The sequence below is a fragment of the Pantoea sp. Fr+CA_20 genome, from assembly GCF_024520835.1.
In the GTDB taxonomy this organism is placed as follows: Bacteria; Pseudomonadota; Gammaproteobacteria; order Enterobacterales; family Enterobacteriaceae; genus Pantoea; species Pantoea allii.
Genome location: NZ_JALNPN010000002.1, coordinates 381,363 through 438,626 on the forward strand (window position 1 = coordinate 381,363; position 57,264 = coordinate 438,626).

Annotated in this window: 56 protein-coding genes, 2 tRNA genes, 1 pseudogene and 1 other annotated feature (2 of these 60 running past the window's edge); of the genes and pseudogenes, 34 read left to right on the forward strand and 25 right to left on the reverse strand. The window is 52.4% G+C overall.

Annotation, left to right across the window (positions count from 1 at the left end):
• Window positions 1-1,214, forward strand: partial view of a methyl-accepting chemotaxis protein gene (locus NR177_RS04195; protein WP_256852346.1) — the 3' portion only. It extends 331 nt beyond the left edge of the window; 1,214 of the gene's 1,545 nt are visible here — the last part of the coding sequence; the start codon falls outside the window, past its left edge; the stop codon is at window positions 1,212-1,214.
• Window positions 1,215-1,707: 493 nt separating this feature from the next.
• Here the strand turns inward: NR177_RS04195 and NR177_RS04200 are convergent, their stop codons facing one another.
• A complete protein-coding gene (locus tag NR177_RS04200; protein WP_256852347.1) occupies window positions 1,708-3,507 on the reverse strand; it encodes a DNA/RNA non-specific endonuclease in 1,800 nt (599 codons plus the stop codon).
• A gap of 287 nt (window positions 3,508-3,794) precedes the next feature.
• Here NR177_RS04200 and NR177_RS04205 point away from each other — a divergent pair.
• A tRNA-Asn gene (locus tag NR177_RS04205) sits at window positions 3,795-3,870 on the forward strand.
• 167 nt (window positions 3,871-4,037) lie between these two features.
• Window positions 4,038-4,403 (forward strand): annotated as a pseudogene (locus tag NR177_RS04210) (Arm DNA-binding domain-containing protein); the annotation flags it as partial.
• Here NR177_RS04210 and NR177_RS04215 read toward each other — a convergent pair.
• Window positions 4,350-4,547, reverse strand: a complete 198-nt coding sequence (locus NR177_RS04215; protein WP_256852348.1) for an alanine acetyltransferase — start codon at window positions 4,545-4,547, stop codon at window positions 4,350-4,352. The pseudogene NR177_RS04210 and the gene NR177_RS04215 sit on opposite strands and share 54 nt — an antisense overlap.
• Before the next feature lie 453 nt (window positions 4,548-5,000).
• Between NR177_RS04215 and NR177_RS04220 the strand changes: the two genes are divergently transcribed.
• The 6 genes from NR177_RS04220 to NR177_RS04245 all read left to right on the forward strand — a co-directional run bounded on the left by NR177_RS04220 (window position 5,001) and on the right by NR177_RS04245 (window position 9,760).
• The gene (locus NR177_RS04220; RefSeq protein ID WP_256852349.1) at window positions 5,001-5,987 is read left to right on the forward strand and encodes a siderophore ABC transporter substrate-binding protein; all 987 of its coding nucleotides are present in this window, start codon (window positions 5,001-5,003) and stop codon (window positions 5,985-5,987) included.
• A 29-nt stretch (window positions 5,988-6,016) separates the two neighbouring features.
• On the forward strand, window positions 6,017-6,976 hold the full coding sequence (locus NR177_RS04225; protein ID WP_063881205.1) for an ABC transporter permease: 960 nt from the start codon (window positions 6,017-6,019) through the stop codon (window positions 6,974-6,976).
• On the forward strand, window positions 6,969-7,931 hold the full coding sequence (locus NR177_RS04230) for an iron chelate uptake ABC transporter family permease subunit (RefSeq protein WP_216639867.1): 963 nt from the start codon (window positions 6,969-6,971) through the stop codon (window positions 7,929-7,931). The genes NR177_RS04225 and NR177_RS04230 overlap by 8 nt, the downstream gene beginning before the upstream one ends.
• Window positions 7,928-8,686: an ABC transporter ATP-binding protein gene (locus tag NR177_RS04235; RefSeq protein ID WP_172897219.1), complete on the forward strand. Its 759-nt coding sequence runs from the start codon at window positions 7,928-7,930 to the stop codon at window positions 8,684-8,686. The genes NR177_RS04230 and NR177_RS04235 overlap by 4 nt, the downstream gene beginning before the upstream one ends.
• Window positions 8,687-8,874: 188 nt before the next feature.
• Entirely contained in the window at window positions 8,875-9,096 is a 222-nt protein-coding gene (locus NR177_RS04240; protein ID WP_145394109.1) for a hypothetical protein, read from the forward strand.
• A gap of 262 nt (window positions 9,097-9,358) precedes the next feature.
• Window positions 9,359-9,760, forward strand: coding sequence for a hypothetical protein (locus NR177_RS04245; RefSeq protein ID WP_145394110.1), 402 nt, complete (start codon window positions 9,359-9,361; stop codon window positions 9,758-9,760).
• A gap of 127 nt (window positions 9,761-9,887) precedes the next feature.
• On the opposite strand, the gene NR177_RS04250 is transcribed toward NR177_RS04245, so the two are convergent.
• Window positions 9,888-10,355 (reverse strand): Lrp/AsnC family transcriptional regulator, encoded by a 468-nt coding sequence (locus NR177_RS04250; protein WP_063881208.1) that lies wholly within the window; start codon window positions 10,353-10,355, stop codon window positions 9,888-9,890.
• 280 nt (window positions 10,356-10,635) lie between these two features.
• Between NR177_RS04250 and NR177_RS04255 the strand changes: the two genes are divergently transcribed.
• From NR177_RS04255 to NR177_RS04270, 4 genes are all read left to right on the forward strand, one after another.
• On the forward strand, window positions 10,636-11,262 hold the full coding sequence (locus NR177_RS04255; RefSeq protein WP_109717323.1) for a LysE family translocator: 627 nt from the start codon (window positions 10,636-10,638) through the stop codon (window positions 11,260-11,262).
• 176 nt (window positions 11,263-11,438) lie between these two features.
• Window positions 11,439-12,071, forward strand: coding sequence for a TetR family transcriptional regulator (locus tag NR177_RS04260; RefSeq protein ID WP_063880118.1), 633 nt, complete (start codon window positions 11,439-11,441; stop codon window positions 12,069-12,071).
• A 79-nt stretch (window positions 12,072-12,150) separates the two neighbouring features.
• Window positions 12,151-13,548 carry a D-arabinono-1,4-lactone oxidase gene (locus NR177_RS04265; protein WP_256852350.1) on the forward strand — a complete coding sequence of 466 codons (1,398 nt, stop codon included), beginning with the start codon at window positions 12,151-12,153 and terminating at the stop codon, window positions 13,546-13,548.
• A gap of 1 nt (window position 13,549) precedes the next feature.
• Window positions 13,550-14,377, forward strand: coding sequence for a glycosyltransferase family 8 protein (locus NR177_RS04270; protein ID WP_063880120.1), 828 nt, complete (start codon window positions 13,550-13,552; stop codon window positions 14,375-14,377).
• A 77-nt stretch (window positions 14,378-14,454) separates the two neighbouring features.
• Here NR177_RS04270 and NR177_RS04275 read toward each other — a convergent pair whose 3' ends face one another.
• Window positions 14,455-15,576 carry a Gfo/Idh/MocA family protein gene (locus tag NR177_RS04275; protein ID WP_256852351.1) on the reverse strand — a complete coding sequence of 374 codons (1,122 nt, stop codon included), beginning with the start codon at window positions 15,574-15,576 and terminating at the stop codon, window positions 14,455-14,457.
• 319 nt (window positions 15,577-15,895) lie between these two features.
• Here NR177_RS04275 and NR177_RS04280 point away from each other — a divergent pair.
• Window positions 15,896-15,971, forward strand: a tRNA-Asn gene (locus NR177_RS04280).
• Between the two features lie 217 nt (window positions 15,972-16,188).
• Here NR177_RS04280 and NR177_RS04285 read toward each other — a convergent pair.
• Entirely contained in the window at window positions 16,189-16,410 is a 222-nt protein-coding gene (locus tag NR177_RS04285; RefSeq protein WP_063880122.1) for a SymE family type I addiction module toxin, read from the reverse strand.
• A 517-nt stretch (window positions 16,411-16,927) separates the two neighbouring features.
• Here NR177_RS04285 and NR177_RS04290 point away from each other — a divergent pair.
• Window positions 16,928-17,077 carry a hypothetical protein gene (locus NR177_RS04290; protein ID WP_156506680.1) on the forward strand — a complete coding sequence of 50 codons (150 nt, stop codon included), beginning with the start codon at window positions 16,928-16,930 and terminating at the stop codon, window positions 17,075-17,077.
• 150 nt (window positions 17,078-17,227) lie between these two features.
• On the opposite strand, the gene NR177_RS04295 is transcribed toward NR177_RS04290, so the two are convergent.
• From NR177_RS04295 to NR177_RS04310, 4 genes are all read right to left on the reverse strand, one after another.
• On the reverse strand, window positions 17,228-18,064 hold the full coding sequence (locus NR177_RS04295) for a hypothetical protein (RefSeq protein WP_063880123.1): 837 nt from the start codon (window positions 18,062-18,064) through the stop codon (window positions 17,228-17,230).
• A gap of 36 nt (window positions 18,065-18,100) precedes the next feature.
• Entirely contained in the window at window positions 18,101-18,583 is a 483-nt protein-coding gene (locus NR177_RS04300; protein ID WP_145394114.1) for a type VI secretion system tube protein Hcp, read from the reverse strand.
• 31 nt (window positions 18,584-18,614) lie between these two features.
• Window positions 18,615-19,097 carry a type VI secretion system tube protein Hcp gene (locus NR177_RS04305; RefSeq protein WP_063880125.1) on the reverse strand — a complete coding sequence of 161 codons (483 nt, stop codon included), beginning with the start codon at window positions 19,095-19,097 and terminating at the stop codon, window positions 18,615-18,617.
• Between the two features lie 488 nt (window positions 19,098-19,585).
• Window positions 19,586-20,608: an LLM class flavin-dependent oxidoreductase gene (locus tag NR177_RS04310; protein ID WP_063881209.1), complete on the reverse strand. Its 1,023-nt coding sequence runs from the start codon at window positions 20,606-20,608 to the stop codon at window positions 19,586-19,588.
• A gap of 257 nt (window positions 20,609-20,865) precedes the next feature.
• On the opposite strand from NR177_RS04310, the gene NR177_RS04315 reads away from it, so the two are divergent.
• Window positions 20,866-21,780 (forward strand): ketopantoate reductase family protein, encoded by a 915-nt coding sequence (locus tag NR177_RS04315; protein WP_256852352.1) that lies wholly within the window; start codon window positions 20,866-20,868, stop codon window positions 21,778-21,780.
• Window positions 21,781-21,872: 92 nt separating this feature from the next.
• Window positions 21,873-22,931 carry a LacI family DNA-binding transcriptional regulator gene (locus tag NR177_RS04320; protein ID WP_256852353.1) on the forward strand — a complete coding sequence of 353 codons (1,059 nt, stop codon included), beginning with the start codon at window positions 21,873-21,875 and terminating at the stop codon, window positions 22,929-22,931.
• Between the two features lie 102 nt (window positions 22,932-23,033).
• Here NR177_RS04320 and tmaR read toward each other — a convergent pair whose 3' ends face one another.
• The 3 genes from tmaR to dacD form a co-directional block, all read right to left on the reverse strand.
• On the reverse strand, window positions 23,034-23,360 hold the full coding sequence (tmaR, locus tag NR177_RS04325; protein WP_063880128.1) for a PTS system regulator TmaR: 327 nt from the start codon (window positions 23,358-23,360) through the stop codon (window positions 23,034-23,036).
• Between the two features lie 160 nt (window positions 23,361-23,520).
• On the reverse strand, window positions 23,521-24,576 hold the full coding sequence (locus NR177_RS04330; RefSeq protein WP_109717329.1) for an FUSC family protein: 1,056 nt from the start codon (window positions 24,574-24,576) through the stop codon (window positions 23,521-23,523).
• Window positions 24,577-24,789: 213 nt separating this feature from the next.
• On the reverse strand, window positions 24,790-25,947 hold the full coding sequence (dacD, locus tag NR177_RS04335; protein WP_172823904.1) for a serine-type D-Ala-D-Ala carboxypeptidase DacD: 1,158 nt from the start codon (window positions 25,945-25,947) through the stop codon (window positions 24,790-24,792).
• Between the two features lie 197 nt (window positions 25,948-26,144).
• Here dacD and sbcB point away from each other — a divergent pair, with 197 nt between their 5' ends.
• Entirely contained in the window at window positions 26,145-27,566 is a 1,422-nt protein-coding gene (sbcB, locus tag NR177_RS04340) for an exodeoxyribonuclease I (RefSeq protein WP_096010779.1), read from the forward strand.
• A 47-nt stretch (window positions 27,567-27,613) separates the two neighbouring features.
• Here sbcB and NR177_RS04345 read toward each other — a convergent pair whose 3' ends face one another.
• The 5 genes from NR177_RS04345 to ltnD form a co-directional block, all read right to left on the reverse strand.
• Window positions 27,614-28,969, reverse strand: a complete 1,356-nt coding sequence (locus NR177_RS04345) for a GntP family transporter (RefSeq protein ID WP_256852354.1) — start codon at window positions 28,967-28,969, stop codon at window positions 27,614-27,616.
• Window positions 28,970-29,095: 126 nt separating this feature from the next.
• Window positions 29,096-29,881 carry an HPr family phosphocarrier protein gene (locus tag NR177_RS04350; protein ID WP_241567642.1) on the reverse strand — a complete coding sequence of 262 codons (786 nt, stop codon included), beginning with the start codon at window positions 29,879-29,881 and terminating at the stop codon, window positions 29,096-29,098.
• A complete protein-coding gene (locus NR177_RS04355; protein WP_256852355.1) occupies window positions 29,881-30,507 on the reverse strand; it encodes an aldolase in 627 nt (208 codons plus the stop codon). Before NR177_RS04355 ends, NR177_RS04350 begins: the two co-directional genes overlap by 1 nt.
• The gene (gene otnK / locus NR177_RS04360) at window positions 30,500-31,762 is read right to left on the reverse strand and encodes a 3-oxo-tetronate kinase (RefSeq protein ID WP_306277982.1); all 1,263 of its coding nucleotides are present in this window, start codon (window positions 31,760-31,762) and stop codon (window positions 30,500-30,502) included. Before otnK ends, NR177_RS04355 begins: the two co-directional genes overlap by 8 nt.
• Window positions 31,762-32,667: an L-threonate dehydrogenase gene (gene ltnD, locus NR177_RS04365; RefSeq protein ID WP_109717334.1), complete on the reverse strand. Its 906-nt coding sequence runs from the start codon at window positions 32,665-32,667 to the stop codon at window positions 31,762-31,764. The genes otnK and ltnD overlap by 1 nt, the downstream gene beginning before the upstream one ends.
• A gap of 264 nt (window positions 32,668-32,931) precedes the next feature.
• Here ltnD and ygbI point away from each other — a divergent pair, with 264 nt between their 5' ends.
• Window positions 32,932-33,699: a DNA-binding transcriptional repressor YgbI gene (gene ygbI / locus NR177_RS04370; protein WP_256852357.1), complete on the forward strand. Its 768-nt coding sequence runs from the start codon at window positions 32,932-32,934 to the stop codon at window positions 33,697-33,699.
• Between the two features lie 54 nt (window positions 33,700-33,753).
• Here the strand turns inward: ygbI and NR177_RS04375 are convergent, their stop codons facing one another.
• Window positions 33,754-35,112 carry an APC family permease gene (locus tag NR177_RS04375; protein WP_063880136.1) on the reverse strand — a complete coding sequence of 453 codons (1,359 nt, stop codon included), beginning with the start codon at window positions 35,110-35,112 and terminating at the stop codon, window positions 33,754-33,756.
• A gap of 375 nt (window positions 35,113-35,487) precedes the next feature.
• Window positions 35,488-36,903: a glutamine synthetase family protein gene (locus NR177_RS04380; protein ID WP_096010784.1), complete on the reverse strand. Its 1,416-nt coding sequence runs from the start codon at window positions 36,901-36,903 to the stop codon at window positions 35,488-35,490.
• A 212-nt stretch (window positions 36,904-37,115) separates the two neighbouring features.
• Here NR177_RS04380 and puuD point away from each other — a divergent pair, with 212 nt between their 5' ends.
• The 3 genes from puuD to NR177_RS04395 are packed head-to-tail and all read left to right on the forward strand — an operon-like array spanning window position 37,116 to window position 39,736.
• Window positions 37,116-37,877: a gamma-glutamyl-gamma-aminobutyrate hydrolase gene (gene puuD / locus NR177_RS04385; protein ID WP_256852358.1), complete on the forward strand. Its 762-nt coding sequence runs from the start codon at window positions 37,116-37,118 to the stop codon at window positions 37,875-37,877.
• Window positions 37,874-38,431, forward strand: coding sequence for an HTH-type transcriptional regulator PuuR (gene puuR, locus NR177_RS04390; protein ID WP_096010786.1), 558 nt, complete (start codon window positions 37,874-37,876; stop codon window positions 38,429-38,431). Before puuD ends, puuR begins: the two co-directional genes overlap by 4 nt.
• Window positions 38,432-38,458: 27 nt before the next feature.
• Window positions 38,459-39,736 (forward strand): FAD-binding oxidoreductase, encoded by a 1,278-nt coding sequence (locus tag NR177_RS04395; RefSeq protein WP_256852359.1) that lies wholly within the window; start codon window positions 38,459-38,461, stop codon window positions 39,734-39,736.
• A gap of 44 nt (window positions 39,737-39,780) precedes the next feature.
• On the opposite strand, the gene NR177_RS04400 is transcribed toward NR177_RS04395, so the two are convergent.
• Window positions 39,781-40,608: an SDR family oxidoreductase gene (locus NR177_RS04400; protein ID WP_256852360.1), complete on the reverse strand. Its 828-nt coding sequence runs from the start codon at window positions 40,606-40,608 to the stop codon at window positions 39,781-39,783.
• Between the two features lie 178 nt (window positions 40,609-40,786).
• On the opposite strand from NR177_RS04400, the gene hisL reads away from it, so the two are divergent.
• The 12 genes from hisL (at window position 40,787) to NR177_RS04460 (ending at window position 50,855) form a co-directional block, all read left to right on the forward strand.
• The gene (gene hisL, locus NR177_RS04405) at window positions 40,787-40,834 is read left to right on the forward strand and encodes a his operon leader peptide (RefSeq protein ID WP_100396937.1); all 48 of its coding nucleotides are present in this window, start codon (window positions 40,787-40,789) and stop codon (window positions 40,832-40,834) included.
• Window positions 40,810-40,930, forward strand: a sequence feature (His leader region). It overlaps the preceding gene by 25 nt.
• A 52-nt stretch (window positions 40,931-40,982) precedes the next feature.
• A complete protein-coding gene (gene hisG / locus NR177_RS04410) occupies window positions 40,983-41,882 on the forward strand; it encodes an ATP phosphoribosyltransferase (RefSeq protein ID WP_063880142.1) in 900 nt (299 codons plus the stop codon).
• Between the two features lie 3 nt (window positions 41,883-41,885).
• The gene (gene hisD / locus NR177_RS04415; protein WP_256852361.1) at window positions 41,886-43,193 is read left to right on the forward strand and encodes a histidinol dehydrogenase; all 1,308 of its coding nucleotides are present in this window, start codon (window positions 41,886-41,888) and stop codon (window positions 43,191-43,193) included.
• On the forward strand, window positions 43,190-44,260 hold the full coding sequence (gene hisC, locus NR177_RS04420; protein ID WP_109717339.1) for a histidinol-phosphate transaminase: 1,071 nt from the start codon (window positions 43,190-43,192) through the stop codon (window positions 44,258-44,260). Before hisD ends, hisC begins: the two co-directional genes overlap by 4 nt.
• Before the next feature lie 2 nt (window positions 44,261-44,262).
• Window positions 44,263-45,330: a bifunctional histidinol-phosphatase/imidazoleglycerol-phosphate dehydratase HisB gene (gene hisB / locus NR177_RS04425; protein ID WP_256852362.1), complete on the forward strand. Its 1,068-nt coding sequence runs from the start codon at window positions 44,263-44,265 to the stop codon at window positions 45,328-45,330.
• Complete coding sequence (hisH, locus tag NR177_RS04430) at window positions 45,330-45,920, forward strand: imidazole glycerol phosphate synthase subunit HisH (protein ID WP_109717341.1); 591 nt, start codon at window positions 45,330-45,332, stop codon at window positions 45,918-45,920. The genes hisB and hisH overlap by 1 nt, the downstream gene beginning before the upstream one ends.
• A complete protein-coding gene (gene hisA, locus NR177_RS04435; protein WP_063880147.1) occupies window positions 45,920-46,657 on the forward strand; it encodes a 1-(5-phosphoribosyl)-5-[(5-phosphoribosylamino)methylideneamino]imidazole-4-carboxamide isomerase in 738 nt (245 codons plus the stop codon). Before hisH ends, hisA begins: the two co-directional genes overlap by 1 nt.
• The gene (gene hisF / locus NR177_RS04440; RefSeq protein ID WP_096010790.1) at window positions 46,639-47,415 is read left to right on the forward strand and encodes an imidazole glycerol phosphate synthase subunit HisF; all 777 of its coding nucleotides are present in this window, start codon (window positions 46,639-46,641) and stop codon (window positions 47,413-47,415) included. Before hisA ends, hisF begins: the two co-directional genes overlap by 19 nt.
• On the forward strand, window positions 47,409-48,020 hold the full coding sequence (hisIE, locus tag NR177_RS04445; protein WP_096010791.1) for a bifunctional phosphoribosyl-AMP cyclohydrolase/phosphoribosyl-ATP diphosphatase HisIE: 612 nt from the start codon (window positions 47,409-47,411) through the stop codon (window positions 48,018-48,020). Before hisF ends, hisIE begins: the two co-directional genes overlap by 7 nt.
• Window positions 48,021-48,108: 88 nt before the next feature.
• The gene (locus NR177_RS04450; RefSeq protein ID WP_109717343.1) at window positions 48,109-48,588 is read left to right on the forward strand and encodes a YbaK/prolyl-tRNA synthetase associated domain-containing protein; all 480 of its coding nucleotides are present in this window, start codon (window positions 48,109-48,111) and stop codon (window positions 48,586-48,588) included.
• A gap of 66 nt (window positions 48,589-48,654) precedes the next feature.
• A complete protein-coding gene (locus tag NR177_RS04455) occupies window positions 48,655-49,452 on the forward strand; it encodes an ABC transporter substrate-binding protein (protein ID WP_096010792.1) in 798 nt (265 codons plus the stop codon).
• A 104-nt stretch (window positions 49,453-49,556) separates the two neighbouring features.
• Window positions 49,557-50,855 carry a succinylglutamate desuccinylase/aspartoacylase family protein gene (locus NR177_RS04460; protein WP_256852363.1) on the forward strand — a complete coding sequence of 433 codons (1,299 nt, stop codon included), beginning with the start codon at window positions 49,557-49,559 and terminating at the stop codon, window positions 50,853-50,855.
• A 45-nt stretch (window positions 50,856-50,900) separates the two neighbouring features.
• Here the strand turns inward: NR177_RS04460 and gndA are convergent, their stop codons facing one another.
• From gndA to NR177_RS04485, 5 genes are all read right to left on the reverse strand, one after another.
• Window positions 50,901-52,310: an NADP-dependent phosphogluconate dehydrogenase gene (gene gndA / locus NR177_RS04465; RefSeq protein ID WP_256852364.1), complete on the reverse strand. Its 1,410-nt coding sequence runs from the start codon at window positions 52,308-52,310 to the stop codon at window positions 50,901-50,903.
• A gap of 136 nt (window positions 52,311-52,446) precedes the next feature.
• The gene (locus NR177_RS04470; protein WP_256852365.1) at window positions 52,447-53,247 is read right to left on the reverse strand and encodes a glycosyltransferase family 2 protein; all 801 of its coding nucleotides are present in this window, start codon (window positions 53,245-53,247) and stop codon (window positions 52,447-52,449) included.
• A gap of 48 nt (window positions 53,248-53,295) precedes the next feature.
• A complete protein-coding gene (locus NR177_RS04475; RefSeq protein WP_256852366.1) occupies window positions 53,296-54,411 on the reverse strand; it encodes a glycoside hydrolase family 99-like domain-containing protein in 1,116 nt (371 codons plus the stop codon).
• Window positions 54,412-54,419: 8 nt separating this feature from the next.
• Window positions 54,420-55,967, reverse strand: a complete 1,548-nt coding sequence (locus NR177_RS04480) for a rhamnan synthesis F family protein (protein ID WP_256852367.1) — start codon at window positions 55,965-55,967, stop codon at window positions 54,420-54,422.
• Window positions 55,964-57,264 carry the 3' portion of a glycoside hydrolase family 99-like domain-containing protein gene (locus tag NR177_RS04485; protein WP_256852368.1) on the reverse strand. The gene runs 19 nt beyond the window's last position, so 1,301 of the gene's 1,320 nt are visible here — the last part of the coding sequence; its start codon lies off the right edge, out of view — the gene reads right to left on this strand; the stop codon is at window positions 55,964-55,966. The genes NR177_RS04480 and NR177_RS04485 overlap by 4 nt, the downstream gene beginning before the upstream one ends.

Sequence of the window (57,264 nt, forward strand, 5' to 3'; positions counted from 1 at the left end):
GCCTGCTCAGGAAAGTGCAGGAAAATGAACAGGCTGCGCTCACCACACTCGCCGCCGCTGCCAACATGGGCAGGCAGAGGCAACTGGATGGCCTTGCTGCTTATCTGACAAATGTTGTTCGTCCTCCTCAGCAAATTCTCATATCCAGTCTGAATGAACTAACAGATATGCAGCGGGCGTTTGCTGAAAACACGGCGGTAAAAAGTAATGACTCCGCCAGTCGCGTTATTAAAACCTTTATTGCGCTCATTCTTGCAACCGTCATTTCCGGAGCAGCAATTTGTGTGTTTATTAGCAGGAAACTGATGCGGCAGCTGGGTGGTGAACCTGGTCAGGCACAGGCGCTGGCAGCTACTATTGCGGCCGGAGACCTGAGTTCCACCGTTGTGCTGCGTAGCAAGGATACCACCAGCCTGCTGGCCTCACTGGACAGCATGCAGGCCAGACTGCGCGGTCTGGTCTCGCAGATAAAAGACGCCTCTGCCTCCGTGGCGCTGGCCGCCGATGAAATCGCCCAAGGCAATACCGAACTGTCATCCCGCACCGAGCAGCAGGCCGCCGCCCTGCAGGAAACCGCTGCCAGCATGGAGCAACTGACCGCCACGGTGAAGAGCAATACCGCAGGTGCTCAGCAGACCGCTGAATCGGCTCGCGGGACGGCACAGTTGGCCCGCTCGGGTGAGTCCGACGTACAACGAATGTCGGAGACGATGCACGATATCTCCGTCAGCGCCGCAAAAGTCCGGGATATTACCTCGGTGATTGAAAGCATTGCGTTCCAGACCAACATTCTGGCGTTGAATGCGGCGGTAGAGGCGGCACGCGCCGGTGAGCAAGGCCGTGGCTTTGCCGTGGTGGCTGGCGAAGTCCGTACGCTGGCGCAGCGCAGTGCCACGGCGGCACGGGATATTAAGGTGCTGATTGAACAGGCCGTTGATCAGGTGGAAAGCGGCGTGTGCGTCGCCTCCGCTACCGGGCAAAGCATTATGAAGATTGTTGGCATGGTCGGCGAGCTGGCGGAGGCCATGGATAACATCTCCCTGGCATCGTCCGAGCAAATGCAGGGCATTTCACAGGTCAGCGTGGCGGTGAGCCAGATGGACGGCGTAACGCAGAACAACGCGGCGCTGGTGGAGGAGTCGTCTTCAGCCTCCCGTTCGCTGTCTGAGCAGGCACAGGATCTGCGGGGCATGGTGGAGGCATTTCGTGTCTGAGAACTCATCGCCGGGTGCATGGACGAATGGGTGTTCTTCTTTGCCTTCACATGCAGCCACAACCCGCAGTACTGTGAATCATGGGTTCCTGCGCGGCGTTATCGCATTCATTGCGAACGTCTGAAAAGAATCCCCCTAAAGTCGCCAACGTTTTACCCTGTCGAACCTGCTTATGCGTGAGTTCTGCACAGCGAATCTCTGAGAGGTTCGCTGCTTACTGCAACAGGCTGGGCGCTTTCTCTTCAATCAGAAACCGCACGTTGCCTGTCAGCGAGGGATCATGTCTGCACGTTATCGGCACTGGCAGTCGCATAGTTCACCAAACGTAGTCAGGCTAATGATCTAAACAGACAAGGGTTTGTAGCTAAACCGCTCGTTCTTTCAGCGTATACAGACAATGACAACCTCAGCCAGCGGCCAGCATGAATAAAACCCGCCCGGGTTTCCCGGCGCGGGCTTTACGCGACGACAGTCAGCCACTTTTCCTTCGCGATTACAACACCTCTGCCCACGTCATAATCAGTTTGGCCTGCACAGGCTCGGCCAGCAGACTGGCATCTGGCTGCCAGCTGTCCCAGTCGCGGAAAGCACTGAAATCAAGCCCGGCCAGCGTTTCCAGCGAGCGGACAGAGACACGGTATTCGTCCACCTGCGGCACCGCTTCCGGCTGCAAGGACGGCAACACGCGGCGCGGCTCATCCAGCAACTTATCCTGACTGACCAGCAAGGCGGTCGCCTGCGGTTTGCCCTGTGGCCCGATGCGCAGAACCACTTTCCAGAACATCAGCGGCACCTGTAACTCTCCATATTGCCGATGTTGATCGTTGAGTATCGGTCCGGTCAGCACGCTAATCTGCTGTTTGGTTTTCAGCACGCCGTATTCCAGGATATAACGCTCAACGCCTTGCCAGTACTGCACGCTCTGATTAAAACGAAAATGCTGCGGTGAGCAGTTGGTAAAATGAAACGTATCTTTGTTGGCGCGCACCGCTTCAGCCGCTGTGCCCCAGGTGGGATCGCTGCGGCGGGTAAGATGACCGCGGTCGAACCAGCGGCTGAACGCGCTATAGAACGATTGCCCGGTAACGTAGCGGCTGTCGATGCGGCTGTCTTCAGACCAACGGTCGCCTTCGGGTAACAGTGACGGCTGCCCGCTGCCGCGGTCGACATTGATATAGCGCGCGCCATCAATATTGGTCGCGGTGAAAAAAGCCAGTTGCCGTTCAGCGTTCATCAGCAGGGAAAAGTGTTCATAATCCAGCCTGGCCTCAGCGCCCTTGCGCCCGTCACGCAGGGGCGCGACTTCACCGGAACGCGGGGCGATAATCGCGGCCATATCGATGTGGGTATCAGCCAGAAAGTTCGCCTGAAAACCGTCGCGGTTACGATAATTTTCGTCTGGCGCGGCGGCACCTGGAAGCGCGTAGTCCGGTGCGGGTTCAGCCTTGAGTGCCTGCATCAGGATTGCCTGCCGGTCAGCAGGCAGCGTCGGCAGTTCGCCTTTCAGCCAGTCAGTGAGCGCGCTGATGCGTATACCTTCGTTAACCCATTTCCCGTTATCTTCAACACCGCCATGATGGAGTGCCACCAGTTGCCAGCCATCGTTGAATACCGGCGCACCCGACGAGCCGCTTTCGCTGTCGGCCTCGTAGTGCAGAAACTGTTCGTGGCGTGCTAACAGCGCATTATTGCGCAGCGTAATTTGCTGTGGCGCGCCAGCCGGGTGATGGATCAGGTTAAGGCTGATACCCAGCGCATGTTTATCATTGCGGTCGTTGAGCGGCACCGGCACCGGAGCCTCGTCACTGTCGTTAAGCGCTTCGCCCAGCGCGACGAGCGTGCAGTCAAAGGCGTCCGTCGGGCTGGTAAGCCAAAAGCGTTCTGCATCTACGCTATAAAGACGCCCCTGAATAAGCTCGTCCGCCTCGCCCTGACGGTAGCCGAACTGAAGTGTAATACGGCCTGATGCCGCGGGGTCAGACAGCAGATGATGGTTAGTCACAAAGAGGTTGCCGTGGGTGAGAAATCCGCTGCCTTTCGGCACGCCATCTTCTCTGACCAGCGCCACGGCTTTGGCCGCGCGCAATCCTTGCTGCAAAAAAGATACCGGTAGCAGATCGTTCATGCCGATGATGACACCCTGGCGGGCGCGTTGCTGAAACGCATAGCGCTGCGCGCGTCGTTGATCCGGCTCCGCCTGCTGGCCCTGGCTGAGCGCTGTGCGTGTCTGCTGTCGTTGCCCGGCCGTTACCGCCAGCCTTGCGGCTATCTGCGCTTTCAGTTGATCGTTCATTCGCCTCTCCGTGATAAGGTTATGCACCCTTTTAACCATAGCTGCTGCTTATCACGGCACAAGCGGCGCGAATATCACCGCGCGCACCAACGCCCTGCCCTCATCCGTTAAGGGCCAGGTCATGTATCTGAAAGGCGACTGAACGAATGCTTAAATGGAACCTTACAAAGGGATTGTTGCGGGCGAAACAACCAGGCTGTTGAAACCTTCAGCAAAGGGTTCAGAAGCCGGTAAAACCGCTTTGACTCAGCATCCTGACTCCATTAGTATGCGCCCTGTAGCACGATTCCTCTGTAGTTCAGTCGGTAGAACGGCGGACTGTTAATCCGTATGTCACTGGTTCGAGTCCAGTCAGAGGAGCCAGATGTATGTTTTCATGCATCTTCCCGAATCATTATACTTTTTATATTCAACAGCTTAGTAGGAAAAGTCTTTCCGGTGCATTTTCATTTCCCCCTTCGCATTGGGCAAGATTGATGGTCTGATTTGAGGTCATTTCAGTTCGATAATGGCGTGACTACCCTACGTCTCTGAACGACACGACAATCCGCAGCGTAAAACCATCCGCTAAACCTTTCAAAGTTTCCGATTCTCATGGCCTGTCCCTTTTCGTCAATCCAGCCGGTTCACGTCTCTGGTGTCTCAAATATCGTATCAATGGTAAAGAATCCCGCCTCGGCTTAGGTGCCTATCCCGATGTTTCTCTGGCTTATGCCCGGCAGCAACGTGATGGCGCAGAATATCAATCCAGCACAGCAACGTATCGCCAGGAAAGCTGTCCGCTCACCGGAAAAACATATAAGCACGTTGCATTGAGCTGGCATAAGCGCAACAGAACATGGTCACAGAACCACTCCGTCCGTCTGCTTGCCAGTCTCCGGTTTTTTTCCTTTCCATATACCCGGCTCAGTCCCGCAGATTGTCGTTTTGGTTAGTTTAATAATGGCATCAGTAGGTTCCATAACCGTTGGACGCGCCCTTTCCTCAACACGAATATCATTTTTCCCGTGATAAACCATTGCTTTCATTTTTCTTTGCATGTTAATCACCCTTCTCTTTTTTTATAAAATCGCTCCAGTTTAAATAACATTGAAAAAAATACTCACAAAATTATCTTGGTTTTGAAAAATTAAAATATTGGGAATTAGCTCAAAAAACCAGCGTGATATTAATTGGCATTAAAGTCCGCCACCCGTTATTAATAACTTAGCACCCACATAAGACCGCTATTAAAATAGATAAAAAACACGCCTGATGAGAAAAATTATCCGATTGATTTTGGCTGAATTGGTTAACAGATTGGCTATATTGCGCAATGACACTTTACTTTTAAATCCATATCATTTTTAGCGAGCTTTTCTATTTTTATCGTATGCGCAAACCGTTATATCCCTAATTAACAACTTGTGGTGATATCGAACCCATTATTATGATGTTCAATGCAATGGACATGATGTGCAGCGCGTTGACGCCGACAATTACGGAAATTCAGCATGTTCAACAGGCAGACTGTCCTTGTACTCATATCAAACGGTTATTATCCGCGCCCATCGTGTGTGGTAGTGGGCATCAAGTATGCGCTGGCGATAATCTCACTGACATTCTTTGTTCTTTTTTCGAGCATGCTGCAAGCCGAAGAGATAACCGTTCATCATACTCAGGGGATAACCAGCGTACCGGTCAAGCCCAGGGTTGTGGCTGTACTTGATATCGCAGCACTAGATACCCTTTCCACGATAGGGGTTGATGTTGCGGGTGTTCCCACACTCAACTATCCCCCTTATCTCGCTAAATTTGGGGAAAGCCGTTACCGGAAGGTTGGTTCACTTTTCGAGCCCGATTACGAAGCACTTAATGCGCTGTCCCCTGACCTGATCATCGTGGGGGGACGTTCATCACCCAAGTACACCCAATTAGCAAAGCTCGCCCCTACCATCGACCTTAGTCCTGACTTTCAACACCGGGTTGACAGCGCCATATCGCATGCGCAGCTTCTTGGAGAAATATTTGGGAAACAAGCCGAGGTTGACCGTCGTACCAGCAAGCTACGTGCAACAGTAGAGGCACTTCGAGCACAAACGTCCAAAATAGGGACAGGACTGCTGGTGATGACCAGCGGTGGACGCATCGCGGCGCTCGGCCCAAACTCTTGGTTTGGTACAATTTATAACGACTTTGGCGTGCAACCCGTGACGCGCAAACTGGATGATGGCCCTCACGGCCAGGTGATATCCTCTGAGTTCATTCTCGAAACGAATCCTGACTGGCTTTATGTGATTGATCGTGACGCGGCCATAGGGGAAAAAGGAGCATCAGCCCAACAGCTGCTGGATAATGAACTGGTGCGTCAAACTAAAGCCTGGAAGGCTGGCCACGTTGTCTACCTTGATCCTGTCGCATGGTATATTGTTGGCGACGGACTCACTGCGCTTCAGTCAATGGCCGATGAAGTTTCCCTGGCAATAACGAAGACAAAATGACGTCTCCAGCGCACGTTGACAAATCGTCAGTGAAAGGACTTTTGATCGCACTGAGCGTTATCGGATTGCTTTCCCTTATTAGCCTCTTTATCGGTGCGACGACAACTTCGCCTGTATCGCTTTTTGCAGGCAATACGACATCGACTATAAGCATTCTGCTGGCTAGCCGCATTCCGAGGACCCTTGCATTGCTCCTCGCTGGAAGTTCCATGGCGGTTGCTGGCCTGATCATGCAAATGCTTTCGCGAAACCGATTCGTGGAGCCTGGCACAGCAGGTACGATTGAGTCCGCCACTCTTGGGTTATTGCTGGCTGCGCTACTGGCCCCCGGGCTGCCTGTGCTCGCGCGCATGCTTGTGGCATGTTGTACCGCCCTTCTGGGAACACTGCTGTTCCTTGTCATCCTGCGGCTGTCGCCCATGCGCTCGCCATTAATGGTTCCGCTCGTCGGCCTGATGCTCGGCGGCGTAATCAATGCAATGGCGACATTTCTTGCCTACCGCTTCGATCTTATTCAGTCCCTCGTAGCCTGGTCTACTGGGGATTTTTCATCGGTTCTGCGCGGCCGCTATGAACTACTGTGGATCTCATTTGGCGCAGCCGTCCTCGCTTACATTGCAGCCGACAGGTTCACTGTGGCAGGACTTGGGCAGAATTTCGCAAATAACCTGGGCCTGAACTATCGGCTGACACTCATTACCGGGCTGGTCATCGTTTCAATCGTAACGGCTGCAGTGGTCGCGACGGTAGGTGCAATTCCCTTTGTCGGTCTTGTCGTGCCAAATATCATCAGCATGATGATAGGCGATAATTTGCGCAGATCAGTACCCTGGACCGCCACTCTCGGCGCCGGTTTCGTACTGAGTTGCGACATTTTAGGTCGCTCCGTAAACCAACCCTTCGAGATCCCAGTGGGCCCCATCATAGGGATTGCTGGCAGTGTGATTTTCCTTTTCATCCTCAAAAGGGGAGCTGCACGATTTGATTGAATCTCAAGAGATAAGACCCGTTATAGTAATCATTCTGCTCGCTACACTGACATTACTCTTATCAGTGGCTTTCATGACAGTCGGTGCAGGAGGACATTGGTCTTTTGTGCTACCTCTTCGTGCACAAAAGCTCGCAGGGCTTTTGTTAGTTGGTTATTCAATAGCCGTCTCTACTGTGCTATTCCAGACCATAACCCAGAATCGTATTCTGACGCCATCCGTCATGGGTTTCGATGCACTGTACGTATTTATTCAGACCTTAGTGGCATTCACCATAGGCTATGTCCACGACGCTACCATCAACCCATTTCTACGTTTTGCAGTCGAGACATTCGTCATGATCGGTTCAGCAACCCTGCTCTATAGCAGACTCTTCGCCGGGGGACGCAGAGACCTGATGTTTTTGGCGATGGCCGGTCTCGTTTTCGGTGGGCTACTGCGAAGTCTGTCAAATTTCCTGCAGCGTGTTATCAATCCGGGGGAATTCGCCGTCCTGCAGGACCGCCTCTTTGCAAGCTTCAATCTTATCGACGCCAGCCTGCTATCCATAGCAGCAATACTTGTCCTTAGCGTCTCGCTGACAGGCTGGAGAATGCGGCACAGCTTTGATGTGTTGGTGCTAGGGCGAGACACCGCGATCAATTTAGGCATTGATTACAAACGAACGGTTAGAGCCATCCTGATGATGATTGCCATCCTCGTATCGGTCTCTACGGCATTGGTTGGGCCGGTTACTTTCTTCGGCCTGCTAGTAGCCAATCTAACTTATCGTTTTGTCGGGAATGCGCGGCATGCTCTGATGCTACCGGCCTCTGTGCTGATCGCGATGACGTGTCTGGTCTGCGGGCAGTTTGTTCTGGAGAGGCTATTTGGCTTTAATACCGGCCTGAGCATTATAATTGAGTTCTTCGGCGGTATTACTTTCATTATATTAATCATGCAGAAGGCGCGATGATAAAAACGCACGCACTCACTAAACGGTACGGCACAATTACGACTGTGGACAACGTCTCAGTGAGTATACCTAAAGGCGGGCTGACATCCATCATCGGTCCTAATGGTGCAGGTAAATCCACACTTATGATGCTCATTAGCAGGTTATTGCCAGCAACCAATGGAACAGTGACGGTTGACGAGATGAATGTCGTTAACACGCCCACGAACATACTTGCGCAACGTCTGGCAATTCTACGCCAGGATAACCATACCAGCGTGCGCCTGACCGTCAGTGACCTGGTAGCTTTTGGCCGCTACCCGCACTCGAAAGGACGTTTCACCCAAGATGATCGAGAGCATATTGAGCATGCACTTGAGTATCTGGACATAACATCGTTGCGCGATTGTTTCCTTGACGAGCTTTCAGGTGGACAGCGCCAGCGCGCCTTTATTGCAATGGTCCTGTGTCAGGACACCGATTATCTGTTACTCGATGAACCCCTGAACAGTTTAGACCTCAAGCATGCTACTGCTACAATGAAGATTCTTCGAAGAGCAGCAGACGATCTTGGTAAAACCGTCGTATTAGTGCTTCATGATATCAACTTTGCTTCGTACTATTCAGATCACATTATTGCGATGTCCGCAGGCAAAATATATTGTGAGGGTTCTCCTGACCAGGTTATTAGAGCTGAACGTCTCGGCCAACTTTATGATATGAAGGTTAGTGTCCATGAACTGAGTGGGCAACGGATAGTGACTTACTACGAATGATACACAAAATATTTTTAACGTTGCCCTTTCAGACATCTGAATAAACTGTTTTCGTGAAAACAAAAAGCATTAATAAATATAAACCACATGCAAATACTTTCATGAAAATAATGGTAGTGGTGCAATGTGAAGAGCGACCTTAACTGCAATGCCATCCGACATTTTCAAATGTATTGTCGGTAAGGGGGATGTCCAGTTTGAAATCAGGCCGCTTCTTGCAGATCGTGAACCCGGAAGGCCATTTGTCGCAGAGAGAAAATAAGGCGAAAGTGATGGGTGCTGGTGGTCATTCTGGTGGCCCTGACAACCGCCGCCATTTTTCAGTTTCGCTTGTCATTCAGCCAGTTAATGGCAAAGGCGATCCTGGTGAGAGGAACCAGATTGTGAGAAGCCCGCTCAGGGAAAGCTGAGCGGGCTTTTTGCTGGGTATCGCTAACGCACCTTGAAGCCCGATTGATGTTGGCAGGCAACACTTTCAGATGGCCTCGCTGTTTACACATCGATCATGATTGCCTTCACGCGACGGGCAACGTCCATACATTTCCCTTTCCAGACGGGCACTGATCAATAAACAATTCGTTTATCAATGGTTTATAGACCGGTAATCAATCGGGATGCTAGTGTTCTGGCTGATAAAAAATTTATAATATGCCCCCCACTGAGAGGCAGTTGATGAGTACGCGCTTTCTTTATTTTGCCTTAACAGTATTGCTAACTGGATGTGTAGCACGGTCTCATGAACCCGATCCGTTACAGGTGCAGTTCGCTAATTATGGCACGCTGCCTAATAACTATAAAACGGTAGTCAAAGATACGTTTTATTATCATCTAAAAGATCCCTATAGCGCCCATTATCGTTTTTTCCAGCCCTATAGAGGATATTCATGGATCATGAATGTTCCCGAAGATAAAGAAGAATTGATGTTCGGTTGGATCATTCCCGGCATGGTTAACGCTAAAAACAGTTACGGAGCCTATGTCGGTCAGAGGAAGTTCATTGTGATTTATTCAAATGGCCAATATCACAACCTTAACTACATCAAAGGCACAAAAAAAATTGGCCGGCCGCTTTAAAACTGCATTAGCTTTTGGCCGTTGAGCAAGCCGGGAACGTATCGGCGTGACATCAGGATAGAGCCACCATACGGAGTATGATGGCCAGGCGATAACAGAACCTGGATTTACCAGAGCAATGGTTTCATTATGTGCTTTTAATCGGGTAGGTCGTTAAAGGTTTAATTTCCTTTAAGACAAACATGCTTTGCATCTCTTTGATACGCGGCAGCCTGCGCACGACAGACATGGCGAAATCGGCGTACGAGTCGAGGTCGGTTGCCACCACCTGCAACAGAAAATCGGCGTCGCCGCCTATGCTGTAGCAGGCCACAACGTCCTCCAGTGCGGTCACCTGCTGCTCAAACTTTTCCGCTTCAGCTTCGCTGTGACAGTCAATGACCACCCGAATAAACACCATTACCCCAGAGCCAGTTTTTTTTCGATCCAGTACCGCCCGATAGCCCTGTATCACGCCCTGTTCTTCCAGTTTGCGAACTTTGCGCCAGCACGGTGAGGCGGACAGGCCAATTTTATCGGCCAGTTCCTGATTGGTGATGCGCGCATCGCCCTGCAATACGCTTAAAATTTTTATTTCTGTCTTGTCGAGCGCCATAGAGGTCAGTTCCTTTCTGTTTAAGGCATAAAACAGGTGAATTCTTGCAAAGAGTAAGGCATATCGACGTGATTCAGACAACCCATTTCTGGTCAGCTCCGGCATACTGTATTCACCCTGTGTTGTGTGCGGTGCGAGAGGTGAATGCATTACAGACAGGATGAAACGCAACGAAGTAAGGCGGATAAGGGCATTTTACTTCGCCTCTGAGCGAGCGTGCTGTCAGGGCTACAGGACTCGTGAACAGACGCATACATGTCATCTAAAGAAAGGAAATGCTATGCCTGTCAATGCAGAATTACTGCCTTATGTTTTGGCGCTTGGCCTGGCCGCCGCGATTCCTGGCCCGGGCATGACGGCGATTGTCGCGCGCAGCTTAAATGGCGGTTCACTGGCCGGCTTAGCCGCCCTGGTGGGCGTGATAATGGGCGACCTGTTTTATCTCACCCTTGCCGTTTTTGGCCTTGGCGTGGTGGCGCATACCTATACCGCTCTCTTTACCCTGATTAACTGGGCGGCTGCACTTTATTTGGGCTTTCTGGCCTGGCAGTTTTGGTCTTATCAGCCCCATGCAATCAACATCGACCAGAAAGTGACGCGTCAGCAACTGGCTTCAGCCTGGCTGTCCGGTCTGAGTATTACGCTGGGTAACCCCAAAACGATTGCTTTTTATCTGGCAATACTGCCGCTGGTGATTTCCCTGGAGACTATCTCACTGAAATTTTGGGGGACAGTGCTGGTGCCCGTTACCGCCGCGGTATTACTGGCTGTCGGCGCAATGTTTATATTGGCGGCGATGAAAATCCGGGTTTTTCTGACCAGCCCGCAATCGCTGCAGATAATGTACAAAGTGGTAGGCGTGATTATGCTGCTGGCCGCCATTGGCATGATCGTAAAAACGCTGTAATGCAGCAATAACGTCAGAGGGGAAAAGGTGCCGCTGCCTTATCGAGAACGCGCCTCAGAACAGATCGATTAATCCTGATTGGCGGGGGGATTTTCCCCTGTCGGCGCAACAGTATTGTTTCGCTGTGGTAGTATCAGCCTCTTACTTTCTCGTTATCAGGCAACCGGTTGAGCACTATGTCGGACACTACGAAACGCAAAAACGATCCCGAAGGGCTTAAAAAACGCATTCTGGCTGGTGCACTGAAAACCTTTGCCGAATTTGGTATGCAGGGTGCTCGCCTGGAGCAGATTGCCGAGAATGCCCAGACCACCAAACGCATGGTGGTTTACCATTTTGGCAATAAAGAGCAGCTCTATATCGATGTGCTGGAACAGGTTTATCAGCAGATCCGGGAACACGAAACCGGCCTGAATCTGGCGGCGATGCAACCTGAGCAGGCCATAACCAAACTGGTTGAGGCCAGTTTTGATTACCATGTTTCTCATCCTGACTTTATTCGGCTGATCTGCATGGAAAACCTGTCCCGCGGCCGCTATATCGCGCAGTCAGCCCGCCTGGGCCAGCTGAACCGCAGTGCGCTGGATCTGCTGGATGACATCCTCAGTCGGGGACAGCAGCAGGGGCTGTTTATTCAGGAAGTCGAGACGCTGGATGTACATCGCCTTATCAGCAGTATCTGCGTGCATCAGGTATCGAACCGGTTCACGTTTAATACTCTGTTCAGCCCCGACAAAGATGAAGCGGATATTATCCGTCGTAACCGCCAGTTAGCGGTCACGGCCACCCTGCGTTATATCTGTCGCTAGCGGCCAGCATCCCGGGCGTAAAAAGCAATAGTCTATGCTTAAGAGGTATTTTTAATATCACTTAACTAAGGACTGCAGTTTGAGCAGAGACGCCAACCTTTATCCGCTACGCCAGACCCACGTTGATCCGCACGATGATGCTGTCTGGAACTGGGCGCAAAATGCACAAATTGGGACGCGCCAGCAGGTAAAACGCCCCGCTGATGAAGCCGCGCTTCAGCAGTTATTGCGTGAATCCAGTGGCAAGGTACGCGTGACCGGCAAAACCTATTCCCCTGGCAGAATGTTGTCCGTGCACCCGGACGAGTTGCTGCTGGATCTCAGTGCGCTGACCGGCCTTGTCCGCAGCGACGAGAACAGCGTGACCTTCGCGGCTGCCACACCGCTGGAAGACATCTACAGCACCTTGACCGACATGGATCGCATGCTCGCCTCTTCGCCCGGCGTCATTTCCGTACAGACGCTGGCGGGCGCAATGGCGACCGGCACCCACGGTCAGGGCCTGCAACAGAGTTCGATTGCCGATGAAGCTGAGCACATCCGCATGGTGCTGAGCGACGGTTCAGTTCGTGAGCTGTCACGTGGTGATGCGGATTTTGCTGCTGCGCAGGTTTCCCTTGGCGTGCTTGGCATCGTCACTGAGGTCACCTTGCGCACCCAGCCTTTTCGTATTTTCACCTGCCATAAAAATGCGGTTCCCGCAGATAACCTGGAAAGCGATTTGCTGCGCTGGAATGACGAATACGAACTCAGCAAAGCCTGGTGGTTTGTGGATGACAACCTGATGCACGTGTGGAATGCGCATCAGGCCAGTGAAGACGAGATCCAGCATTATGAGAAGAATGGCCGTGAAGTCGTGGAGCACGCTGATGAAGGTGATGACAGCCTGAACGACACCATCGATCAGACGCTGGAACATATGCATCGCGACACGCAGATTCACGGTAAAGGCGGCAAACAGTTCCGCACCGTGACGCGTTTTCGGGATTTTACCGATGTCACCGGCGATATCTATCAGCTGTTCTGTCGCGGCATTGCCGTGCCGCAGATCAACGTGGAGATCGGCGTGCCGCTGGAAAAAACACCGGCGGTTATCCGCAAGATTAAACGCTGGTATGCCGAAAATCGCCCGCACATGCACTATCCAATTATCCTGCGCTGTACCGGTGCCTCATCGGCCTGGCTGAGTCCAGCCTTCGACCAACCCACCTGCTTCTTTGGCTTTGTGGTGTATTACGCCGATGACGGTTCCCTTTCTGAAGCGGGCCTGCACTTTTTAGCTGAAGTGGAGAAACTGCTGGCAGAAGAAGGCGGTCGTCCTCACTGGGGCAAATATTATGATGCCTCGCTGTACCGCTGGCGGGATCTCTATCCCCACTGGGGAGCGTTCCGCGCCCTGCGGGAGCAGCGCGATCCGCAAAACCGCCTTAGCAACGACTACACCACCGCACTGTTTAATGAAACCGATAAGGGATGATATGTTTGCCTGGGTAACCTTACTGACGCAACCGGATTATCTGGTGGGCGTGAAAGCGCTGCACCGTTCACTGATGCAAAGTAAAACGCGCTGGCCACTGGTGGTCATGGCAACCGATGCCATTGATGCACAAGACTGCGCCGCACTGGAAGATGAAGGCTGTGTGATCCATCGTGTTGACGGACTTTATCCGCACAGCGATCTGAACGCGCACTATGCGTCTGAACGCTTCGGGGAAGTCTGGACCAAACTGCGTGCATGGCAGTTGACCGATTATCAGCGGGTCGTGTTTCTGGATGCCGATATGCTGGTCTTACAGAACATGGATGAACTGTTCTCACTGGATCTCGGTGACAACTTTCTTGCCGCCTGTCATGCCTGCCGTTGCAATCCCAACCAGATCGACGCCTATCCTGACAACTGGCAACCCGAATTCTGTCACTATACCTGGCAGGAACGTGAGGAGTCGCCACCCGCGCATCTGGATGACTACCTCAACGGCGGCTTTCTGGTACTGAAGCCCGATAACGGCGTGTTTGAAAAGCTGGAAGCCCGCATTGCGGCTATCGATGACCTGAGCGAGTACACCTTTTCCGAGCAGGATTTACTGAACGAGGCCTTTAAAGGCCAGTGGATGCCGCTCTCTTATGTTTACAACGCCCTGAAAACGCTGCGTTTCCAGCATGACAAACTGTGGGAATGTGACGACGTCAAGAACCTGCATTACATTCTGGATAAGCCGTGGCAGCGCGATCTGTCTCAGCCTGTCAGTCAGCGCGATCGCTACTATGCGATGGATAAGCTGTGGTGGGATAAAGCGTCAGCCTGATCAACGCTGACCGGCCCCGACATGATGCTCGGGGCCGACTTTGTGTTGTGCAGTCATAAGTATGATGTAACTAAGACCTATACCACCTTCCAGCGTCTTTCTGCTGCCGACAGGGCTATCGCCTCCAGCACCTTCTGCACCTGCAATCCTTCTGCAAAATCTGGCCACATGCGGTCGCCCGCAGCGATACCATTAATCAAATCGCGAATTTCTACCGTTTTCTGATCGTTAAAGCCGATGCCATGGCCTGCCGATACGCAGAAGTTAGCATAGTCCGGATGCGCAGGCCCGGTTAGCAGCGTTTTGAAGCCCTGCCGCCCTGCCGGTTCATCATGGATATAGAGCTCAAGTTCCGCCATGCGCTCCTGGGTATAACGCAGCGTGCCTTTGGTGCCGGTCAAGACATAGGTCAGCCCCATCTTGGCGCCGCAGGCGATGCGTGAGGTTTCAATTACGCCGTGCGCGCCATTGTGAAAGCGCAGCAAGGCGCTGGCCTGGTCTTCGTTTTCTACCGGCAACTGACGGCTCAGGTCTTTTGGGTCCGGACGGGTTTTAATCACCGTCATCATATCCCCACTGACTTCAGCAATGTTGCCTACAAGGTAGTGCGCCATATTGACGATGTGCGCGGCCAGATCGCCCAGTGCACCTAACCCGGCCAGCGCTTTCTGGCAGTGCCAGTCGAGCGGCGTTTCCGGCTTCGCCAGGTAGTCTTCATTATGGGTGCCATAAAAATGCACCACCTCACCGATTTCGCCCCGCGCAATGATTTCTTTTGCCAGCTGGCTGGTGGGATTCTTCATGTAGTTGAAGCCCACCAGGGTTTTAACCCCTGCCGCATTGGCCGCCTCTACCATCTCCTGCGCATCGGCCACCGTCAGAGACAGCGGCTTTTCAGAATAAACGTGCTTGCCGTTGGCAATGGCAGCCAGCGCCATCTCTTTGTGCAGGAAATTGGGCGCGCAGATGTCTACGACGTCAATATTCGGGTCGCATACCAGCGAATGCCAGTCACCCGTGGAGCGGGAAAAGCCAAAGGTGGCGGCCTGCTTTGCCGCCAGTTCGGGATTAACCTCTGCCAGCATCTCACGCACGATCTCCCCTTTTAACGCAAACACCGCCGGTGCCTGGGCATAGGCGATCGCATGGCAGCGACCGATATAACCGCTACCGATCATGCCGATTCTGACTTTATTCATTTTGACTCCGGGCTGACAGAGAAAGGATTAAATGAAATTTAAATTCCATTTATAGGTATTTCAAACTAAAAATGAAATAACTGTGACGAACCTAAAGAACATTCGTGCAACCGGGCCTTTCAGAGTCGTTAAGAAATGGAACAGAGATTCTGTTTATTGAATAAAAGGTGCAGTTTGCGGCCATTTTTGGCGGTCACAAAGCAGAGCGGAACGGCTGAACAGCGGGAGTTGGCGAGTATTTCAGCAATTAGACAGTTTTGTGAAAAAGAGCTTTGACAAGCCTGCGGGACGTCGATAATATGCGCCCCGTTCAAACGATTCCTCTGTAGTTCAGTCGGTAGAACGGCGGACTGTTAATCCGTATGTCACTGGTTCGAGTCCAGTCAGAGGAGCCAAATTTTAAGAGCCCGCTCAGGGAAACCCGAGCGAGCTTTTTGTTGTTTATTTCACCCACCAGCGCTGACAGACGTCAGGTAGAACAAGACGGCAAAGTTGTGCTGGATGCTAACCGGGCTGGCGCGCAGGGCTTTTATATTTAACCAGGCGTTGGTACCTGCGTGCGGCAAAAGATGAAGATCGTCCTTAAGGCGATTTTTGGCCTGCGCTTCCCCTTTATGACTTATCGATCCGCAGCACAATACATCCCAGGCTAATTTCTGCCGTCACCCGCGTGCCGGTTTCAAATCCGACTTCCCGCAGCCATTTACCACTTATATTTAGCGCAGGTGTGCTGGTATCGCCAAAATTAGGCACATAGCCGACTTTGTATCGACGCTGGGTTTTAAAAGATACTGAGACAGGTGCAGCGTCAGAAGGTCTTAAGTTCATAGTCATTTGCAAGCTCCTGGTAAAGAGGATGATTCCATGATAAGAGGTGCCCGTTTCAACGGTGATGGGCTGACCGCGTTGTGAACGTCTGCTTATACTAAACCCGCGTACCTCATAACTTACTGCGTCCTTACCGCGCACCTTAGTGTGCTCTCACACAGCCCACGTGATAATGATGCGTAGCAAAGCTGACGAGGTTTAAAAGACGCAGGCTCGCATGATATCGCCGGGAAAGTTTTCGCTGCAGACGTCCCGGCACTGGGTTTTGCAAGTGCCCGTAAACGATAGCGTTTTTGACGCCTGCCAACAAGCCAGACTCTGGAAGCCTCCTCGCAAAACGCTAAAAATAGCCCCCTTTCTGCACGATCCCCCCTGCCGCCGTCCTGTGCCTTTAATAACCCCAGCGATCGTGCCAGTGCGCGCTGTAAGGACAGTGCTTAACGACGCAGTGCCATGAGCAGTGAATTTCTGATTGACGTAAGGATGTAAAAATCCCTTTCCCACAGCGCGGCGGTTTTTTGGTTTGCCCATCGACACGTTACACGCGATGGAAGGCCTGCGTCTGACTCTTCGCCCCGGTACTGTGCCTGAGCGAGTGGGCAAACTGGTTAGCGGAAAAACGCCTCAACTCCCACTGGGCTGGGTCGATTTTGCCCTGGCGCAGACGGTGTAACCTGGAGGCCGGACTCGACACCGGTATTCATGGTCGTTGCATATGAGGGGTAATCGGAACCGCAGGTCCGCCAAACAAGCAGCGGCCGACCCTGAGAAATTCACCTCAGGGCGCTGTACAGCCTGTCATTTTATTAGGAAAAATAGCGGATTATGGGAATTTTAAGTTGATAAGAGTACTGTACTGCGTGCGTGACAGACTTAGCGGTGATTGGTTTCTGAAAAAAACTTTCACAAACGGGTTGCTGGTGCCATACAGCTCGACACGCTTATATTCATTGTGAATAAACTGCTGCAGGATAGTCGCCATATCCTGCGCCAGGTCCGGTGTCATCGCGTTATGAGAGGCTACGGTTTGCTCAAAGCTGAGTGGTATGCGCATTTCCGTATCAGGTTTAAAATTGGCACGTTTACGTTCAGCTTCCACTTTAAACTCTTCAAAGGCTTCGTGTGTTGAATTGAATGTATCAGCCAGCGTTTTGATATGTGCAGCCATCTGGTTAACAGCAAACGTTCTTTTTGTGACGAAATAGCCGCCTACACTCGAAGCGATGGACGCAATAACAGGAAGAGAACCACGCCCAATAATACTTCCCAGACCATTTAAGGCTGACCATAAGGCCATACCTGTCGCGCCGGTAGAGCTGGCTACAGCACCTGTCACAATCATACTCGCCTGCTGTACTTTTACGCCCGCAATACGATTATCCAGGCGACGAATCTCCCCGCCCGGCTTTCTATGCGACGCAGACTCTTCATTCCAGCTTTTGAAGCGGCGGTTATTTTCATCTTTATAATTCGACATCGCATAGGCAATCTGGCTTGTTTCCGTTTTACTGAGCTGGGCGATTTCTTTTGGCTCAAACGATCTGACTAAAATCAGGGCTTCTTCAAGCACCTCTTTTGTCAGAAAATTAGCGGAACCCGCAGGGTTAGAACCAGGGTCCGTAGTAAGGCCCTCAATAAGGTTAACTTTGGGAAATGCCATAACGTCCTCTCTGTTTGATGCCGCCTGACGAAGTGATTAGCTTTCTTTATTTTGTTTAATATCCCAGCCCATCTGCACCGAGGCTGCTTTACTTCCCTGAGAAGCCTGCTCCCAGTATTCCAGTGCCACTTTGCTGGCCTGAAATGCGTATTGCATCCCCAGCGTGGAGGCGTGACCGACTCCGGTAAAGTCAGTCTGTGTCACCAATACATCTTCCAGCGTGATACGGGTATACTCCACTTCCTGTCCGCCCGCTTTACAGACAGACAGTTGAACTTTTGGCAGATGTTTACCGGTGGCGCAATATTTCACTAACGCAGGCGTGGCTTTATCGATCAATGCCTCAACGCTTAGATCATGATAATTAACTTTCCCTGCTCCACCGCCGCCGCCAACAGACATATTACCTGGCTGCTGCGCTCCCCAGTTAAATGACAGGACATCAATCCATTTTTTATGATTCGCATTTTGCGATTCGCCTTCGATTCCATCTATTTTTAAAAATATATCAATAGCCATTTTTCACCTTTATATTTCAGGGCAGATTCACTCAGCTCTCTTTATTTTGTTTAATATCCCAACCGGCTTTGGTTTCCGCGCCTTTGGTGCCGCTTGCGCTTTGTTCCCAATAGCTGGTTGAAACTTTGGATGCCTGAAAAGCGTAGTCAACCACAATAGTGTCACTTTGCCCGATGCCGTTGAAATTGGTCGCGGTAACCAGAACATCTTCTAATACGATTTTGGAATACTCGACCTGGCTTCCACCGGCTTTACAGACGGACAGTTCAACTTTTGAAACATGCTTTCCGCTGGAACAGTATTTAAGAATGGCAGGCGTAGATTTATCGATTAACGCTTTAACACGCAGATCGTTGAAATTCACTTTCCCTGCGCCGCCACCGCCTCCCACCGCCATATTGCCGGGTTGTGAAGCCCCCCAGTCAAATGACAGCACGTCGGTCCATCCTTTATGGTTGCTGTCCTGGGATTCTCCTGTGGTACCTTCAACTTTCAAATAAATATCGATCGCCATTAATTTTTTCCGATTACGTTGTGATGAGGATAAAACGGGCGTTGCAATCCGTTATGTTCAGTAGGTTTCGACAGAATTTAGTGCCATTTGATATTAAAAAATATAAAGCAGCATGCAATGACTGTCGTAGCGTGCGAACAAGAAATAAAAAGACGCCTGCGTGTTTTACGCAGTGAAAATGAATATGTCAGGATATCTAAAATAGAGGTATCCTTTTGAAGATCTTGATACATTAATAAAATTAACATGACTTCATGTCAATTAATTTACAACGCACGCTAATTTATTGGGATAAATCTGAAAGCAAATATTATCGAAAGGTTATCGTTTCAAGAGGTAATAGTTTTAACCAAAACGCGGCACTGCCATCGATCTAATCGGCAGGCGTTGGGAGCGCGAGGGCTGCCGAAGTGGGGTGATTATTGAATAAAAAAACCCACGCAACCAGTGCTGCGTGGGGTTATCAATCGGCTGGAACCAATCAGGGCTTAACGCCAGCCCAGCTCCGGAGCCACATACTTCAGAATCGATTCTATGACGTGCGCATTGTAATCCACGCCCAGCTGATTCGGCACGGTCAGCAGCAAAGTATCGGCTTCAGCTATTGCTTCGTCCTCTGCCAACAGCTTGATCAGTTTTTCCGGTTCGGCGGCATAGCTGCGGCCGAAAATGGCGCGGGTTTTCTCATCCAGAAAACCCACTGAATCCTGATCCTGTCCACTGCGGCCAAAGTAAGCCCGGTCCATATCATTTACCAGTGCAAAAATACTGCGGCTGACGGAAACCCGTGGCTCACGCTGGTGCCCTGCCGCTTTCCAGGCTTCACGATAGGCGCGAATCTGTTTAGCCTGCTGAATGTGGAACGGCTCGCCGGTTTCATCATCTTTCAGCGTCGAGCTTTGCAGGTTCATGCCCATCTTCGCCGCCCATACGGACGTAGCGTTGGAGCCGGAACCCCACCAGATGCGATCGCGCAAGCCTTCAGACAGCGGCTCCAGGCGCAGCAGGCCGGGTGGGTTCGGAAACATCGGCTGTGGATTGGGTTTGGCAAAACCTTCGCCACGCAGCGCATCCAGGAACACCTCGGTGTGACGACGGCCCATGTCGGCATCCGTCTCGCCTTCCTGCGGTGCGTAGCCAAAGTAGCGCCAGCCATCAATAACCTGTTCTGGCGAACCGCGGCTCAGTCCCAGTTGCAGGCGACCGTTAGAAATCAGATCGGCCGCACTCGCGTCTTCCACCATATAAAGCGGATTCTCATAGCGCATATCGATAACGCCGGTGCCTATTTCAATTTTTTTGGTGCGCGCGCCGACGGCTGCCAGCAGCGGAAACGGCGAGCTGAGCTGACGGGCAAAGTGATGCACACGAAAATACGCGCCGTCGGCGCCCAGTTCTTCTGCCGCCACGGCAAGATCGATAGACTGCAGCAATACGTCCTGAGCCGAACGGGTGGCTGACTGAGACGAAGGTGTCCAGTGGCCGAATGAGAGAAAACCAATATTTTTCATCTGTGACGTCTCCTGACGAAAGACGGTTGCTTTCGCGTTATAAACCGTAATGCACAAAGGGTACGCCAGCTTGTTCATCACTGATAGTGAATATCCTTAAGCGCTACGTTCAAGAATTTTGACATAAGGTTAGCCTGCCAGTCCCTATCCTGTTGGCGTTCAGGTTGTAATATTACTTGCGAGCGCGTTGGATTTTGACGCATAACAGAAATTGCGGCGCTGTGTTAGGGCAGACGCTTTTCATACAAGGATATCGGATGCGCATTTTAATGGTGGGTGCCGGAGCAACCGGCGGATATTTTGGCGCACGGCTGGTACAGGCCGGGCAGGATGTGACCTTTCTTGTGCGTGAGCGCCGTCTCAGTCAATTACAAGAAAACGGCCTCGTGCTGCAAACCCCATCCGGACGCGAAGTCCTGCAACCGCAGTTAGTCACTGCTCCTGCGCTGAACAGCCCGTTTGACCTGATCATTCTGACCGTTAAAAGTACCGGCCTTGAGCAGGCGTTGCGCGATATGAATAACGCGGTCGGGCCAGAAACCCTGATTATGCCGATTCTCAACGGTATGCGGCATTTCGATACCCTGATTGCCCATTTTGGCGCAGACAAGGTGGTGGGCGGCCTGTGCAAAATTAACGCCACGCTTAACGAACAGGGCCATGTGGTGCAGCTCACGCCACTGCATCAGCTCTATTACGGTGCGCTGGATGGCCATAACGACGCACGGCTTCAACAGTTGGATGCGGCGCTACGCACCTGTTCGGTAGAGACGTTTTTTACCGAGGATATTATCAGTGAACTGTGGGAAAAATGGCTGCTGTTAAGCACGTTAGGCGCGGTCTGCTGCCTGGCGCGAGGTAACACGCAACAGGTGCTGAACGCTGAAGGCGGCGAGATGCTGCTTCAGGGCATTTACGCTGAGGTGCTTCAGGTTATTTGCGCCGAGGGTTATCACCCCCGCCCTGCCGTTACCGCCAAAATTTATCAGTGGCTGAACAATCCGGCCACGCCGATGACGTCTTCAATGTATCGTGATTTGACCCAGGGTTTCGCGATTGAAGCAGAGACCATCATTGGCGACCTGCTGTTTCGCGCCAACCGTCATAGTCTTACGGTGCCGCTGTTGAACGCGGTGAACGTTAACCTGCAAATCTATCAACAGAACCGTTAAACACGGAAGTGATGAGAAAGCAGCCGCGCCGTTGCAGGACGCGCGGGTAACGGAATTTTGTTACACTCGCTGCCTCATCTTATGGAGGAATAATGACGTCCCGCTCTGTGACCCTTGATGATGTTGCCCAACTGGCTGGCGTTTCCTATCAAACTGTTTCTCGTGTACTTAACCGGTCTGAGCAGGTCTCCCCCCGCACCCGAGAAAAAGTTGAAGCGGCGATGCAACAACTTAACTATGTTCCCAACCGGGTCGCGCAGCAGCTGGCGGGAAAAGCCACCCGCACCCTGGGGCTGGCCACCAGCAATCTGGCCCTGATGGCACCGGCGCAAATTGCCTCGGCCATACAGCAGCGCGCCGCCAGAGCCGGATACCACCTGGTTATCGCCATGGACAGTGAAGACAACCCCGAAGCCACGGTGAATGAACTGATGGCCCAACGTGTTGATGCGGTGCTGATTAATATCCCTTTAGAAGCGGCTGAGGCAGAAAAAATCCGCGCGATGTGTGGCAAAAAACCCGTACTGTTTCTGGATGCCGATCCGCATGCTGTTGTCTCTCACTGCCAGTATTCAAACGAACAAGGGGCACGTGCCGCCGTGGCGCACCTGATTGCCCTTGGACACCGGCAAATCGGCCTGCTCAATGGCCCTGTGCGCTCGATATCGGCGCGTCAGCGCGAAGCCGTCTGGCGTCAGATACTGGCCGATCATCAGCTCTCCCCCTGCTGCGTACTGCGCGGCGACTGGAGCGCAAAATCGGGCTATCAGGCCATGCTGACGCAGCTACCCGATGCCCTGCCCCAGGCGCTGTTAGTGGCGAATGACGAGATGGCGCTGGGCGCGATGCGAGCGCTGCATCAGCACGGCGTGGCGATCCCGGCCGATATTTCCATTGTGGGGTACGATGACACGGCGGAAAGTGCCTGGTATCAGCCCCCGCTCACCACCGTTCGTCAGGACCTTCAACAACTTGGCACCCACAGCGTTGATCGGGTGCTGGCCGAACTGCGCGGTGAGGCGGTGACGTCCCGCATACTGGAGCCGGTTCTGGTGATACGGGAAACCACCGCCGTACCCGCCAGTCAGGACCTGGACTTGTCCGATCTGGCCCGTCAGCTGCAGCAGATTGCGCGTAAGCTCTCGGGTTAAGCGTTTTAGCCCGCCATGCGGGCGCAAAAAAGCCCGCCCAACCTGAGGGTTGCAGCGGGCCCGTGATATCGGTAACGGACGGTCTGCGCTACCGGCGCGCCATTATGGCGCTTTTGTCTCACCCACGCCCAGCGTCTTGAGCTTTTTAGACAGCTCACGGCGCTCTTTAGACAGGTCAGCATTTTTGATGATGTATTCATCAACGCGATCTTCATAGTCAGCACGCATGCTGGCGATGATTTCCTGAATCGCCTCAACGCTCATGCCGGGTTTAATGTATTCGCTCAGGTTATCCAGCAGCAGTACGCGCTTTTGGTTGTCACGAATTTTCTTCTCATTATCGACAATTTCACGCTGCAGTTTGTTCTTGCGGCGAAACGTACGCACAAACTCAAGTACGTCCTGAAATGATTGCTTGGCATTTTCCATGATGGCACCTTTCTTTAAGCCTGCTAAAGCAGGGAGAGAGTCAAAACGATCAGCTTAGCGGCTAGCCAGCCTTATGGGCAATTCTCACAGCTAAATTCGGACTGGCTCTTATCTTAGCGCAAAAAAACCGGGTTTCGCATTAAGTCATTGTCTGAGGTGATTATTTACGCAGCGCCAGACGCATCAAATCGGTCATGCGCTCCAGCTGCTTCGCCAGCTCCAGACTCAGCCAGACATAGCCATAAATCGGCGTTTCCTCCAGACGGTCGCTGCCGTCGGCGATCAACTGCTTAAGTTCTTTGACGATTTCTGTTAACTCATGGTTGGCAGCAATAATGTCATAGGTTTCCCCCTTCACCGCCATCACCGATAAGGTGCGTAACGCGTTTTCCGTCATCTGCTGGGTACGACGCAGTGCCGGGGCGTTCAGCATAATCAGATGGCTTTCCCGCGATGCCCACCAGGCATTAATTTGCATCTCAATGGTGTACACCATATTACGGTTAATGGTCTGAATCGCTTCAAACACCGAACGGGGAATGCGCGTTTCCTTACTGGACGGCTCCAGCAAAGCCCGCATTTTGATCACGCTGGTGAGCAGTTTACCAAACGGCTTGTTCAGTCGCGGCTTGTCCACCAGGTTGGCCGAAAACCCCGCATGATAGATTTTTGCCATCTCGCCCAGCGTATCCGAAAGTTGGATACGCCAGTGAATATACGCGCGTTGCGCCCAGACGGCGGTAAATATCAGCGCCAGCAGCGAGCCTAAAATCACATCGCCGCCGCGCCACATGGCAACGGTGAAATCCCCCATCGGCGCGCCCACCACCACGCAGAGCGTGATGCCAATCAACAACGCCATATAGGGATGTTTCCCCAGGGTCAGATAGCCGCTGATAAACATAATCAGCCCGCACCATGCCAGCATGCCCGGCAGCGAAATGATCTCCAGCTTTAGCGCGATTAATCCCGAAATGGAACCGGCAATCGTGCCACCAATGCGCTGAATGGCGCGGGGAAACACATTGCCCCACGTCGAGATCGGCCCCATGACGACCACCAGCGTAATCAGTGGCCAGGTGCCTTCGGGGATTTCAGTGATGCGGACAAATAAAAAAGCAAAGAGAAACGCGACCGCGATGCGCAGACCGTGCACGCTGCGGTAATGACGATACAACCAGAATTCCAGATTTGAGATGGGCTTATCAGAGCGCAAGGTGGCTGTCCGCTGGTAAAAAGGTGATTCTACGCGATGCGCCCTGTCAGTCCTGGCGCGCCGTCAATATTTTAGTGAATGCCTGAAGCAATGGGCCATTATCTCCGACCCGTGACCGTAAATCAGCAAAATTAACCGCTCAGGTGGCCAGGCGGTCCTGAGGCAGGCGATCGCCCGGCACCTGCCCGACAGGCAGGTGCGCGTTGCGTGAGATTAAAACTTACGTTTCAGATAGTCAGAGAGGCGGCTAACTATGCCCGCTTCGTTTACAGCGCTGAGCGCCACCAGTGGATAACTGGCAATCTGCTTATCTTTGTCCATCACCTGGATTTCCCCAATGTTTTCATTGGCTTTCAGCGGCGCTTCCAGATCGGTACGTTGAATGACGTATTTGGCTTTGACGTTCGGGATTTCACTGCGCGGTAGCGACAGATAGACGTCCTCTGCCGTGCCCACTTCCACCTGGTGCGGATTACCATACCAGACATGCTCGCTGCCAATTTTCTTACCGGCATGGAACAGTTGCACCGTGTCGAAGGTATTCTGTCCCCAGACCAGTAGCTTGCGGGCCTGCTCTTCGCGCCCTTTGGCACTTTTACCGCCCATGATCACGGCAATCAGACGGTGCTGGCCGACCACATTCGAGGCCACAATGTTGAACCCGGCCGTTTCGGTATGGCCCGTTTTCAGACCATCGACATGCAGGTTGTTATCCCACAGCAGGCCATTACGGTTGTTCTGGGTGATGCCATTCCAGGACAGGGTTTTCTCACGGTACATGGCATAGAAATCTGGCTCGCCGCTGATAATGGCGCGGGACAGTTTTGCCATGTCCCGCGCGCTGGAGAATTGTCCTGGTGCATCCAGACCGTGGACGGTTTCGAAATGGGTATTTGCCAGGCCCAGTTTCTCAACGTAGTGATTCATCAGCTTAACAAAATTGTCCTGGCTCCCGGCGACGTAGTCGGCCAGCGCCACGCAGGCGTCATTGCCTGAGTCGATGATGACGCCACGGCTCAGGTCGCGCACAGTCAGTTTATCGCCTGGCTTAAGAAACATCAGCGAGGAACCTTTGAAGACCGGATTGCCCGCAGCCCAGGCATCTTTGCCCACGGTGACCATATCGTCGCGGGTAATTTTCTTTTGATCGATCGCGCGATCGACCACATAACCGGTCATCAGTTTGGTCAGACTGGCAGGATTGCGGCGCTCGTCGGGGTTGCCCGCGGTAAGAACCTGCCCCGTGGTGGCATCCATCAGCACCCATGACGCGGCATCAATCGCCGGTGGCGTCACGGGAAACGGCATATCGTCGGCCTGTGCCAGCGAAGCCCAAAAAACAGTTACGGTAATTAACAGACGCCTTTTCAACACTTCATCCTTAGTTGCGCAAATAAAACAGACGGGAACAGCCGGACGTTTTACGGCAAAAGCCTTAATAAGGTTTAAATAAATTGAAAAAAAATATGAACTGCTGCGCGCCGTTACGCAGCATTGCCCTGCACGGTTGTACTGAAGCGCGCAGAAGACTATCCTGAACATTGATTTTTTGCAGACAGGACAGCGACGTGCCCGCCTCTGAATTAACTTTCTTGTTCCACGATTACGAAACCTTCGGCACCAGTCCATCCCTGGATCGTCCGGCGCAGTTTGCCGGTTTACGTACCGACAGCAACTTCAATCCGATTGGCGAGCCAGAGGTGTTCTATTGCCGTCCTCCGGATGATTACCTGCCCCAGCCCGAAGCGGTGATGATCACCGGCATTACGCCGCAAATTGCCGCCTCACGAGGCGTGAGCGAGGCTGAATTTGCCGCCCGTATTCATGCCCTGTTCACCACAGAGCAAACCTGCGTGGTGGGCTACAACAACGTACGTTTTGACGATGAGGTGACGCGGAATATTTTTTACCGCAACTTCTACGATCCCTATGGCTGGAGCTGGCAGAACGGTAACTCCCGTTGGGATTTACTGGACGTGATGCGCGCCTGCTATGCGCTGCGGCCCGAAGGCATTAACTGGCCAGAAAATGAAGACGGCTTTCCCAGCTTCCGGCTGGAGCACCTGACCAAAGCCAACGGCGTGGCCCATGAAAACGCCCATGATGCGATGTCAGATGTGTACGCCACACTTGCCATGGCAAAACTGGTTAAAGAGAAACAGCCCAAACTGTTTGAGTTTTTGTTTACGCATCGCAACAAAAACAAACTCATTCAGCTGGTCGACATCCCCCAAATGAAACCGCTGGTGCACGTTTCCGGTATGTTTGGCGCGGCGCGCGGCAATACCAGTTGGGTGGTGCCGCTCGCCTGGCATCCCGACAACCGTAATGCGCTCATCGTGGTGGATCTGGCCGGGGACATCACGCCGCTACTGGCGCTGGATGCCGACAGCCTGCGCGCGCGTCTGTATACGCGCAAAAGCGATCTCGGCGATCTGGCAGCCGTTCCCGTTAAGCTGGTACATATCAATAAGTGTCCCGTGCTGGCACCGGCGAATACCCTGCGACCTGAAGATGCCGAGCGTTTGGGTATCGATCGTCAGTTCAGCCTGGATAACCTGGCGACGCTGCGGCAACATCCCGAGGTGCGTGAAAAACTGGTGGCGATCTTTGCCGATGCAGACCCCTTCACGCCGTCGGATGATGTCGACACTCAGCTCTATGATGGTTTCTTTAGCGATGCCGATCGGGCGGGCATGAACATTATTCGCCAGACAGCACCGGCGAATCTGCCCGCGCTGGACCTGACGTTTGACAGCCCACGCGTGGCTAAGCTGCTGTTTCGCTACCGGGCACGTAATTTTCCGGGCACGCTGGATGATGCCGAGCAGCAGCGCTGGCTGCAGCATCGACGCGAGGTGCTGAACCCGGAGAAGGTGCAGTCCTTCCTGATGGAGCTGGAATCCCTGGCCAGCCTGCATGAAAGCGACCAGGAAAAAGTGGCACAGTTGAAAGCGCTGTATCGGTATGCGCAGGAACTGGTGTCCTGACGCTCAGACTGGCCGGGGAAAGCCAATCGCCTTTCCCGGCCAACGCATCAGATCACCCACCACAGCGCCCAGGTCAGAGCAAAACCGCACAGCCCCATCAGGGTCGTCAGTACCGTCCAGGTTTTTAACCCATCCGCCACCGACAGGCCCAGATAGCGGGTCACCACCCAGAAGCCCGCATCGTTAACGTGAGACAGCCCAAGCCCACCGAAACAAATTGCCAGCGTCACCAGCACCCGATGCACATCATCAATGCCGCCGACGGCCTGCGTCAGTAAGCCACTGGTGGTGAGAATCGCGACGGTGGCCGATCCCTGAGAGGCGCGCAGCGCCAGTGACAGAATAAAGGCGGCAGGGATTAACGGCAGGTGCAGTGTTTCCAGCGCCAGGGCCAGCGCTTTACCTACGCCGGACTCCACCAGCACCTTACCAAAAGCGCCCCCTGCGCCCGCAACCAGAATCACGCTGGCCGATCCCGGAATCGCCCGCCCGGTCAGGTCTTCCAGCTTATCTTTGCTCCAGCCACGGCGGATGCCCAGTAGCCAGGCAGCCAGCCCTAATGCAATCAACAGCGCAACAGGTGGCGTACCAATGACCGTCATCACTTTCCCCAGCAGGCTGTCTGGCGCCAGCAGTGAGTGCGACAACGTGCCCAGCACAATTAAAACAATGGGAACCACGATCAGGCCACTGATGGTCAATGCGCCCGGTGGGGCCGGCTCATTTTTCTTGCTGGCACCTTCAGGCTTCGCCATCTGTAACTGTTCCAGCACCTCGACTGACAGATGATACTGACGGCGATTCATCACCCGGGCGACGTAATACCCTAAAATACCAACCGGAACAGAGATAAGAATCCCCAGCAGCATCAGCCAGCCCATATCGGTGTGCAAAATCGCTGCCGCCGCCGCCGCACCCGGATGAGTGGGCAATGCCACATGCACCGTTAACATCACCCCGGCCATCGGCAGGCCAAACTTTAAGGGGGAAACCCGAGCCACCTTGGTAAAGCCGTAGATCAACGGGATAACGATAATAAAGCCCACTTCAAAAAAGACCGGGATGCCCAGAATAAACGCCGCCATCGTCAAGGCGGCAACGGTCCGTTTCAGGCCCAGGGTTTTACTGAAGCGTTGGGCCAGCGACTCCGCTCCGCCGGAGGCTTCGATAATGGCCCCGAGCATGGCACCCAGCACAATAATAATGGTGATATGGCCCAGCAGCCCGCCCATGCCGCTGATAATCGTCTCCATGATTTTTTCAGCCGGGATACCGGTCGCTATCGCCACCAGCAGGCTGACAATCAGTAGCGCGACAAAGGGGTGCACTTTGGCTTTAATGACCAGCAGCAGCAGAATCACAATGCTGGCGGTCGCGATGGCTAACAGCAACGCAGTCGTCATGGTAAACCTCAGAGTAAATTATCTTTTTTAGGATTTTTGGTTACAGCTCAACCTGATGCTGGTGCGTATAAAAGACGACCAGAACTGCACCGGTGCTGACACACCGGTGTGATGTTTATCAATTCCTTAGCGGTTTTTTGCCCAGGGCGAGAACCAGTTCAGCCCCTGAACGGTGTCCCCGCGCGGGATATACTCACAGCCGATCCAGCCGTCATATCCCACCTCATCCAGTAAGCGGAACAGCCAGGGATAATTGATCTCCCCTTCGTCCGGTTCATGGCGGTCGGGGGCCGCGGCAATCTGCACGTGGCGGTAACGTCCCGCGTAATGGCGAATCAGATGGCTGAGGTTGCCGTCCACGATCTGGGCATGGAACAGATCAAGCTGGGTAAACACGTTGGGGCGGTCGATCAGGTCGACCATCTCCAGCGTCTGATACTGGCTGGCATACAGATAGCGCGGTTTCGTCGTGGGATTTAACGCTTCGATTAATAGCCTGATGTTATGGGGTGCGAAGCGTTCAGCGGCGTAACGCATATTGCTGACAAAGGTATCAACGTACTGCTGGCGATCCGCACCCGGCGGTACGGTGGCCGCCATGATATGCACCTGGGGACAGTCAAGCGCCAGCGCGTAGGCCAGTGCGCTGTCGATATCGGCCCGTGCCTCCGCTTCCCGGCCTGGGATAGCGCTGACGCCCCATTCGCCAGCCGCAACGTTGCCCGGTGCCGTATTGAACAGCACCAGCTTTAGGCCGTTGTCATCCAGCAGCGGTTTTAGCTGCTCAGCCGGATAATCATAAGGGAACAGAAACTCCACCGCCTCAAATCCGGCCTGTGCAGCGGCGGCAAAGCGCTGCAGGAACGGCACCTCGTTGAACTGGGTAGACAGGTTGGCTGCAAACTTTGGCATTATCGGCTCCTGAGTTCAGCGACGTCGTCAGCGCTGAGATAGCGGATCGCCCGATCGCCCAGGGTAAAGATCAGGCGCGCGGTCTCTTCCAGTTCTTCGGTATTGTCCGCGGCTTCCTGCAGAGATTTACCCACCACGACCGGGCCATGGTTAGCCAGCAAAAACGCACGATAGCGCGGTGCCAGCTGTGCCAGATCTTCCGCCAGTCGCACGTCGCCGGGTTTGTAGTAAGGCACAACCGGCACATCGCCCACCCGCATCACCACGTAGGGCGTGAACGGGCGGATGCAGTTCTGGCTGTCCAGATTTTGCAGGCACGACAGCGCGGTCAGGTAGTGGCAGTGCAGATGAACGACCGCCTGGCAGTCCGGATTGTTCAGGTAGAGCGCCCGGTGAAAGGCGATTTCTTTTGAGGGCTTATCCCCGCCAAGCCATTCCCCCTGTAACGTGACCGTTGACAGACGGCTGGCATCCAGCGCTCCCAGGCAGGAGCCGGTGGGTGTTGCCAGCAGATTGCCGTCGTCCAGCAGCAGGGAAAGGTTGCCGGCTGACCCGGTGGCATAACCGCGCTGGAAGAACGACGCACCGAGTTTGACCATCTCTTCACGGGCCTGTTGTTCAGTCATGGGGAAACTCCGTTTGCGCGCGACGGAAAAAGTGCTCGTCGCCAAAATTACCGGATTTGAGCGCCAGCGACAGCGGCTGCTGTATATCTCTGACCCAGGGAACACCTGGCGAGATCACCGGGCCAATATGAAACGCGGTGACGCCCAGGCTTTGGGCGACCACGCCCGAGGTTTCGCCGCCCGCGACAATAAAACGCTGCCAGCCGCGGGATTGCAGTTCCCGGGCCACCTGCGCAAACAGCTGCTCTACCGCTTCACTACTGCGCTGCGCGCCATATTGCTGTTGGATCGACTGCAGCTGTTGGGCCTCAGCGGTGGCAAATAACATCGGGGCCAGCGGTCCATCGCTATTTTCTGCGACCCAGTCACAAAGCACCTGTGCGTAATGTTCATCACTGAGACAACGCTCGACGCTGATCGCCTGGGCTGGTGCCTGCTGTTGATAGGCCGTGACCTGGCGATGAGTCATCTGTGAACAGGAGCCGGACAGCACGACGGCCCGCTCACCCTGCGGATAACCGGCACGCTGCGCCTGACGTTTATCGCCGCTGTCGCCTGACCACTGACGTGCCAGCCCAATCGCCAGCCCGGAGCCACCGGTAACCAGCCGCCTGTCCTGCAGCGCCTGGCCCTGTGCTAACAGATGCTGCTCACTGAGCGTATCAATCACCACATAGTTAACGCCCTGCTCGCGCAGTTGATCCAGCTGCTGCTTTATCGCCATGGCACCCTGATCCACGGTGGCGGCAGAAATGAGACCGGCTGTTCCCGTACTCTGACTTTCCATCAGCCGTAGCAGATTGCTGTCAGTCATTGGCGTGACCGGATGATGACGCATGCCGGAGTCGGACAGCAGCTGTTCACCGACAAACAGATAGCCCTGATAGACGGTGCGACCGTTCACCGGCAGGGCCGGACAGATTACCGTTTGCGTCTCATTCAGCTCAGCCAGCAGCGCATCGGTGACCGGGCCAATATTGCCGCCGCGCGTGCTGTCGAAGGTGGAACAGTATTTGAAATAAAAACGTTCACAGCCTTGCTGTTGCAGCCAGCGCAGCGCGTTGAGCGACTGTGCTACCGCCTGATCAGCCGGACAGGAACGTGACTTAAGGCTGATCACAATGGCCTGCGCATCAGACGGCGCGTCCTCCTGAGGGATGCCGTTAAACTGAATCGTGGACAGGCCGTTTTGCACCAGAAAGCTGGCAATGTCGGTTGCGCCGGTAAAGTCATCGGCAATCACACCTAAGCGCATCATGCTTTCTCCTGGCGCTGCGGCAGCGTAATCCCGCTGAAGATTTTAATGACCGCGCTGTCATCCTCGCGCCCAAAACCGGCATTGCTGGCTTCGGTGAACATAGTGAGTGCGGTGGACGCCAGCGGCAGCGGGAAATGCAGGGCTTGCGCAGTATCGGCGACCAGATTCAGGTCTTTCACAAAGATGTCGACCGCTGAGGTTGGGCGGTAATCGCCGTCAACAACGTGGCGCATGCGGTTTTCAAACATCCACGAATTCCCTGCGGCATTGGTGACTACCTCATACATCGTATCCAGTGGAATCCCGGCGCGGGCGGCCAGCGCCATCGCTTCGGCCCCGACGGCAATATGCACGCCAGCCAGAAGCTGATGAATGATCTTGACCGTGGAACCCTGACCGATTTCGCTCCCGACGCGGTAAACCTTCGCCGCCACCGCGTCCAGCACCGGCTGCAACGCCGCAAATGCCGCATCGCTGCCTGACGCCATGACGGTCATGTCGCCTGTCGCGGCTTTGGCGGCACCGCCTGACACCGGCGCGTCCAGCATCAACAGTTGATGGTCAGCCAGCCCTTGTTCGATTTGCTTTGCATCCTGGGCAGACAGGGTTGAGGAGACCATGACCACCGTGCCGGGTCGAAGCCTGGCAGCCAGCCCCTCTTCGCCAAACAGGATGGCGTTAACCTGCTTCGCGTTGACCACCAGCAGCAGCACGGCATCAAGCTGCTCAGCAAACGCGTGCGCTGAGGTCTGCGCATCGCGCGCGCCAGCCTGACGCAGTGTCTCCAGCGCCTGCGGATTCAGATCGACGCCCCACGTTGACAGCCCTGCCCGGATACACGACTGCGCCGCGCCCATTCCCATTGAACCTAAGCCTATGACACAGACTTGCGAAACTGGCATCGGTGGCCTCCGTTGTTAAATTAAGTGAACTTTTGATTTCTGTTGTTAATAGTGCCAATAAAGTGCGCACAAAAACGTGCCTTAATTCACATAAATTAACGCAAAAGGATCGATGTTAAACATTTATTCACACTGGGAATGCGTCAGCCCTGACCGATCAGCGCCTTTAACAGCCGGTTCAGCGGGGGAAACCGCGTTAAAATTTCCGTGTGTCTTCGTGAGCCGATGCTCTACAATGTGAAAAAATGATAAATCGAGGTTGTTATGATCCCCGTTGAGCGTCATCAACAGATCCTGGCTCTGGTGGCAGAGCGCGGCGTCATGAGCATTGCCGAGCTCACGGAGCGGTTTGGCGTGTCACATATGACCATTCGCCGCGATGTGCAAAAGCTGGAAGAGCAAGGCGCGGTGCTGTCGGTGTCGGGTGGCGTGCGTTCCGCTAACCGGCTGGCCAGTGAACCCTCGCATCTGACCAAGACGGCCCTGTTCAATGAGCAGAAGAAGGCGATAGGACGACTGGCGGCCCAGCATATTCCGCGCAACAGCTGTATTTATCTGGATGCCGGCACCACCATGCTGGCACTGGCACGGGAAATCGCCGAGCGGGACGATTTGTTAGTGGTGACCAATGATTTTATGGTGACCAATTTGCTGATGGAGACAAGTCGTTGTCGGGTCATTCATACCGGCGGCACAGTATGTCGCGATAATCGCTCCTGCATTGGCGATGCGGCAGCGCGCAGCCTGCGCCAGTTGGCAATCGATATTGCGTTTGTTTCCACCTCAAGCTGGGGACTGCGTGGATTGTTTACGCCGGACGAAGATAAAGTGGCGGTGAAGCAGGCGGTATGTGACGTCAGCAGCAAACGCGTGCTGCTCAGTGACAGCTCTAAATACGACAAAATCGCCACCTGGCTGGCCTTACCGCTGGAGACGTTCGATGTCATTATTACCGACAGTCAGCTGAATGCGACGGGACGCGAAGCGTTGAGTACGGGGAGCTGGGAATTGGTGATCGCGCGGGAAAACTGAATGGATGCTGCCCTGCTCTGCTCCCGTCATCGGGAACAGAACAGGGCCAGGGTCTTACACTTCTTCGCTAAACTGCGGAACAGGATTGCGGAAACTGCGGGTCACAAACGCCAGATAAATAATACCAATGGCAGCCCAGATCAGGCCCAGCACCATTGAGCTTTGCTCCAGGTTTACCCACAGCGCACCCACGGTCAGCGCGCCCAGCATCGGCAGAACCAGATACTGGAAGTGATCGTTAAGGGTTTTGTTACGTTTTTCACGTACCCAGTACTGCGCGATCACCGACAGGTTCACGAAGGTAAAGGCCACCAGCGCACCAAAGTTAATCAGCGCGGTGGCGGTGACCAGGTCAAAGTTAATCGCCATCAGCGCCACGGCGCCGACCAGAATCACGTTCAGGGACGGCGTGCGCCATTTGGGATGGATATAACCGAAGAAACGCTCCGGGAAGACACCATCACGGCCCATCACATACATCAGACGTGAAACACCCGCGTGCGCCGCCATACCGGAAGCCAGTACCGTGACCACAGAGAAGACCAGGATACCGACCTGCAACGCTTTACCCGCCACGTACAGCATGATTTCAGGCTGTGAGGAGTCCGGCTCTTTAAAGCGCGAGATGTCCGGGAAGTACAGCTGCAGGAAGTAAGACGCCACGATAAACATCAGGCCACCAATCAGCGCGGTCAGGAAAATCGCACGCGGAATGGTCCGTTCTGCATCTTTGGTTTCTTCCGACAGCGAGCTGATGCCGTCAAAGCCCAGGAACGAGAAACACAGAATGGTCGCCCCCGTAATCATCGGCACCACATGGGCGTTCTCCGACCAGAACGGCTTGCTGCTGACCACGGTTCCCGCGCCTTCACCGTGCGCCACACCGTAAATCACCATGGCCGTAATCCCGACCATCACCACAACCTGCAGGATCACAATCACGCTGTTGAAGTTGGCAACGGTTTTGATGCCCTTAAGGTTGGACAGCGTCATAAAGCCGACCAACAGCACCACGAAAATCCACGACGGGATACCTGGCACCAGGGTTTCAAAATAGTTTTTTGCCAGCAGGATGTTAATCATCGGCATGAACAAATAGTCCAGCAGCGATGACCAGCCCACCATAAAGCCGACATGCGGACTGATTGCCTTTTGAGCGTAGGTATAAGCGGAGCCCGCAGATGGGAAGCGGCGTACCAGCTTACCGTAACTCACGGCAGTGAACAGAATCGCAATCAGGGCGAAAGCATAAGCGGTAGCAACGTGACCGTCGGTCAGACCCGAGACAATCCCAAAGGTATCAAACAGGGTCATCGGCTGCATGTAGGCTAAGCCCATCATGACAACCGGCAGTAACGTCAGCGTTTTTTTCAGTTGAGCACGTTGTGGTGCAGCAGAGGTATTAAGCGACATGCTTCAGTCCTCCTTGCGCAGCAACCTGACTGGGTTGACTCACAAGGATACTGCGCATTAAGCGACAGGGAGTAAGGTTTGCGGCAAGCGCGGCGCCGTAGTCGTCACGAAAACGTGTACCAGCCTGAGCCGGTAGAGTATTAAACATCCCCATCTTTACATCCTCTATCTCACGCCAATGCGTGTTTTCAGTGTTTATCTATCCGGGTACGCGCCCGGCCTCGGTTGTGTCAGCGAAAATTCACTCTGTGATAACGTGCAAAAAAATAACCGGCGCGGTGAGCGTCGGTTATGTTCTGAATTTGCAGGGGGCGTATTTTGCCCCAACCCAACGCATTATTTCAAGACGTTGTCGCATAGAATGCAAAATATTAATCAGGCGTTCTTTAACATCCAATCAATTTCCGTGGAAGTGATTAACCTTTCGAACTGCATTAGTTCATAATTTTTACAGCTAAACCACACTTTGGCAAACTTCTCACCCAGTAACTTTTGTAAAGGGTTGCTGTTTTCAAATTCATAAAGGGCATCACTTTGCCGTATCGGTAATGCCAGCCCTTCTGCCTCATGACCGTTACCTTTTACCGGCTGCGGTAAGGAGAGCGGCGTATCAAGACCGTGCAACATCCCGGCTAAAATCGCTGACATCACCAGATACGGATTCGCATCCGCCCCGGCAACCCGATACTCAATACGACGACTTTCTATATCGCCACAGGGGATGCGCAGCGCCACCGTGCGGTTGTTATGGCCCCAGGATGCCTGTAACGGCACATAGGCTTCCGGTACAAAACGGCGGTAGGCATTCACGTTCGGTGCCAGTAGCGCCATGGAAGCCGGCATTAAATCAATCATGCCGGCCAGGGTGCGCTTCAGCAGCGGTGAGTCGCTGCCGTCGTCGCAGGCAAAGGCATTATGGTCGGCCGCATCCAGCATACTGATATGCACGTGCATGCCACTGCCTGCATAGTCCTCATAGGGCTTCGCCATGAAGGTCGCCGTCATGCCGTGATTTTCAGCCACCTGACGAATCAGGCGCTTAAGCTGAATGGCGTGGTCGCAGGCGCTCAGTACGTCCCGTGTATGGTGCAGGTTGATTTCAAACTGCCCAGGCGAGGCTTCTGCCAGCGCGCCGTCGGCTGGAATCCCCTGCAGGCGGGCCAGCGTGTCGATATCCCGTAGTACATCGGAGAAGTGATCAAGGTTGTCCAGAGAATAGACCTGGCTCTGCATATTGCGCTCGTCGCTGCCCGGCGCACAGGGCGGCTGAATAAAGCCTTCGGCATCGCGCTTTTTATCGACCAGATAGAACTCCAGCTCTACCGCTACCACCGGAAAAAGCCCTCGGTTACGCAGCTGTTGCCACAGCCGGTTCAGGACATTTCGGGGTTCAACGTCAAAGGGAGTGCCATCTTGGTTGCACATGGTTAACAGCAGTTGTGCAATGTGTTGCGGATCGGCGGCAGAGGGAACGAGCGTATCCGGAATGGGGAGGCAAAGATTATCGGGCTCGCCGAGAGACTGTCCCAGCCCGGCGTCTTCAACGGTGTTGCCAAGAATATCCATGGCAAACACAGAAGCGGGGAAGTAGCAGCCTTTCTCCAGCTTCGCTAACGCGGAAACCGGGATGCGCTTACCACGAAAAACACCATTTAAATCATTCAGTAAAATATCAACGTACTGCGTTTCAGGGTGGCGCTCCAGCCAGTTTTTAACTTCTTGCTGGAACGCGCTGGTTCGTCTCTCTTCACTGTGCAACGTGAAGTCTTCTACTTCTACCAGGTTAGTCATGATTTCATCCGCCTTTAACCACAAAATGGGAGTGCGTAATGCTCAAAAAAACGGCCACACCTCTAACATAGCGCTAACACAAAAAGTGTGCAAATGTAACAAATCTGTTTGAAGATTCAGCGATGGGTTGCTAGATTGACAAAATATTGCACACTTAACCGTCAGTTATGCCCTTTTCGTCAAATATTTTGAACAGCTGTTGAGGGGGAAGCATGGGCATTATTTTTGACAAGCCGTTGATTGGCGTAGTGATGTGCCAGACTCATCACCAGGGTCATCCCGTCCAGTCGGTGCATAATAAATATCTTGATGCTGTCGTTATCGCCGGTGGCGCGCCGCTCGCTCTGCCTCATCAGCTTATGGCTGCCCCGCATCTATTAGAAAACGCTATGGCTGCACTGGACGGCATCTTACTGACCGGCAGCCCAAGCAACCTTGAACCCTGGCTGTATGGTGAAGAAGGCGAGGAACCGGACGCAGATGCAGGACGGGATCGTCTGGCCTTTAACCTGATTACGCACGCCGTGGGCAAACAGCTGCCGTTATTTGGCATTTGCCGCGGCATGCAGGAGCTGGTGGTGGCTAACGGCGGTGCACTTTATCGTCACCTTAATCAGCATCCCCAGTTTCAGCGCCATCACGATGATGATGATGCCCCGCTCCTCCAGCAGTACGCTCCCGCTCACGACGTCAATATTGAACCCGGCGGATTACTGGCCGCGCTGCTGGGTACTGCGCCGTTAAGCGTAAACTCGGTGCATCATCAAGGCGTTCGTGAAGCCGGGCCTCAGCTGCGCATTGAAGCCCGATCGCCGGACGGACTGATTGAGGCCATAAGCCTGGCCAGACATCCTTTCGCGCTGGCCGTGCAGTGGCATCCAGAGTGGCAGTTGAAACCCGCGACGCCTTCCTTTCAGCTGTTTAACGGCTTTATTCAGGCCGCGCATCTCTACAAACGGGAAAAGCAACAATGAGCGATGCGACCCAGGCTCCCGGGCGACGCCTGTCGCAGATTCGCCAGGCGATGGGCTTATCCCAACGGCGCGTTGCTGAACTGGCTGGTCTTACCCACAGCGCGATCAGCACCATTGAACAGGACAAGGTCAGCCCGGCGGTCAGTACGCTGCAAAAGCTGTTAAAAGTCTATGGCCTGTCGCTGTCGGAGTTTTTCTCTGAGCCGAAGGGGCAGGATGGACCAAAAGTGGTAGTGCGCGCTGGGGATCTGCTGGAGATCGGCAGCCAGGGCGTTTCACTGAAGCTGATTGATAACGGCACCACCCGGCGAGCCCTGGGCATGCTGCTTGAGACGTATCAACCCGGTGCCAGTACCGGGGAAAAGTTACGCCACGCGGGTGAAGAAACCGGCACGCTGCTGGAAGGTCAGATTGTACTGGAGATAAACGGTCAGCAATTTCACCTCTCTGCCGGTGAGAGTTATGTCATCGATACGGGCCTGCCACACAGTTTTACCAACCCTGCCGATGTGCCTTGTCGCATCGTCAGCGCCCATACGCCCGCTAATTTTTAACCCGGGTCGACAGCCAAGGAGCTTAATATGAATTATGTGGAAAATTACTACACTGCGACAAGGAATCCACATGCGCCCTGGCCGGTATTGCAGGAGAGCGTTCAGTGTGACGTTTGCATCATTGGCGCGGGGTTTACCGGATTATCCGCCGGGCTGTTTTTAACCGAGGCCGGCTACGATGTGGTCCTGCTTGAAGCGTCACGGGTCGGCTTTGGTGCCAGCGGCCGTAACGGCGGCCAGGCGGTCAACTCTTACAGCCGTGATGTGGATGTGATTGAGCAACGTTACGGCAACGATACCGCGAAAATGCTGGGCAGCATGATGTTTGAAGGCGGTGATATCATCCGTGACCGCATCGATCGTTACGCGATTGCCTGCGACTATCGGCCTGGCGGGATTTTTGCTGCCTTTAATGCCCGTCAGATGGCGCACCTGGCAAAACAAAAAGCAGCATGGGCGCGCTATGGTAATCATGAGCTTGAACTGCTGGATGAACGTGGGATTCGGCGCGAAGTGGCAAGTGAACGCTATGTCGGCGGTTTGCTCGATAAACGTGGGGCACATTTGCATCCCCTCAACCTGGCACTGGGCGAAGCCGAAGCGATTCGCCGTCACGGCGGGCGCATTTATGAGCAGTCCGCCGCGTTAAGCGTCAACTATGGCTCACCTAATCGGGTGAAAACCGCTCAGGGGGAAGTCAGCGCCACGTTCCTGATTTTTGCGGGTAATGCCTATTTACCTTCCGAACTGGAGCCGCGCCTGAGCCGAAAAAGTATGCCCTGCGGCTCGCAGATTATTGCCACCGAACCGCTGTCCCGCGATCAGGCCCTGGCGCTGTTACCCAATAATTATTCGGTAGAGGACTGTAATTATCTGCTGGATTATTTTCGCCTGAGCGCTGACAACCGCCTGCTCTACGGCGGCGGGGTGATTTACGGCGCGCGGGAACCCGCCGACGTAGAGAAAATAATCCGCCCTAAGATGCTGCGCACCTTTCCGCAGTTACATAACGTGAAACTCGATTTCGCCTGGAGCGGCAATTTTCTGCTGACGATGTCACGTATGCCGCAGTTTGGTCGGCTGGAAAACAATGTCTATTTTATGCAGGGCGACAGCGGTCATGGCGTCACCGCAACCCATCTCTCCGGCAAACTGATCAGCGAAGTGCTGCGTGGCGATGCGGAACGCTTTGACGCTTTCGCCAGACTGCCTCATCTGCCCTTCCCTGGCGGACGGCGGTTTAAAGTGCCGCTGACGGCAATGGGCGCAGCCTGGTATGCGCTGCGCGACAGGCTCGGCGTCTGACAGCCGGTTTCTACATTCATTGCCCGGCGAGGGGAAAACCGGGCTTATTCCAGAGGCATTTTTTGCGGGTCATCGTAGCGGTACTCAAAACCCAGCTCGTGACAAATCCGCGAACCGTCTATTAGCTTACCGCTGTCGTCACCGGCTTCAGGCGCAAAGGTCGGTGGCGTCATGCCCAGCTGGCGTGAGACGCCGGGGTAGAACTGCGCACGAGACGGATGTTTCAGAGAGCACAGGTTGAACGTGCGCCCGCCTTTAGGCGTTTGTAACAGCAACAGGATGGCCTCAACCACATCATCAAGGTGAACCAAATTGACACCATGTGAACCGTTGGGCAGCGCCAGCTTACCGGCCAGGAAACGTCCCGGATGACGCTTTGGCCCCACCAGCCCTGCCAGACGCAGAATATCCACGCTGGTGCCAGGTAAATCATGCAGCCAGTTTTCCAGCTCCACCAGCGTTTTGCCCGCCGTGGTTTCCGGTAGCAAGGCGCTTTTTTCGGTTTTGATGCCTGAGCTGCCGCCATAGACGGATGTCGAGCTGGTAAAGATAATACGCGGTACGTTACGGGCCAGCGCCGTGTCTACCACGTTTTGCACCGCCTGTACGTAAGCGTCCCCGCCCTCTGCCGTGCGGCTGGCGGGCAAGGTGACGACCAGCGCGTCAACGTCGAACAGCACGTCCAGATCTTCCGCATCGCAGATAAGGTCGGGCGTCAGTTCCAGTTGAAACGCGTCGATACCGCAGCGACGGGCCGCCTCAACGCCATCCGGCGTGGTTTTACTGCCGGTGACCTGCCAGCCCCTGGCGGTTAACGCCGTAGCTAACGGCATGCCCAGCCAGCCCAGTCCTACTATTGCGACCTTTTTCATTTTGTCTCCTGCTGCAGACTTCAAGATGTTCTCATCTTAAGCCTCCGCTGAGTTGCAAACCAGTTCAAAGTGTTTCGGCGCTTTGCGAATAACAACATTAAAAAAGAGTTGCCAATTTCAACTATCTTCGTTAGGTTAATTCCACACAAATGAATAACTTTTCATTATCGAGAATTTTATGACACGCGTTCAGTTCAACCATCATCACCACCATCACCCTGACTAGTCTTTCAGGCGATGTGTGCTGGAAGACGTCTAGGATCTTCCAGTGGTGCGAACGCAAGAGAACCCCCGGAAGATCGTCTTCCGGGGGTTTTTTTATGGGCTGACGCAAATCAATCATTCAGGACAGGTCAATCAAGGGGACAGGAACGATGTTAGACAATAGCCGTTTACGCATAGCTATGCAGAAATCAGGTCGATTAAGCGATGATTCACGCGAGCTGCTGGCACGCTGTGGTATCAAAATTAATCTTCAGCAACAGCGTCTGATCGCCTTTGCGGAAAATATGCCTATTGATATCCTGCGGGTGCGCGATGACGATATTCCGGGACTGGTAATGGACGGCGTAGTGGATCTGGGCATTATCGGCGAGAACGTGCTGGAAGAAGAGATGCTGAACCGCCGCGCGCAGGGCGAAGACCCGCGTTATTTCACGCTGCGTCGCCTGGATTTTGGCGGTTGCCGCCTGTCACTGGCCATGCCGGTTGACGACGCGTACAGTGGCCCGCAGGGCCTGAACAATGCCCGTATCGCCACCTCCTATCCTCACCTGTTAAAACAGTATCTCGACAAGCAAGGCGTCAACTTTAAATCCTGTTTATTAAACGGCTCGGTAGAAGTGGCACCGCGTGCCGGTCTGGCCGACGCGATCTGCGACCTGGTCTCCACCGGCGCGACGCTGGAAGCGAACGGCCTGCGCGAAGTCGAAGTCATTTATCGCTCAAAAGCCGTGCTGATTCAGCGCGACGGCGAGATGCCAGCCGCCAAGCAGGAGCTGATCGATAAAATGATGACCCGCATTCAGGGCGTGATCAAAGCGCGTGAATCGAAATACATCATGTTACACGCGCCAAGCGAGCGTCTGGAAGACGTGATCAGCCTGTTGCCGGGTGCCGAACGCCCGACTGTCCTGCCGCTGGCGGGCGATGTCAGCCGCGTGGCGATGCACATGGTGAGCAGCGAGACGCTGTTCTGGGAAACCATGGAAAAACTCAAAGCGCTGGGTGCCAGTTCTATTCTGGTGTTGCCAATCGAAAAAATGCTGGAGTAAGCGATGAGCAAAATCATGACGCCCGTGAACTGGCAAGCGTGCAGCCGCGAGGAGCAACAGGCGCTGCTGGCGCGCCCCGCACTCTCCTCATCTGACAGCATCAGTCAGATTGTGCGCGATGTGTTGGTCAGGGTGAAAGACGAGGGTGACGCGGCGTTACGTGAATTCAGCGCGCGCTTTGACAAGGTCGACGTAAAAACGCTGCGCGTCACACCGCAGCAGATTCAGGCCGCCAGCGATCGTCTTGGTGACGAACTGAAGCAGGCGATGGCAGTAGCCATTGGCAATATTGAAACCTTTCACCGTGCGCAGATCTTACCGCCGGTGGATGTGGAAACGCAGCCCGGCGTGCGCTGTCAGCAAATTACGCGCCCGGTACAATCCGTCGGTTTGTATATTCCTGGCGGTTCTGCCCCGCTGTTCTCTACCGTGTTGATGTTGGCGACGCCTGCACGCATTGCCGGTTGCGGTCGCGTCGTGCTGTGTTCGCCTCCGCCCATTGCGGATGAAATTCTCTACGCAGCGCAGCTCTGCGGGGTGGAAGAGGTGTTTCAGGTTGGTGGTTCACAGGCGATTGCCGCCCTGGCCTTTGGCACGGAAAGCATTCCTAAGGTGGACAAAATTTTCGGCCCGGGCAATGCCTGGGTGACCGAGGCCAAACGTCAGGTGAGCCAGCGTCTTGATGGCGCGGCGATTGATATGCCCGCCGGTCCGTCGGAAGTGCTGGTGATTGCCGATGAAGGTGCGACACCGGCTTTCGTGGCCTCTGACCTGCTGTCACAGGCGGAACACGGCCCCGATTCGCAGGTGATTCTGCTGACGCCTTCCCAGTCGCTGGCTGAGCGCGTCGCCGACGCGGTTGAAGAACAGCTGGCCCAGTTGCCACGCGCCGCGACTGCCCGGCAGGCGCTGGAAAGCAGCCGTCTGATCGTGGCTCAGGATATGCAACAGTGCCTCGACATTTCCAACCGATATGGCCCGGAGCATCTGATTCTGCAAACCCGCGCGCCACGGGATCTGGTCGAACACATCACCAGCGCCGGTTCGGTTTTTCTGGGAGACTGGTCGCCGGAATCAGCGGGTGACTATGCATCCGGTACCAACCACGTGCTGCCCACCTATGGCTACACCGCGACCTGCTCCAGCCTGGGCCTGGCCGACTTTCAGAAACGCATGACCGTGCAGGAACTGACACCGCAGGGCTTCCTGAACCTGGCGGCGACCATCGAAACCCTGGCGGCGGCCGAACAGCTGCATGCCCATAAAAATGCCGTTACGTTGCGCGTTGCCGCACTCAAGGAGCAAGCATGAGTCAGGATATTGAACAGCTGGCACGGGCTAACGTGCGGGCACTGACGCCCTATCAGTCGGCCCGACGCCTGGGCGGCAATGGTGATGTCTGGCTGAACGCTAACGAGTTCCCGCTGCCGGTGCCCTTTGAGCTGTCGCAGCAAACCCTGAATCGCTACCCGGAATGCCAGCCGAAACAGGTGATCACGCGTTATGCGGCCTATGCCGGTCTCACGCCAGAGCAGGTGCTGGTCAGCCGTGGTGCAGATGAAGGCATTGAACTGCTGATGCGCGCATTTTGTGAGCCGGGGAAAGATGCCATTCTTTTCTGCCCACCGACCTATGGCATGTACAGCGTCAGTGCCGAAACCATCGGCATTGAATACCGTACCGTTCCGGCGCTGAAAGACTGGCAGTTGAACCTGCCCGCGATTGCCGAGCAGCTCGACGGTGTGAAAGTGGTCTACATGTGCAGCCCGAATAACCCCACCGGTAATCTGATTGATCAGGACGATATCCGTCAGTTGCTGGCGATGACCGCCGGAAAAGCGCTGGTCGTCGCGGACGAAGCCTATATTGAGTTTTGCCCCCAGGCGACGCTCGCGGGCTGGTTAAAGGATTATCCGCACCTGGTGATTCTGCGTACCTTATCGAAAGCTTTTGCGCTGGCTGGCCTGCGCTGTGGCTTTACCCTGGCGAATAAGCCGGTCATCGATTTGCTCATGAAAGTGATTGCGCCCTATCCGCTTGCCACACCGGTCGCCGACGTCGCGGGCCAGGCCCTGAGCGAAGAAGGCGTTGCCCTGATGCGCCAGCACGTGGAAGAGCTGAATGCCAATCGCCGCTGGCTGTTTGAGCAGTTACCACAGATTCGCGCCGTAGAGCAGGTTTTTCCCAGCGAAACCAACTATATTTTGGTGCGCTTTACTGACTCGCCGCGAGTCTTTAAAACCTTGTGGGATCAGGGCATTATTTTGCGTGACCAAAACAAGAATCCCGGCCTTGCAGGCTGCCTGCGTATCTCTGTGGGAACCCGAACAGAGTGCGAACGCCTGATCGCCGCGCTGCAAGCCTTATCTCTGGAGTAAGCATGAGTCAGAAGACCCTTTTTATTGACCGCGATGGCACGATTATCTCTGAACCTCCGCAGGATTTTCAGGTGGATCGCATGGATAAGCTGGCATTTGAGCCGGATGTGGTGCCCGCGCTGCTGGCGCTTCAGGACGCAGGCTATCAGCTGGTGATGATCACCAATCAGGACGGTCTGGGCACGGACAGTTTTCCTCAGGCCGATTTTGATGGCCCGCACAATCTGATGATGCAGATCCTGAACTCGCAGGGCATTCGCTTTAGCGACATTTTGATCTGCCCACATAAGCCAGACGATCACTGCGACTGCCGCAAGCCAAAAACCAAAATGGTGGAAGCCTGGCTGGCAGAGGGCGCACTCGACATCACGCAAAGCTTTGTGATTGGCGATCGTCAGACCGATATTCAGCTGGCCGAGAACATGGGCATTCAGGGCATTCGCTACGGCACAGAAGGTCAGGACTGGAAAGCCATTCAGCAACAGCTGACACAACGCGATCGCTATGCACTGGTACAGCGCAACACCAAAGAAACCCAGGTGCGCGTCGAGGTCTGGCTGGACCGTGAAGGCGGTAGCAAAATCAATACCGGTGTGGGGTTCTTTGACCACATGCTGGATCAGATTGCCGTACACGGCGGCTTTCGCATGAACATCGAAGTAAAAGGCGATCTGTACATCGACGATCACCACACGGTTGAAGATACCGGTCTGGCACTGGGTGAAGCACTGCTGAAAGCCCTGGGCGATAAACGCGGCATTGGTCGGTTTGGCTTTGTGCTGCCAATGGACGAATGCCTGGCACGCTGCGCGCTGGATATTTCCGGTCGTCCGCATATCGAATTCAAAGCGGAATTCAGCTACCAGCGCGTGGGCGATCTCAGCACGGAGATGGTGGAACATTTCTTCCGTTCGCTGTCCTACGCCATGATGAGCACCCTGCACCTGAAGACGAAAGGTAAAAACGACCACCACCGTGTGGAAAGCTTGTTCAAAGCCTTTGGCCGTACGCTGCGTCAGGCCATTCGCGTTGAGGGAAATACCCTGCCGAGCTCGAAAGGAGTGCTCTAATGAACGTGGTGATCCTGGATACGGGCTGTGCCAACCTGTCATCGGTAAAGTGGGCCGTTGAACGTCTGGGCTACGCGCCAGAGGTCAGCCGCCATCCTGACGTGGTGCTGCGCGCCGATAAGCTGTTTCTGCCGGGCGTAGGCACGGCGCAGGCCGCCATGAATCAGTTAGAAGCGCGCGAGCTTATTGAGCTGGTCAAAGCCTGTACGCAACCGGTCTTAGGTATTTGTCTGGGGATGCAACTGCTGGGCAGCCACAGCGAAGAGAACGGCGGCGTGCCGACGCTGGGCATTATCGACCAGCCGGTTTCGCTGATGGATACTCAGGGATTGCCGCTGCCGCACATGGGCTGGAACCAGATTACCTCGCAGGCCGGAAATCATCTGTTTCGCGGCATCGATGAAGGCAGCTATTTCTACTTCGTCCACAGCTATGCCATGCCGGTAAACGCCAGCACCATTGCCCAGTGCCACTATGGCCAGGCCTTTACCGCCGCAGTGCAGAAAGATAATTTCTTTGGCGTGCAGTTCCACCCGGAACGCTCTGGCAAAGTGGGCGCACAGTTGCTGAAAAACTTCCTGGAGATGTAATGATTATCCCCGCATTAGATTTAATCGATGGCAAGGTCGTGCGCCTGCATCAGGGTGATTATGCGCAACAGCGTGATTACGGCAGCGATCCCCTGCCCCGTTTGCAGGACTACGCAGGCCAGGGCGCAACGGTATTGCACCTTGTTGACCTGACCGGTGCCAAAGACCCGGCTAAACGCCAGATTGCCTTACTGAAAAACCTGCTCAACGGCGTAAATGCGATCGTGCAGGTTGGCGGTGGTATTCGTACCCGGGATGACGTAAAAGCGTTGCTGGATGCGGGCGCCAGCCGGGTCGTTGTCGGTTCAACCGCCGTTAAACAGCCCGAGGACGTCAAAGCCTGGTTTCAGGAATTTGGCCCCGAGGCCATCGTGCTGGCGCTGGACGTCCGTATTGATGCGGCGAACCGTAAAGACATCGCCATCAGCGGCTGGCAGGAAGCGGCCGGTGTGACGCTGGAAGAGGTGATCGAACAGTTTCAGCCCGTTGGCCTCAGGCATGTCCTCTGCACGGATATTTCCCGCGACGGTACGCTCAGCGGCTCGAATGTGGAACTGTATAAAGAAGTGACCGCGCGCTTTCCGCAGATTGCGTTTCAGTCGTCGGGCGGTATTGGTGAACTCAGTGATATTGCCGCCTTACGCGGCAGTGGCGTTCAGGGCGTGATTGTCGGGCGTGCGCTGCTGGAAGGTAAATTTACGGTTTCGGAGGCAATAGCATGCTGGCAAAACGGATAATTCCCTGTCTTGATGTGCGTGACGGTCAGGTGGTGAAAGGCGTTCAGTTTCGTAATCATGAAATTATCGGTGATATCGTGCCGCTGGCGCAGCGCTATGCGGAAGAAGGGGCCGACGAACTGGTATTTTATGATATCACCGCCTCATCAGATGACCGTGTGGTGGATAAAAGCTGGGTTTCACGCGTCGCTGAGGTTATCGATATTCCTTTCTGCGTGGCGGGCGGGATTAAAACCCCGGAAGATGCAGCCCGGATTCTGGAGTTTGGTGCGGATAAAATCTCCATCAACTCCCCTGCCCTAGCCGATCCTTCCTTGATCACCCGGCTGGCCGACCGCTTTGGCGTGCAGTGCATCGTAGTGGGCATTGATACCTGGTTTGATGATGCCAGCGGCAAATATCATGTTAATCAGTACACGGGCGATGAATCCCGGACGCGCGTCACACAGTGGGAAACGCGCGACTGGGTGCAGGAAGTGCAGAAGCTTGGCGCAGGTGAGATTGTCCTGAACATGATGAATCAGGACGGCGTGCGCAATGGCTATGACCTGATACAGCTAAAGACAATGCGTGAAGTGTGCAAGGTGCCGCTTATCGCCTCCGGTGGCGCAGGTACCATGGCCCACTTCCTTGAGGCCTTTGAACAGGCCAACGTTGACGGTGCCCTTGCGGCATCGGTGTTTCACAAACAGATTATTAATATCGGCGAGCTGAAACGCTTTCTGATCGACAACGGTGTGGAGATTCGCGCGTGTTAACTGAACAACAGTTGTCCCGGTTAGACTGGGAAAAGACCCAAGGCATGATGCCCGTTATCGTCCAGCACAGCGTATCTGGCGAAGTTCTGATGCACGGTTATATGAACCAGGATGCGCTGAAGAAAACCCTGCAGGACGGTAACGTGACGTTTTTTTCACGTACCAAAAACCGGCTGTGGACCAAAGGTGAAACCTCTGGTCACTTTTTGCAGGTCGTCAGCATTACGCCGGACTGTGACAACGACACGTTGCTGGTGCTGGCGAACCCGATTGGCCCAACCTGTCATCTTGGTACGTCCAGCTGCTTCTCGCCTGCTGCCCCTGACTGGACGTTCCTCTATCAGCTGGAACAACTGCTGGCATCACGTAAAAGCGCCGATCCGGACAGCTCTTACACCGCGAAACTCTATGCCAGCGGCACCAAGCGCATTGCACAGAAAGTCGGTGAAGAAGGCGTCGAAACCGCACTGGCGGCGACGGTGAACGATCGCGAAGAGCTGACCAATGAAGCCTCAGATCTGATCTATCACCTGCTGGTACTCCTGCAGGACCAGGCGTTAGACTTCAGCACGATTATCAGTAATCTGCGCGCCCGTCATAAGTAGATTGTCCTCTCTGCTGCTCCTCCGTCAGGCGGGCAGCAGCGTTACAAAAAGGCGCGGTGGCGCCTTTTTTATTAAAACGGAAAAGCCGATGCTCAGTACCCATGAAAAATTGATCGCGTTGCTCGATCAACATCAGGCACGTTACCGGCTGGTCGCCCATCAGCCCAGCGGCAAATGTGAAGCCGTCGCACAACTCCGCGGCACCGATGTCGGTCAGGGTGCAAAGGCGCTGGTGTGCCATGTCAAAGGCAATGGGGTTAAACAGCATGTGCTGGCGGTGTTGCCGGCCGACCAGCAGGCGGACCTGTCCAAAGTGGCTGCGGCAGTGGGCGGACGCCGAGCCTCACTCGCCTCACCGGCGGAAGTGGACAGCCTTACCGGCTGTGTATTTGGCGCTATTCCGCCATTCAGCTTTCATCCCGATTTGCTGCCGATAGTCGATCCGCTGCTGTTTGAACGTTACGATGAGATTGCGTTTAATGCGGGCGTGCTGGACCACTCCGTCATCCTGAACACCCAGGATTACCGTGCACTTTGTGGGGCTAACACTGTGAAAATCATCCTCTAATTGCCATCACCCCGGTCGAAAGGTACTCTGCGTAATACAACATTACGACAACAGAAGATCTTAACTATGGCAACGAAAACCCTCAAAACCCGCCTGCGCGCTGCGCTGGCACTGGCCGTGCTTGCCGGTTGTGCGTTCGGCGCACAGGCAAAAATCGAACAGGTCCGCTTCGCCGTCGATCCCACCTATCCGCCTTTCGAATCAAAAACCCCGCAGGGCAAACTGGTGGGGTTCGATATCGACTTAGGCAACGCCCTGTGTGCACAGATGCAGGCGAAGTGCGTGTGGGTGGAAAGTCAGTTCGACGGCATGATCCCGGCACTCAAAGCCCGTAAATTCGATGCCATCCTGTCTGACATGGGCATTACAGAAGAGCGTTTGAAGCAAATCGACTTTACCCAGCCGCTTTACGATACCCACACTCAGCTTATCGCACGCAAAGGTTCTGGCCTGTTACCGACGCCAGAGTCGCTCAAAGGGAAAACGGTTGGTGTAGAACAGGGCACGGTGCAGGAACGTTATGCCCGCGCCAAATGGCAGCCGCATGGCGTCACCGTGGTGCCTTACGGCGATCAGGCTCAGGTGGAAAGCGATTTAGTAGCCGGACGCCTTGACGCAGTCTTTACCGATGCCGCGCAGGCCGCCAATGGTTTTCTGAAGCAGCCGCAGGGCAAAGATTTTGCGCTCGCAGGCCCGATTGTTCAGGACCCCATTATCGGTCCAGGCACGGCTATTGGCCTGCGCAAAGATGACACCGAGCTGAAAACGGCGCTGGATAATGCCTTTGATGAAATCAAGAAAAACGGCACCTTTGATAAGATTCAGAAGCACTATTTCTCGACCGACATTTCCATTCAAAAGTAAGGTCATGAAGGGCATTTTCGCCCTTCGGCCTCTGCAGGGCTATACTCAATGACTTTATGGGCAGCGCTTGCTGCCCTGAACCGACAAAAGGACATTAACACGGTATGTACCAACAACATCACCCCTTGTTAAGCGCCTCTCTCGGCACCCAGCGTGAAATCATCAGTTTTCATTTTGGCGATGACCCTACGCGACAGGTTTATATCCAGGCAGCCTTGCATGGGGATGAAATACCCGGCATGGCTGTCGCGTGGTTTTTGAAACAGCGTCTGCAAACCCTGGAGTCCGCCGGACGGTTGAAAGCGTCGTTTACGCTCATCCCGGTTTCTAATCCTCTGGCGCTCAGCCAGCACTGGCATGGCACCCATTTAGGGCGATTTCATACCCAGACCGGACAAGACTTTAACCGTAAGTTTCCGTCGCTTGGCGCGTCGCTGGCTAATGAACTGGCCACTGTCCTGACGCCAAACGAAACCCAGAACAAGCGGCTGATTCGCGATGCGATCGATCGCCACTACCGTGATACCGTGCCCAAAACGGAGCTTGAAGCACAGCGTTTCACGCTGATGCGCATGGCCAGCCAGGCTGATTTAATGATCGACCTGCATTGCGACTGGGAAGCCCTGCCGCATCTGTATACCACGCCTCATGCGTGGCCGGAGGTTGAACCGCTGGCACGCTGGTTAGGCAGTGAAGTTCAACTGCTGGCGCAAATTTCCGGCGGAGAGCCATTCGATGAAGCCTGTTGTGAACCCTGGCTGACGCTGGCTGACCGCTTTGGCGAACAATTTCCGATGCCGCAGGGCTTGTTACCTGTGACGCTTGAACTTCGGGGCGTGCGCGACGTGTCACCAGAGCAGGCGGAGCAGGATGCCGATGCGATTATCAGCGCGCTACAGGAATCGGGCTACATTACCGCCAGTGAGGCTGCCGTTTCTGTCGAGGTCGCGGCACCGGTTATCGGCGGTGATGAGTTGGTGTCGGTCGCCAGCGGCGGTGAAGATGTAGTAGGCGTTGACGAGAGCGGTACCGGACTCGGCGCTCCGGGTGTGGCAACGAGCATTGATGAAAGCAGCATTATTAAACAGCGTCATATCGAAGGGACATCCGCCCTGTCGCCTGCGCTGAAAAATCCCCCTACTCCGCTTGCGGGTTGCGAATATGTTCACTCGCCGGTGTCGGGACTGATTCTGCATCGTAAACCTCTGGGTGCGCTTATCAGGCCAGGTGAAGTGGTCGCGGAGATTGTCGATCCGGTAACGGACCATATCACACCACTGGTGGCGGAGTTCGGTGGGATACTTTATGCCCGTCACTGGGCCAGATTTGCCACTGCAGGGATGTTGGTGTTGAGGCTGGCGGGAGAGAAGTCGGTGAGGAGCGGGGATTTGTTGGTGGGTTAAAAAAAGGCTTCCTGTGGGAAGCCTTTTTGCTTTACTGCGGATTGATTAATCTAACCACTCGGTATGGAACACACCGTCTTTATCAATACGCTTATAAGTGTGCGCACCAAAGTAGTCACGTTGTGCCTGAATCAGGTTGGCAGGCAGAACCTCTGAACGATAGCTGTCATAGTAAGCAATCGCTGCTGAGAAAGTTGGTGTTGGAATCCCGTTCTGTACGGCATAAGCAACCACATCACGCAGTGCCTGTTGGTACTGGTCAGCAATATCCTTGAAGTAAGGCGCCAGCAGCAGGTTAGCGATGCCTGCATTCTCTGCATACGCATCCGTAATTTTCTGCAGGAATTGCGCACGGATAATACAGCCAGCACGGAAAATCTTCGCGATTTCACCATACTGCAGATCCCAGTTATTCTCGTCTGATGCTGCACGCAGCTGCGAAAAGCCCTGTGCGTAAGAAACGATTTTACCCAGATACAGAGCGCGACGAACTTTTTCAATGAATTCAGCTTTATCACCGGTAAAGGCTTTAGCCTGAGGACCGCTCAGCACTTTTGAGGCAGCAACACGCTGAGTCTTCAGTGAAGAGAGATAGCGCGCAAACACCGATTCGGTAATCAGCGACAGCGGCTCACCGAGATCGAGCGAACTCTGGCTGGTCCATTTACCCGTACCCTTGTTGGCTGCTTCATCAAGAATGACATCAACCAGGTAGTGACCTTCTTCATCTTTCTTAGTGAAGATGTCCTTGGTGATATCGATCAGATAACTACTCAGTTCACCGTTATTCCACTCAGTGAAGGTTTCGGCCAGTTCTTCATTGTTAAGGCCGAGTGCCCCTTTCAGCAGAGCATAAGCCTCAGCAATCAGCTGCATATCGCCATATTCGATACCGTTATGAACCATTTTAACGTAATGGCCAGCACCGTCCGGACCGATATAAGAGACGCAAGCCTCACCGTCTTCCGCACGTGCAGCAATCTTATCAAGAATAGGCGCAACCAGCTCATACGCTTCTTTCTGACCGCCAGGCATGATTGAAGGGCCTTTCAGTGCACCCTCTTCGCCGCCAGAAACACCGGTACCGATGAAGTTGAAACCCTGATCCGAAAGCTCTTTATTGCGACGGATGGTATCTTTATAGAAAGTATTCCCCCCATCGATCAGGATATCGCCCTTATCAAGGTGCGGCGTCAGTGAAGCAATCGTTTTATCTGTTGCTTCACCAGCTTGTACCATCAGAAGGATACGGCGCGGTTTTTCGAGCGAGTCAACAAACTCTTCAACGGTGTAGAACGGCGCAAGTTTCTTGCCTGGATTATCAGCAATCACTTCATCTGTCTTCTCGCGTGAACGGTTGAAGACAGAAACGGTGTAACCGCGGCTCTCGATGTTAAGGGCGAGGTTGCGTCCCATCACTGCCATACCTACGACGCCGATCTGTTGCTTGGACATTTTTTACTCCTGTCTGAAGATCAATCCACTAATGTTAATGTGATCTGTAAAGGTAAGGACATGATACTAATAACAGACCATCCGTGGAAGTTAATTAAAACAAAGAATAAGTGTAGGGGAAAATATGTAACAGACGTTAACTAAACTGACTTAAGCATTTTTTGTTCAAACGCACCCTAATAACGTCATTGCACCAACCCCATTTATTAAAGTACTTTAAAGCGGATACGATATGATAAAAAAGAAACTTATAATTAATATAAGATCGCCGCTGTGCTTCGTGATAAACTTTGGATAAAGGACAGTATGCTACTCTCAAATCAGAATCACAGAGACGCCGAGACAAATCCACGTCTTCAAAATAGAGGAAAAACCTTTCATCAAAGCCATTAGAATACTTTATCGCAGAATTGCTTAATAGCATACAGCAACCAGAAAACGACGGAGCAAAAAAAGATTTATTATAATCGGCATGATGTAATTCATATTCTTCGTTCAGTTTATTTTTATTATTGAGAAACCTGCGTATGAAAAGTTGAGTAGGATTTGGCAATAGCTTGCAAGCATATTGTAGCGTCCCATCAGGATATAGTATTTTTGGAATTGAAAAGTCTATTTTGTTTTTAACGCAATAGGAATACAGGCTAGATATCTCACCCTTAGAGAAAGAAATATCGGGATTACAAACAAGAAAATAATCCGCTAAATCAATATACTTTGAGAAAACAGAATTATGGCCTGCACCGAAGCCATGATTGTATGGGTTAGTGAGTAGCTCTATTTTGGGGTTAATCAAATCGGAAAGCCATCTACAGTGATTACCATTATCGACAAGTACAATCTTATCAATACTTTCGTCACTAATTAATGAATCCAGTGTGTCCTTAACATCATTATAATTATGTTTATATAAAACTACAGAAGCTATAATTTTCACTATTCACCATCACAAACCTAAAAAAGTAATTTATTATCTCACCAATCGCTATCGATTTGCAGAAAGAACGTTTCTGGTAACCTCTAGAAATATTTTATGCCGACTATTATCGGGTTCAAGGTACGCACTTTCAGACCATTCATTCCATGCATTAATAAATAAAAGTGGCTGATGAGAATTAGATAATTTATTAACAGCTTCGAAAAGTGCTTCCTCATAGCGCTCAGCAGAAACATTGTCGAACAACGTTGCCTTTTTACCATAACGTGCCGTATTATCCCAATCTGGGAAAATAGAATGATAGACCGGCTTATCATGAATAAAGTTCTCGCTTCTTTTTAGAGACGAAATAAAATCAATATAATCAAACCTATTCAAACCACCGCCCCCATTTCGAAATTGAGAAATTAGAGATTGAATACTTTCTGGCATACTGCGTGCAATTTTCTCTAGAGCTGAAAACTTACTTTTTTTAAGGTGGAAATTTATTGCATAACGAGGGTTAAAATTCATAACCGCATCAAAAAGCCCATAGATATATTCTGCATTAGAAATTTCGTAACTTCTACATGCAATAATATACAAACCATCAAAACCATCTTTTCTTGCAAGTTCTTTAAACCTTTCTAATATTTTTTGCAAAGAAGGTATGATTTCAGGCCGGTAAATATTCAAAACAGGCTTATTATCTATTCTGTAATATCTTTCATCCTTAAAAAAACCACTCAAATAGTTGTAGTGCTCAACAATTTCAGCGTCACTATTATAATAATTCTGTTTAATAAGGAATTCGTTCGGTTTGCCAATCCATTGTCGGGTCCAACTCTCATTGGCCCAAGTCATCATGAATTTAATGTTAATCGAAGGCTGTGAAATCAAATTTTTGATGGGAATATCGAGATGGGCCTGTCCGTCAAACCAATAATGATAGAAATTAAATCCAGATATAAAATACTCTGCTGCAAGCTCTGCTTGAGATTTAATTACTTCTGGGTTTGATTGGTCAAGATAACCATTCGCAGGAAAACGAGGCTGATTATGCATAGAAAACTGGGGACGCGCATCTCGAACTAAATTCCAGTCTGTAAATCCTTCACCCCACCATTTAGAATTTTCGACCGTAGGGTAAAATTGTGGAAAATAAAAGGCAAATGTATCAATCATTTTAGATTTCACTTGAGCACAATAACTTTATTACTTTTCACCATTGAACTATCTACCTCTTTAAACTCATCAATATCAATAACTTTATAACCCTGACTCAGTGCAGAAAGGCATGTCAACCTTTCAAAAGCATGAGCAAAAGTGCCATCCTGTTGATTTAGCTCTTCTTCAAAGTCGGTATCGCTAATTAAATCTATCACAGGATATAGCGAATCAGGTCTGAACCAGAACATGGTTCCTCCAACAAAGAAAAGGTCAATTTCTTCTTCGTCAAGGCCTAAACGCTGCGCGTATAAAAATACACGCTCTTTATTAGCACCCCAATAGTCATCATTCGATAAATAATCTTTAAGAGGTGCAACAATGCCAATCTTATCATTTAAGAATTTCAAACGAAGACTATTTAATTCTGCGGAAGGGGGAAGAAGTCCAGAAAAAATATTTCGCCTCCACGCATCCCCGAGCTCACTGTATTTGCTCTTTTTCGTATGCAGTTTCAAAACCATTGAGTACTTTCTAAAATCAAAGGATTGCATTATCTTGATAAAAGGATACACATCCCTCCCTTTATTTTCAGAAACGGCAATGTGTATTGAACAAGAAAGTCCCATAAATAAGTCTATCAATACTGGAATATAAGACTCTTCAGGTACTGTGATAAATATGTCAAAATCATAAGGAATACGCTCAATATAATGATAAATTTCCCTGGCTATCTCTGGATAAAAGATATGCATAATAACAGCAACATCAGTTTCCCTTTCGGATATGTTTGAAAATTCGAAAAAATTATCTCCAGCCTGAATATTTTTACCATATTCAAGTTTGCGATGACTATATGCAGAAGTCGTTCTTGCCAGATGAGATTTTATGACATGGACATCATCTAATCTATTAACATCAAAATAAGCGATATTATTTCTTAAGACATCGATTTTGACGATACCAACTTTACTGAATAACTCTTCTACATTTTTATGGCAAGGATTTTCTTTATGATTAGAAGAAATTACACTACCCACTGTCAAACCATCATGTAATGCGCTAGATGTTAACCCCATTTCATAATTAAAAATGATTTTTATCTTGCGCTTGTAGCTAAAGACTCCATTCCAAAATTTAAAAAACCACTTAGACAGAAGTGCTTTTTTATTAAAAACCAGAAAATAACTTTGTAAGTGAAACCTGAACTGGTTTGTAGAGGTAAGACCAAAAATATCTTTTGCCTCACTTTTTATAAGAATTTTTTCTAAATTGAAATTTTTACTAGTATAAAAACTATCATTCAAAACCAGTAAGCGATCATATAAATCAAGATCGGCAATACTATCAATCCCTGTTTTATAACTTAAAAAATCATAACCAACGTTTTCACGAGTAATAATCTCTAAATTACCTAATGAGGAAAGTTTAGAATGGCTGGCTTGCTCAATTCCAGAAGTTGTTACGACTACAATTTTATCACAAACTTGAAATAAACTACTGAAGAGAGGTAATAGATAATCATCAGCAATATTATTTACATCATAATGAGCAACAACAGCAACTGTTTTCATCTCAGTTTTCTTATCATTTTATAGATTGGAAGGGTTAATTTATATAAGTTAGGGTGATTCAGTCTGATATGATCACGAACTCTCAATTTTCTTACATCATGAGACTCCTTAGGGTGATTCTTGCTTAACCAAACGCTTTCAGATGAATAATACGATAAAGTTAATGCTTTATTAATTCTTTGAATTTCTTCTTCTGATAAATTTTTTGCTAAAAAATCAAACAAATTTTCATTCATTATGATGTTCTTTATATCTACTTTTTTCTCATTAACTGCAGATAATGTAGCTTCAAGATATGCAAGACCATTTTTCAGATCAGGTTCAAGGTGAGCACCTTCAGCCCATTCGTTCCAGGCATTTATGAAAATAAATTGTTGCTCATCTTTAAAATATTTTTTCGTATAATCAACTAAATAAGACAACCAGAATTGGTAAAGTTTAGGCGAAGCATTAATAAATATGTGGCCAGTATGTTGGCGTCTGGCTGTATTGTCCCACGATGGAATAATACCGCGATAACATTGATAATCAGGAACGTTTCGATGTATAGCCTGGCTTAATACTTTCCGGTAATCCACAATACCGCCTGAAAACTCTGAATTGGTAATATTCAGAACCTCATCAGGTCTATTTTCCGGCCCTATAAATTTATGAGGCGGGAACTCAACCGCAGCATCAAAGCCATAGACAGTTGGGTTTTCAATTCCATAGAACTGGACTGCACATAAATGTATATCTGGAAAACCGGCATCTTTAGCTAGTTTACGCCACTTATCGGTAAGACTTTTCGCATCAACTAACAGGTCAGCCCGATAAACCAAAAGCACCGGTTTACCCTCAACTTTAATATACCTGCTATCTTTGAATACATTCAGTAATTCACTAAAAAAATCAATATCGTCTTCTCCCCCATGATTTTGTTCAAGAAGGACCTCTTTATCTAAACCATCCCATGTTTTAGTCCAGTTTTCATTAGCCCAGCAGTAACAAAATGGAAAATCGATGTCACTTGCTACATATTGATCTATTGGTTTTTCTAATATACGACGACCATCTTTAAATCTGTAATAATAAAAACAGAAACCATGTATACCATGATTACGGGCCAATTCGGATTGTTCTCTCATATTTTCAACATCATTAAGATCATAAAATCCTAAATCTGCTGGAACATGAGGCTGATAATGACCATCAAAATTGGGCTTTGCTTTTGCAACATTGGTCCATTCGGTAAACCCTTTACCCCACCATTCGTCATTTTCTTTAACACGGTGAAACTGAGGCAAATAAAAAGCTA

Coding starts and splice junctions, on each gene's coding strand:
- NR177_RS04200 (WP_256852347.1), bottom strand. CDS start 3,507: ATGAACGATCAACTGAAAGCGCAGATAGCCGCAAGGCTGGCGGTAACG.
- NR177_RS04215 (WP_256852348.1), bottom strand. CDS start 4,547: ATGCAAAGAAAAATGAAAGCAATGGTTTATCACGGGAAAAATGATATT.
- NR177_RS04220 (WP_256852349.1), top strand. CDS start 5,001: ATGTTCAACAGGCAGACTGTCCTTGTACTCATATCAAACGGTTATTAT.
- NR177_RS04235 (WP_172897219.1), top strand. CDS start 7,928: ATGATAAAAACGCACGCACTCACTAAACGGTACGGCACAATTACGACT.
- NR177_RS04240 (WP_145394109.1), top strand. CDS start 8,875: ATGTCCAGTTTGAAATCAGGCCGCTTCTTGCAGATCGTGAACCCGGAA.
- NR177_RS04245 (WP_145394110.1), top strand. CDS start 9,359: ATGAGTACGCGCTTTCTTTATTTTGCCTTAACAGTATTGCTAACTGGA.
- NR177_RS04250 (WP_063881208.1), bottom strand. CDS start 10,355: ATGGCGCTCGACAAGACAGAAATAAAAATTTTAAGCGTATTGCAGGGC.
- NR177_RS04255 (WP_109717323.1), top strand. CDS start 10,636: ATGCCTGTCAATGCAGAATTACTGCCTTATGTTTTGGCGCTTGGCCTG.
- NR177_RS04260 (WP_063880118.1), top strand. CDS start 11,439: ATGTCGGACACTACGAAACGCAAAAACGATCCCGAAGGGCTTAAAAAA.
- NR177_RS04270 (WP_063880120.1), top strand. CDS start 13,550: ATGTTTGCCTGGGTAACCTTACTGACGCAACCGGATTATCTGGTGGGC.
- NR177_RS04275 (WP_256852351.1), bottom strand. CDS start 15,576: ATGAATAAAGTCAGAATCGGCATGATCGGTAGCGGTTATATCGGTCGC.
- NR177_RS04285 (WP_063880122.1), bottom strand. CDS start 16,410: ATGACTATGAACTTAAGACCTTCTGACGCTGCACCTGTCTCAGTATCT.
- NR177_RS04295 (WP_063880123.1), bottom strand. CDS start 18,064: ATGGCATTTCCCAAAGTTAACCTTATTGAGGGCCTTACTACGGACCCT.
- NR177_RS04300 (WP_145394114.1), bottom strand. CDS start 18,583: ATGGCTATTGATATATTTTTAAAAATAGATGGAATCGAAGGCGAATCG.
- NR177_RS04305 (WP_063880125.1), bottom strand. CDS start 19,097: ATGGCGATCGATATTTATTTGAAAGTTGAAGGTACCACAGGAGAATCC.
- NR177_RS04310 (WP_063881209.1), bottom strand. CDS start 20,608: ATGAAAAATATTGGTTTTCTCTCATTCGGCCACTGGACACCTTCGTCT.
- NR177_RS04315 (WP_256852352.1), top strand. CDS start 20,866: ATGCGCATTTTAATGGTGGGTGCCGGAGCAACCGGCGGATATTTTGGC.
- NR177_RS04320 (WP_256852353.1), top strand. CDS start 21,873: ATGACGTCCCGCTCTGTGACCCTTGATGATGTTGCCCAACTGGCTGGC.
- tmaR (WP_063880128.1), bottom strand. CDS start 23,360: ATGGAAAATGCCAAGCAATCATTTCAGGACGTACTTGAGTTTGTGCGT.
- NR177_RS04345 (WP_256852354.1), bottom strand. CDS start 28,969: ATGACGACTGCGTTGCTGTTAGCCATCGCGACCGCCAGCATTGTGATT.
- NR177_RS04350 (WP_241567642.1), bottom strand. CDS start 29,881: ATGCCAAAGTTTGCAGCCAACCTGTCTACCCAGTTCAACGAGGTGCCG.
- NR177_RS04355 (WP_256852355.1), bottom strand. CDS start 30,507: ATGACTGAACAACAGGCCCGTGAAGAGATGGTCAAACTCGGTGCGTCG.
- otnK (WP_306277982.1), bottom strand. CDS start 31,762: ATGCGCTTAGGTGTGATTGCCGATGACTTTACCGGCGCAACCGACATT.
- ltnD (WP_109717334.1), bottom strand. CDS start 32,667: ATGCCAGTTTCGCAAGTCTGTGTCATAGGCTTAGGTTCAATGGGAATG.
- ygbI (WP_256852357.1), top strand. CDS start 32,932: ATGATCCCCGTTGAGCGTCATCAACAGATCCTGGCTCTGGTGGCAGAG.
- NR177_RS04375 (WP_063880136.1), bottom strand. CDS start 35,112: ATGTCGCTTAATACCTCTGCTGCACCACAACGTGCTCAACTGAAAAAA.
- NR177_RS04380 (WP_096010784.1), bottom strand. CDS start 36,903: ATGACTAACCTGGTAGAAGTAGAAGACTTCACGTTGCACAGTGAAGAG.
- puuD (WP_256852358.1), top strand. CDS start 37,116: ATGGGCATTATTTTTGACAAGCCGTTGATTGGCGTAGTGATGTGCCAG.
- puuR (WP_096010786.1), top strand. CDS start 37,874: ATGAGCGATGCGACCCAGGCTCCCGGGCGACGCCTGTCGCAGATTCGC.
- NR177_RS04395 (WP_256852359.1), top strand. CDS start 38,459: ATGAATTATGTGGAAAATTACTACACTGCGACAAGGAATCCACATGCG.
- NR177_RS04400 (WP_256852360.1), bottom strand. CDS start 40,608: ATGAAAAAGGTCGCAATAGTAGGACTGGGCTGGCTGGGCATGCCGTTA.
- hisG (WP_063880142.1), top strand. CDS start 40,983: ATGTTAGACAATAGCCGTTTACGCATAGCTATGCAGAAATCAGGTCGA.
- hisD (WP_256852361.1), top strand. CDS start 41,886: ATGAGCAAAATCATGACGCCCGTGAACTGGCAAGCGTGCAGCCGCGAG.
- hisC (WP_109717339.1), top strand. CDS start 43,190: ATGAGTCAGGATATTGAACAGCTGGCACGGGCTAACGTGCGGGCACTG.
- hisB (WP_256852362.1), top strand. CDS start 44,263: ATGAGTCAGAAGACCCTTTTTATTGACCGCGATGGCACGATTATCTCT.
- hisH (WP_109717341.1), top strand. CDS start 45,330: ATGAACGTGGTGATCCTGGATACGGGCTGTGCCAACCTGTCATCGGTA.
- hisA (WP_063880147.1), top strand. CDS start 45,920: ATGATTATCCCCGCATTAGATTTAATCGATGGCAAGGTCGTGCGCCTG.
- hisF (WP_096010790.1), top strand. CDS start 46,639: ATGCTGGCAAAACGGATAATTCCCTGTCTTGATGTGCGTGACGGTCAG.
- NR177_RS04450 (WP_109717343.1), top strand. CDS start 48,109: ATGCTCAGTACCCATGAAAAATTGATCGCGTTGCTCGATCAACATCAG.
- NR177_RS04455 (WP_096010792.1), top strand. CDS start 48,655: ATGGCAACGAAAACCCTCAAAACCCGCCTGCGCGCTGCGCTGGCACTG.
- NR177_RS04460 (WP_256852363.1), top strand. CDS start 49,557: ATGTACCAACAACATCACCCCTTGTTAAGCGCCTCTCTCGGCACCCAG.
- gndA (WP_256852364.1), bottom strand. CDS start 52,310: ATGTCCAAGCAACAGATCGGCGTCGTAGGTATGGCAGTGATGGGACGC.
- NR177_RS04475 (WP_256852366.1), bottom strand. CDS start 54,411: ATGATTGATACATTTGCCTTTTATTTTCCACAATTTTACCCTACGGTC.
- NR177_RS04480 (WP_256852367.1), bottom strand. CDS start 55,967: ATGAAAACAGTTGCTGTTGTTGCTCATTATGATGTAAATAATATTGCT.